At 72.2% G+C, this 55,100-nt stretch carries 58 protein-coding genes (2 of these 58 running past the window's edge); 33 read left to right on the top strand and 25 right to left on the bottom strand.

Annotation, left to right across the window (positions count from 1 at the left end; genetic code table 11):
* From ACIBG7_RS39425 to ACIBG7_RS39415, 3 genes are all read right to left on the bottom strand, one after another.
* Positions 1–79 carry the start of a methyltransferase domain-containing protein gene (locus ACIBG7_RS39425; protein ID WP_357930684.1) on the bottom strand. The gene continues 674 nt to the left of window position 1, outside the view, so the window shows 79 of its 753 coding nt (coding positions 1–79); the start codon lies at positions 77–79; its stop codon lies beyond the left edge, outside the window.
* A gap of 112 nt (positions 80–191) precedes the next feature.
* Positions 192–1,262 (bottom strand): ABC transporter substrate-binding protein, encoded by a 1,071-nt coding sequence (locus ACIBG7_RS39420; RefSeq protein ID WP_397339565.1) that lies wholly within the window; start codon positions 1,260–1,262, stop codon positions 192–194.
* A gap of 11 nt (positions 1,263–1,273) precedes the next feature.
* A complete protein-coding gene (locus ACIBG7_RS39415) occupies positions 1,274–1,501 on the bottom strand; it encodes a hypothetical protein (RefSeq protein ID WP_357930679.1) in 228 nt (75 codons plus the stop codon).
* Positions 1,502–1,594: 93 nt separating this feature from the next.
* Between ACIBG7_RS39415 and fdxA the strand changes: the two genes are divergently transcribed.
* The 3 genes from fdxA to ACIBG7_RS39400 all read left to right on the top strand — a co-directional run bounded on the left by fdxA (position 1,595) and on the right by ACIBG7_RS39400 (position 3,823).
* Positions 1,595–1,921 carry a ferredoxin gene (fdxA, locus tag ACIBG7_RS39410; RefSeq protein ID WP_357930676.1) on the top strand — a complete coding sequence of 109 codons (327 nt, stop codon included), beginning with the start codon at positions 1,595–1,597 and terminating at the stop codon, positions 1,919–1,921.
* A 172-nt stretch (positions 1,922–2,093) separates the two neighbouring features.
* Positions 2,094–3,164: a succinyldiaminopimelate transaminase gene (dapC, locus tag ACIBG7_RS39405; protein WP_397339564.1), complete on the top strand. Its 1,071-nt coding sequence runs from the start codon at positions 2,094–2,096 to the stop codon at positions 3,162–3,164.
* 11 nt (positions 3,165–3,175) lie between these two features.
* Positions 3,176–3,823 (top strand): DUF4178 domain-containing protein, encoded by a 648-nt coding sequence (locus ACIBG7_RS39400; RefSeq protein ID WP_357930671.1) that lies wholly within the window; start codon positions 3,176–3,178, stop codon positions 3,821–3,823.
* On the opposite strand, the gene ACIBG7_RS39395 is transcribed toward ACIBG7_RS39400, so the two are convergent.
* Positions 3,820–4,635 carry a hypothetical protein gene (locus ACIBG7_RS39395; RefSeq protein ID WP_397339563.1) on the bottom strand — a complete coding sequence of 272 codons (816 nt, stop codon included), beginning with the start codon at positions 4,633–4,635 and terminating at the stop codon, positions 3,820–3,822. The two genes, ACIBG7_RS39400 and ACIBG7_RS39395, sit on opposite strands and share 4 nt — an antisense overlap.
* A 53-nt stretch (positions 4,636–4,688) precedes the next feature.
* Here ACIBG7_RS39395 and ACIBG7_RS39390 point away from each other — a divergent pair, with 53 nt between their 5' ends.
* From ACIBG7_RS39390 to ACIBG7_RS39370, 5 genes are all read left to right on the top strand, one after another.
* Positions 4,689–5,522 (top strand): 2,3,4,5-tetrahydropyridine-2,6-dicarboxylate N-succinyltransferase, encoded by an 834-nt coding sequence (locus tag ACIBG7_RS39390; protein ID WP_397339562.1) that lies wholly within the window; start codon positions 4,689–4,691, stop codon positions 5,520–5,522.
* The gene (gene dapE / locus ACIBG7_RS39385; protein WP_357930663.1) at positions 5,519–6,574 is read left to right on the top strand and encodes a succinyl-diaminopimelate desuccinylase; all 1,056 of its coding nucleotides are present in this window, start codon (positions 5,519–5,521) and stop codon (positions 6,572–6,574) included. The genes ACIBG7_RS39390 and dapE overlap by 4 nt, the downstream gene beginning before the upstream one ends.
* Before the next feature lie 193 nt (positions 6,575–6,767).
* A complete protein-coding gene (locus ACIBG7_RS39380; RefSeq protein ID WP_357930661.1) occupies positions 6,768–7,967 on the top strand; it encodes an MFS transporter in 1,200 nt (399 codons plus the stop codon).
* A gap of 19 nt (positions 7,968–7,986) precedes the next feature.
* On the top strand, positions 7,987–8,769 hold the full coding sequence (locus ACIBG7_RS39375) for a TIGR00730 family Rossman fold protein (RefSeq protein WP_357930658.1): 783 nt from the start codon (positions 7,987–7,989) through the stop codon (positions 8,767–8,769).
* Positions 8,770–8,780: 11 nt separating this feature from the next.
* The gene (locus ACIBG7_RS39370) at positions 8,781–9,371 is read left to right on the top strand and encodes a TIGR00730 family Rossman fold protein (RefSeq protein ID WP_397339561.1); all 591 of its coding nucleotides are present in this window, start codon (positions 8,781–8,783) and stop codon (positions 9,369–9,371) included.
* Here the strand turns inward: ACIBG7_RS39370 and ACIBG7_RS39365 are convergent.
* The gene (locus ACIBG7_RS39365; RefSeq protein ID WP_357930653.1) at positions 9,368–10,126 is read right to left on the bottom strand and encodes an arylamine N-acetyltransferase; all 759 of its coding nucleotides are present in this window, start codon (positions 10,124–10,126) and stop codon (positions 9,368–9,370) included. The genes ACIBG7_RS39370 and ACIBG7_RS39365 overlap by 4 nt on opposite strands.
* Positions 10,127–10,140: 14 nt before the next feature.
* On the bottom strand, positions 10,141–10,431 hold the full coding sequence (locus ACIBG7_RS39360; RefSeq protein WP_357930651.1) for a hypothetical protein: 291 nt from the start codon (positions 10,429–10,431) through the stop codon (positions 10,141–10,143).
* A gap of 28 nt (positions 10,432–10,459) precedes the next feature.
* On the opposite strand from ACIBG7_RS39360, the gene ACIBG7_RS39355 reads away from it, so the two are divergent.
* Both ACIBG7_RS39355 and ACIBG7_RS39350 read left to right on the top strand, forming a co-directional pair.
* Entirely contained in the window at positions 10,460–11,038 is a 579-nt protein-coding gene (locus tag ACIBG7_RS39355) for a hypothetical protein (protein ID WP_397339560.1), read from the top strand.
* 29 nt (positions 11,039–11,067) lie between these two features.
* Positions 11,068–11,577, top strand: a complete 510-nt coding sequence (locus tag ACIBG7_RS39350; RefSeq protein WP_357930837.1) for a DNA-3-methyladenine glycosylase I — start codon at positions 11,068–11,070, stop codon at positions 11,575–11,577.
* On the opposite strand, the gene ACIBG7_RS39345 is transcribed toward ACIBG7_RS39350, so the two are convergent.
* The 6 genes from ACIBG7_RS39345 to ACIBG7_RS39320 all read right to left on the bottom strand — a co-directional run bounded on the left by ACIBG7_RS39345 (position 11,543) and on the right by ACIBG7_RS39320 (position 20,715).
* Positions 11,543–13,402, bottom strand: a complete 1,860-nt coding sequence (locus ACIBG7_RS39345) for a DUF2264 domain-containing protein (RefSeq protein WP_397339559.1) — start codon at positions 13,400–13,402, stop codon at positions 11,543–11,545. The genes ACIBG7_RS39350 and ACIBG7_RS39345 overlap by 35 nt on opposite strands.
* Positions 13,399–15,735: a polysaccharide lyase 8 family protein gene (locus tag ACIBG7_RS39340; protein WP_397339558.1), complete on the bottom strand. Its 2,337-nt coding sequence runs from the start codon at positions 15,733–15,735 to the stop codon at positions 13,399–13,401. Before ACIBG7_RS39340 ends, ACIBG7_RS39345 begins: the two co-directional genes overlap by 4 nt.
* A complete protein-coding gene (locus ACIBG7_RS39335; RefSeq protein WP_397339556.1) occupies positions 15,732–17,093 on the bottom strand; it encodes a M60 family metallopeptidase in 1,362 nt (453 codons plus the stop codon). The genes ACIBG7_RS39340 and ACIBG7_RS39335 overlap by 4 nt, the downstream gene beginning before the upstream one ends.
* A 9-nt stretch (positions 17,094–17,102) precedes the next feature.
* Positions 17,103–18,419, bottom strand: coding sequence for a M60 family metallopeptidase (locus ACIBG7_RS39330; protein WP_397339555.1), 1,317 nt, complete (start codon positions 18,417–18,419; stop codon positions 17,103–17,105).
* A gap of 134 nt (positions 18,420–18,553) precedes the next feature.
* The gene (locus ACIBG7_RS39325) at positions 18,554–19,645 is read right to left on the bottom strand and encodes a LacI family DNA-binding transcriptional regulator (protein WP_397339554.1); all 1,092 of its coding nucleotides are present in this window, start codon (positions 19,643–19,645) and stop codon (positions 18,554–18,556) included.
* A gap of 29 nt (positions 19,646–19,674) precedes the next feature.
* The gene (locus ACIBG7_RS39320) at positions 19,675–20,715 is read right to left on the bottom strand and encodes a hydroxyacid dehydrogenase (protein WP_397339553.1); all 1,041 of its coding nucleotides are present in this window, start codon (positions 20,713–20,715) and stop codon (positions 19,675–19,677) included.
* A gap of 168 nt (positions 20,716–20,883) precedes the next feature.
* Between ACIBG7_RS39320 and ACIBG7_RS39315 the strand changes: the two genes are divergently transcribed.
* Genes ACIBG7_RS39315 through ACIBG7_RS39290 form a run of 6 tightly spaced genes read left to right on the top strand, consistent with a single transcriptional unit; the run spans position 20,884 to position 28,274 of the window.
* Positions 20,884–21,873, top strand: coding sequence for an ABC transporter permease (locus tag ACIBG7_RS39315; RefSeq protein ID WP_397339552.1), 990 nt, complete (start codon positions 20,884–20,886; stop codon positions 21,871–21,873).
* Positions 21,860–22,747 (top strand): carbohydrate ABC transporter permease, encoded by an 888-nt coding sequence (locus tag ACIBG7_RS39310; RefSeq protein ID WP_357930628.1) that lies wholly within the window; start codon positions 21,860–21,862, stop codon positions 22,745–22,747. The genes ACIBG7_RS39315 and ACIBG7_RS39310 overlap by 14 nt, the downstream gene beginning before the upstream one ends.
* Before the next feature lie 15 nt (positions 22,748–22,762).
* Entirely contained in the window at positions 22,763–24,424 is a 1,662-nt protein-coding gene (locus ACIBG7_RS39305; RefSeq protein ID WP_397339551.1) for an extracellular solute-binding protein, read from the top strand.
* Between the two features lie 34 nt (positions 24,425–24,458).
* The gene (locus ACIBG7_RS39300; RefSeq protein ID WP_397339550.1) at positions 24,459–25,871 is read left to right on the top strand and encodes a M1 family metallopeptidase; all 1,413 of its coding nucleotides are present in this window, start codon (positions 24,459–24,461) and stop codon (positions 25,869–25,871) included.
* Positions 25,872–25,878: 7 nt separating this feature from the next.
* A complete protein-coding gene (locus ACIBG7_RS39295; protein ID WP_397339621.1) occupies positions 25,879–27,105 on the top strand; it encodes an alpha-L-fucosidase in 1,227 nt (408 codons plus the stop codon).
* Entirely contained in the window at positions 27,102–28,274 is a 1,173-nt protein-coding gene (locus tag ACIBG7_RS39290; protein ID WP_397339549.1) for a Gfo/Idh/MocA family protein, read from the top strand. Before ACIBG7_RS39295 ends, ACIBG7_RS39290 begins: the two co-directional genes overlap by 4 nt.
* Here the strand turns inward: ACIBG7_RS39290 and ACIBG7_RS39285 are convergent.
* Entirely contained in the window at positions 28,261–29,037 is a 777-nt protein-coding gene (locus ACIBG7_RS39285) for an enoyl-CoA hydratase-related protein (RefSeq protein WP_397339548.1), read from the bottom strand. The two genes, ACIBG7_RS39290 and ACIBG7_RS39285, sit on opposite strands and share 14 nt — an antisense overlap.
* Positions 29,034–29,867: a PaaX family transcriptional regulator C-terminal domain-containing protein gene (locus ACIBG7_RS39280; RefSeq protein ID WP_357930613.1), complete on the bottom strand. Its 834-nt coding sequence runs from the start codon at positions 29,865–29,867 to the stop codon at positions 29,034–29,036. Before ACIBG7_RS39280 ends, ACIBG7_RS39285 begins: the two co-directional genes overlap by 4 nt.
* Positions 29,868–29,983: 116 nt before the next feature.
* On the opposite strand from ACIBG7_RS39280, the gene ACIBG7_RS39275 reads away from it, so the two are divergent.
* Both ACIBG7_RS39275 and ACIBG7_RS39270 read left to right on the top strand, forming a co-directional pair.
* A complete protein-coding gene (locus tag ACIBG7_RS39275) occupies positions 29,984–30,151 on the top strand; it encodes a DUF3117 domain-containing protein (RefSeq protein WP_101788278.1) in 168 nt (55 codons plus the stop codon).
* Between the two features lie 13 nt (positions 30,152–30,164).
* A complete protein-coding gene (locus ACIBG7_RS39270) occupies positions 30,165–31,562 on the top strand; it encodes a leucyl aminopeptidase (protein ID WP_357930610.1) in 1,398 nt (465 codons plus the stop codon).
* A 107-nt stretch (positions 31,563–31,669) separates the two neighbouring features.
* Here ACIBG7_RS39270 and ACIBG7_RS39265 read toward each other — a convergent pair whose 3' ends face one another.
* Positions 31,670–32,308: an O-methyltransferase gene (locus ACIBG7_RS39265; protein WP_357930607.1), complete on the bottom strand. Its 639-nt coding sequence runs from the start codon at positions 32,306–32,308 to the stop codon at positions 31,670–31,672.
* Positions 32,309–32,468: 160 nt separating this feature from the next.
* Here ACIBG7_RS39265 and sigE point away from each other — a divergent pair, with 160 nt between their 5' ends.
* From sigE to ACIBG7_RS39240, 5 genes are all read left to right on the top strand, one after another.
* The gene (sigE, locus tag ACIBG7_RS39260; protein WP_357930604.1) at positions 32,469–33,095 is read left to right on the top strand and encodes an RNA polymerase sigma factor SigE; all 627 of its coding nucleotides are present in this window, start codon (positions 32,469–32,471) and stop codon (positions 33,093–33,095) included.
* Position 33,096: 1 nt separating this feature from the next.
* Entirely contained in the window at positions 33,097–33,573 is a 477-nt protein-coding gene (locus ACIBG7_RS39255; protein WP_397339547.1) for an anti-sigma factor family protein, read from the top strand.
* 120 nt (positions 33,574–33,693) lie between these two features.
* Positions 33,694–35,469: a trypsin-like peptidase domain-containing protein gene (locus ACIBG7_RS39250; protein ID WP_357930601.1), complete on the top strand. Its 1,776-nt coding sequence runs from the start codon at positions 33,694–33,696 to the stop codon at positions 35,467–35,469.
* Positions 35,470–35,510: 41 nt separating this feature from the next.
* A complete protein-coding gene (locus ACIBG7_RS39245) occupies positions 35,511–35,867 on the top strand; it encodes a sec-independent translocase (protein ID WP_357930598.1) in 357 nt (118 codons plus the stop codon).
* 73 nt (positions 35,868–35,940) lie between these two features.
* The gene (locus ACIBG7_RS39240; RefSeq protein ID WP_397339546.1) at positions 35,941–36,555 is read left to right on the top strand and encodes a maleylpyruvate isomerase N-terminal domain-containing protein; all 615 of its coding nucleotides are present in this window, start codon (positions 35,941–35,943) and stop codon (positions 36,553–36,555) included.
* Positions 36,556–36,615: 60 nt separating this feature from the next.
* Here ACIBG7_RS39240 and ACIBG7_RS39235 read toward each other — a convergent pair whose 3' ends face one another.
* Entirely contained in the window at positions 36,616–37,755 is a 1,140-nt protein-coding gene (locus tag ACIBG7_RS39235) for an Mrp/NBP35 family ATP-binding protein (protein ID WP_357930593.1), read from the bottom strand.
* A 76-nt stretch (positions 37,756–37,831) separates the two neighbouring features.
* Between ACIBG7_RS39235 and ACIBG7_RS39230 the strand changes: the two genes are divergently transcribed.
* Together ACIBG7_RS39230 and ACIBG7_RS39225 are read left to right on the top strand one after the other, a co-directional pair.
* Complete coding sequence (locus ACIBG7_RS39230) at positions 37,832–38,266, top strand: MarR family winged helix-turn-helix transcriptional regulator (protein WP_397339545.1); 435 nt, start codon at positions 37,832–37,834, stop codon at positions 38,264–38,266.
* A 63-nt stretch (positions 38,267–38,329) separates the two neighbouring features.
* Entirely contained in the window at positions 38,330–39,271 is a 942-nt protein-coding gene (locus ACIBG7_RS39225; RefSeq protein ID WP_357930587.1) for an EamA family transporter, read from the top strand.
* On the opposite strand, the gene ACIBG7_RS39220 is transcribed toward ACIBG7_RS39225, so the two are convergent.
* Both ACIBG7_RS39220 and ACIBG7_RS39215 read right to left on the bottom strand, forming a co-directional pair.
* Positions 39,261–39,620 (bottom strand): hypothetical protein, encoded by a 360-nt coding sequence (locus ACIBG7_RS39220; protein ID WP_357930584.1) that lies wholly within the window; start codon positions 39,618–39,620, stop codon positions 39,261–39,263. The genes ACIBG7_RS39225 and ACIBG7_RS39220 overlap by 11 nt on opposite strands.
* Positions 39,617–40,096, bottom strand: a complete 480-nt coding sequence (locus ACIBG7_RS39215; RefSeq protein WP_397339544.1) for a GNAT family N-acetyltransferase — start codon at positions 40,094–40,096, stop codon at positions 39,617–39,619. Before ACIBG7_RS39215 ends, ACIBG7_RS39220 begins: the two co-directional genes overlap by 4 nt.
* A gap of 48 nt (positions 40,097–40,144) precedes the next feature.
* Here ACIBG7_RS39215 and ACIBG7_RS39210 point away from each other — a divergent pair, with 48 nt between their 5' ends.
* A complete protein-coding gene (locus tag ACIBG7_RS39210; RefSeq protein WP_397339543.1) occupies positions 40,145–41,029 on the top strand; it encodes a GNAT family N-acetyltransferase in 885 nt (294 codons plus the stop codon).
* Here the strand turns inward: ACIBG7_RS39210 and ACIBG7_RS39205 are convergent.
* The gene (locus ACIBG7_RS39205; protein WP_397339542.1) at positions 41,026–41,433 is read right to left on the bottom strand and encodes a PPOX class F420-dependent oxidoreductase; all 408 of its coding nucleotides are present in this window, start codon (positions 41,431–41,433) and stop codon (positions 41,026–41,028) included. The genes ACIBG7_RS39210 and ACIBG7_RS39205 overlap by 4 nt on opposite strands.
* A gap of 80 nt (positions 41,434–41,513) precedes the next feature.
* Here ACIBG7_RS39205 and ACIBG7_RS39200 point away from each other — a divergent pair, with 80 nt between their 5' ends.
* Positions 41,514–42,455, top strand: a complete 942-nt coding sequence (locus ACIBG7_RS39200; protein ID WP_397339541.1) for an HpcH/HpaI aldolase/citrate lyase family protein — start codon at positions 41,514–41,516, stop codon at positions 42,453–42,455.
* Here ACIBG7_RS39200 and ACIBG7_RS39195 read toward each other — a convergent pair.
* Together ACIBG7_RS39195 and ACIBG7_RS39190 are read right to left on the bottom strand one after the other, a co-directional pair.
* Positions 42,436–42,981, bottom strand: coding sequence for a DUF6529 family protein (locus tag ACIBG7_RS39195; protein ID WP_357930570.1), 546 nt, complete (start codon positions 42,979–42,981; stop codon positions 42,436–42,438). The genes ACIBG7_RS39200 and ACIBG7_RS39195 overlap by 20 nt on opposite strands.
* Positions 42,978–43,673, bottom strand: a complete 696-nt coding sequence (locus ACIBG7_RS39190) for a hypothetical protein (protein WP_357930567.1) — start codon at positions 43,671–43,673, stop codon at positions 42,978–42,980. The genes ACIBG7_RS39195 and ACIBG7_RS39190 overlap by 4 nt, the downstream gene beginning before the upstream one ends.
* Before the next feature lie 98 nt (positions 43,674–43,771).
* Here ACIBG7_RS39190 and ACIBG7_RS39185 point away from each other — a divergent pair, with 98 nt between their 5' ends.
* Positions 43,772–44,878, top strand: a complete 1,107-nt coding sequence (locus tag ACIBG7_RS39185; protein WP_397339540.1) for a type II CAAX prenyl endopeptidase Rce1 family protein — start codon at positions 43,772–43,774, stop codon at positions 44,876–44,878.
* A 550-nt stretch (positions 44,879–45,428) separates the two neighbouring features.
* The gene (locus tag ACIBG7_RS39180) at positions 45,429–48,539 is read left to right on the top strand and encodes a hypothetical protein (protein WP_397339538.1); all 3,111 of its coding nucleotides are present in this window, start codon (positions 45,429–45,431) and stop codon (positions 48,537–48,539) included.
* On the opposite strand, the gene ACIBG7_RS39175 is transcribed toward ACIBG7_RS39180, so the two are convergent.
* A complete protein-coding gene (locus ACIBG7_RS39175; protein WP_397339537.1) occupies positions 48,505–48,918 on the bottom strand; it encodes an NUDIX hydrolase in 414 nt (137 codons plus the stop codon). The two genes, ACIBG7_RS39180 and ACIBG7_RS39175, sit on opposite strands and share 35 nt — an antisense overlap.
* Before the next feature lie 63 nt (positions 48,919–48,981).
* Here ACIBG7_RS39175 and ACIBG7_RS39170 point away from each other — a divergent pair, with 63 nt between their 5' ends.
* From ACIBG7_RS39170 to ACIBG7_RS39155, 4 genes are all read left to right on the top strand, one after another.
* A complete protein-coding gene (locus tag ACIBG7_RS39170) occupies positions 48,982–49,611 on the top strand; it encodes a DUF6758 family protein (RefSeq protein ID WP_397339536.1) in 630 nt (209 codons plus the stop codon).
* Positions 49,612–49,678: 67 nt separating this feature from the next.
* A complete protein-coding gene (locus ACIBG7_RS39165) occupies positions 49,679–50,287 on the top strand; it encodes a MarC family protein (RefSeq protein ID WP_357930555.1) in 609 nt (202 codons plus the stop codon).
* Between the two features lie 28 nt (positions 50,288–50,315).
* Entirely contained in the window at positions 50,316–51,023 is a 708-nt protein-coding gene (locus tag ACIBG7_RS39160) for an MBL fold metallo-hydrolase (protein WP_357930552.1), read from the top strand.
* 28 nt (positions 51,024–51,051) lie between these two features.
* Positions 51,052–51,852, top strand: coding sequence for a RecB family exonuclease (locus tag ACIBG7_RS39155; protein WP_397339620.1), 801 nt, complete (start codon positions 51,052–51,054; stop codon positions 51,850–51,852).
* A gap of 13 nt (positions 51,853–51,865) precedes the next feature.
* On the opposite strand, the gene ACIBG7_RS39150 is transcribed toward ACIBG7_RS39155, so the two are convergent.
* From ACIBG7_RS39150 to ACIBG7_RS39140, 3 genes are all read right to left on the bottom strand, one after another.
* Positions 51,866–52,765, bottom strand: a complete 900-nt coding sequence (locus ACIBG7_RS39150; RefSeq protein ID WP_397339535.1) for an oxygenase MpaB family protein — start codon at positions 52,763–52,765, stop codon at positions 51,866–51,868.
* Complete coding sequence (locus ACIBG7_RS39145) at positions 52,762–53,637, bottom strand: alpha/beta hydrolase (protein WP_357930544.1); 876 nt, start codon at positions 53,635–53,637, stop codon at positions 52,762–52,764. Before ACIBG7_RS39145 ends, ACIBG7_RS39150 begins: the two co-directional genes overlap by 4 nt.
* A 347-nt stretch (positions 53,638–53,984) precedes the next feature.
* On the bottom strand, positions 53,985–55,100 hold the 3' portion of the coding sequence (locus ACIBG7_RS39140) for a DEAD/DEAH box helicase (protein WP_397339619.1). The gene runs 744 nt beyond the window's last position; only the last 1,116 of its 1,860 coding nucleotides appear in the window; its start codon lies off the right edge, out of view; its stop codon occupies positions 53,985–53,987.

Genomic DNA, 55,100 nt, shown 5'->3' with positions numbered 1-55,100 from the left:
CGAGCAGCTCGACCAGGGGCGCACCCTTGGCCGAGACGTAACCGAAACTGCTGTCGTAGGCGCGACTGTTCCACCGCATCAAACTCGGTGTGTCGTATCGCAAGACAATCAGCTCACATTCTGAGACGTGGACCCCCTGTGGCCTCACTGTAAAGCGTGAATGTCTCTACGACATATCAGTCACTCCTGTATCAGCGGGTGACTTTTCCCCACTCCGCCTTCAGATAGCTTTTCGCGGCGTCGGTCTGCGGAATGGACAGCAGCACGGGCGGCCCGGGCGCGGCGGGCAGCTTGGCCGCCTGCTCGGTGTCGAGCGTGCCCTTCATGAGCATCGCCTCGGCGCGCGCCGGCCGGGCGAAGCCCTTCTGCAGCAGGTTCTGGCCCTCGTCGGAGAACAGGAACTCCTGCCAGAGCCGGGCCGCCGCCGGGTGCGGGGCGTTCTTGTTGATCGCCTGGACGTAGTAGGCGCCGAGGGCCCCGTCCTTGGGGATGGTCACCTTCCAGGCCTCGGGGTCGGCGGCCGCGCGAGCGGCGTTGACGTGGTCCCAGTCGACCACCGCGTCCGCCTTGTTCGGCTCGGCCATCTTGCCCTTCATCCGGGCGAACAGCTCCACCCCCTCGCTGGGCCGCGGCACGCCGCTGCGCAGCGAGGCGGCCATCACGCCGTAGAACCCGGCCGCCTCCTGCAGCGGGTTCCCGGCGAGCGCCACGGTGTAGCCGGGCTTGGCCAGATCGGCGAAGGAGACCGGCGGCGTGGTCACCTTGCGCGGGTTGTAGCCGATGGACATGTACCCGCCGTAGCTGGCGTACCAGGCGCCGTCGGGCTGCTTCACCTCGTCCGGCAGGTCGTGCCAGCCCTGGACCTTGTAGGGCGCGAAGCGGGCGGCGTTGGCCACCGCCACGTCCAGGCTGAGCTCCACCGCGTCCGGTTTGAGCTGGTCGAGGGCCTCGATCTGCCGCTTGCTGCTGGCGGTCGGCTCGAGCTCGTTGACCTTGATCCCGTACCGGTCCGCGAAGGTGTCGATGACCTCGCCGTAGTTCACCCAGTCGCGGGGGAGGGCGATCAGGTTGAGCTGCCCCTCCTTCTTGGCCGCCTCGGCCAGCCGCTCCATCGAGGCGAAGCCGTCCTTCATCGAGGCGGCGCGCACGTTGACCGGAGTCAGCGCCTGCTGGGGCGCGCTCGCCGTTCCGCAGCCCGCGGCCGCGACCAGGAACGCGCACGCCAGAACGTGCCGTATGGCTCCTTCACTTCGTTCAGTCACACATCGAATACTTACCGTTCACTTCGCACAGGTCGAGGAGGCACGACCTTGGCCGCCACCAGCGTTTCCTCCGCGATGAGCACCAGCGTGCCGTCCCTTTTCCGTACGGCGAGCACCCCGTCGTCCCAGGATTCGAGCACGCCTACCGCGTCGGTGAGGCCTTCTGGCACTCTTCTTCTGGTGGTCACCCGGGCGCCCACATCAGCGGGCGTGATGGCGACGACAAGCCGAGCAGCCATGGAGTTTTGACCACCCTCCGTTCCCGACACCTGGCGCGCACGGCAATACTAGGCGTGTAGCAAACCGCGGTCGAAGTCGTGAAGGAGCTCGAGGTGACCTACGTCATCGCGCAGCCTTGCGTGGACGTGCTGGACAAGGCGTGCATCGAGGAATGCCCCGTTGATTGCATCTACGAGGGCGAGCGCATGCTTTACATCCACCCCGACGAGTGTGTGGACTGCGGCGCGTGCGAACCGGTCTGCCCGGTCGAGGCCATCTTCTATGAAGACGACCTGCCGGAGCAGTGGAAGGACTTCTACAAGGCGAACGTGGAGTTCTTCGACGACCTGGGCTCGCCCGGTGGCGCGTCCAAGGTCGGAAAGATCGACAAGGACCACGCCGTGGTGTCCGCGCTGCCGCCGCAGGCCGAGGAGCACTGACCCCAGCACGCCGCGACGCCGGGCCGGAAGGCTCGGCGCTGAGGCGTGACCGTGCCGGTTCCTCCCCGCCGAGGACCCGGCAGTCCGGCGACCCCCGATCCCGGCCCGCGCCGCGCCGGGAGCCGCCCGAACCGGCCGCCGTCCGGCCGGAAGCCCGTACCTGGAGAGCGTCGTGAACAACCTGCCCGACTTCCCGTGGGACCGGCTGGAGCCGTACAAGGCCCGAGCCCTGGCGCACCCGGGCGGGATCGTCGACCTGTCGGTCGGCACGCCCGTCGACCCGGTGCCCGCCGTGGTCCAGGAGGCGCTGGTCGCGGCGGCCGACAGCCCCGGCTACCCGCTGACCCACGGCACGCCCGCGCTGCGCGAGGCGGCGGCCGGCTGGCTGGCCCGCCGGCACGGCGTCACGGTCGACCCGGCCGCGGTGCTGCCGCTGATCGGCTCCAAGGAGTTCGTGGCCTGGCTGCCGACCTACCTGCGCTCGGCCCACGTGGTGCTGCCCGAGCTGGCCTACCCGACCTACGACGTCGGCGCCCGCCTGGCCGGGGCCCGCGCGAGCGCCACCGACGGCCTGCTGGCCCTCGGCCCCGAGCAGGTGGACCTGGTCTGGGTGAACTCGCCGTCCAACCCGACCGGCCGCGTGCTGCCCGCCGAGCACCTGCGCAAGGTCGTCGCCTGGGCCCGCGAGCGCGGCGCGGTCGTCGCCTCCGACGAGTGCTACCTGGAGCTCGGCTGGGAGGAGCAGCCGATCTCGGTCCTGCACCCCGACGTCTGCGACGGCTCCCACGAGGGCCTGCTCGCGGTGCACTCGCTCTCCAAGCGCTCCAACCTGGCCGGCTACCGCGCCGGGTTCGTCACCGGTGACCCGGTGCTGGTCAAGCGGCTGCTGGAGATCCGCAAGCACGCCGGCATGCTGATGCCCGCGCCGGTGCAGGCGGCCATGACCGGGGCGCTGGCCGACGACGCCCACGCCGACGAGCAGCGCGAGCGCTACGCCGCCCGGCGCGCGATCCTGCGCCCGGCCCTGGAGAAGGCGGGCTGGCGGGTGGACCACTCGACCGCCGGGCTCTATCTCTGGGCGTCGAACGGCGAGGACTGCTGGCAGCAGGTCGGACAACTCGCCGATCTCGGTATTTTGGCCGCCCCTGGGGATTTTTACGGTGTAGCCGGCAGGTCACATATCCGAATTGCCGTAACGGCGACTGACGAACGGATCAGTGCGGCGGTCTCCCGACTCCAGTAATATCCACCTGCATGAGCGCGCCCTCCATGGTCGTTCTCGGGCTCAGCATCGCCACGGTGGTCCTGCTGCTCGGCGCCTTCGTCGCGACCATGCGCCAGGACCGCCGGGGACGCGCCGGCGCACCCGAGGAAAGCGCTCCAGCCGCGCCCGCACCCGTCCCGGCCCCGGTGGCCAGCTTCGTCGATCCCCGCACCTTCCGCGTCGGCGACCGCATCGAGGTGCACGGCGCCCCCTGGCGGCTGCTGGGCGCGATGCACGTCTCCTGGCAGGGCCAGCAGTGGACGGAGTACCTCATCGAGGACACGCTCCGCCGCCGGCAGTGGTTGTCGGTGAAGGTCCGCCACGGCCTGGCCTCGGGTGATCCGCCGCACCTGGAGGTGCTCATCTGGACCGAGGTGCCCACCCAGGGCATGGTCCCGGCCAAGAGCATGCTGATCATGGAAGGCGTCGAGTTCTTCCCGATCGAGCGCGGCACCGCCGCGTTCCGTTCCGAGGGCGAGACCGGGCGGCCCGACCGCGGGCTGATGGACTTCGCCGACTACCGCGCCGCCGACGGGCGGCTGCTGTCCTTCGTGCGCGTCCAGGGCGGGCCCTGGACGGCCAGCTACGCCCACCCGCTGCCGCCGGGCTCGGTCTCCCTCATCGACAGCGCTTCCTAGGCGAAGCTGACCTCGCGGGCGGTGAACGTGGTGTCGGGCCGCCAGTCGTCGGAGGCCGGCGACCAGGCCGCCCCGTCGAATCCCACCCGGCGAAGGCCGTACTTGTCGGCGTGGGCGACCGCCCAGGTGGCGATCAGCCAACCCCGCTTGACCGACGGCACCGCCGTACCGCCCAGGGCCTTGGCCAGCGCGCGGCGGGCCTCGGAGACGTCGGCACGGCGGCTCGGCGACGGACTGGCGGGCGGCGGGAAGACGCAGTGGACCGCCTTCGGGACGCGGCCGGTGAAGGCGGCGGCCAGGATGCGCGCGTTGGGCTCGTGGTCGGCGTAGGCGTAGCCGCCGGCCGAGCGCTGCACGGCCTGGGCGGCGTCGGCGATCGGCAGCTTGCGGTAGTTCTTCACCTTGACCAGCGCGGCGAAGAAGCGGTTGGTCGAGTAGACCGGGTCCATGATCTGCTTGACCGAGCCCCAGCCCTGCGAGGGCCGCTGCTGGAAGACGCCGACCGAGTCACGGTCGCCGTAGGTCAGGTTGTAGAGCTTCGACTCCTGGATGGCGGTCGCGTAGGCGATGATCGCCGCGCGCTCGGGCAGCCTGCGGCGGGCGGCCACGGCCGCGATGGTCGCCGCGATCTGGGCCTGCTCGACGTCGAGGTCGAGCTCGCCGTCCGGGGTCTTGACCGTGCAGCCGGCGCGCGGCGCGGAGAAGGGCTCGACCTGCTCCAGGAGTTTGACGACGAGCAGGCTGATGGCCACCGCGAGCACGACCACGATGACCACGATGACGATGACGGAGCGGGAGAAGTGCACGCGCACTCCCAGAACCTACCGCCGTCCGGCCGACCGTGAGCCGGATAAGCTCCGTGCCCATGAGTCACAGCTACTCCAGCCCGCTGCCGGCGGAGATCGACCGGCTTTGGGAACGGCGCGCCGAACTCACCCCGGGTGAGGCCGAGGCGCGGGCCGTGGTGGTCGGAGCGGTCGATCTGCTCGACTCCGGACGGGCCAGGGTGGCGTTCGTCGACGACACCGGCGAGGTCGTCGTGGACGAGCGGGCGAAACGGGCGATCCTGCTCAGCTTCAAGATCCTCGGGATGGCGCGCTCGCAGGTGGGCGACTTCCAGCACCACGACCGGATCCCGCTGAAGACCCGGTTCGACGGCGTCCGGGTCGTGCCGGGGGCGATCGCCCGCTGGGGCTCCCACCTGGCGCCCGGCGTGGTCCTGATGCCGTCGTTCACCAACATCGGCGCGTACGTCGGCGAGGGCACGATGGTCGACACGTGGGCCACCGTCGGCTCCTGCGCCCAGGTGGGCCAGAACGTGCACCTGTCCGGCGGCGTCGGCCTGGGCGGCGTGCTGGAGCCGCCGAACGCGGTGCCGGTGGTGATCGAGGACGACGCCCTCATCGGCAGCCGCGCGATGATCGTCGAGGGCGCGCGGGTCGGCCGCGGCGCGGTGGTCGGCGCGGGCACGATCCTGTCCGCCTCCATGCCGGTGATCGACGTGCAGACCGGCGAGGAACTGGGCCGGGGACGCATCCCCGACTGGTGCGTGGCGGTCGGCGGCACCCGGCAGAGGGAGTTCGCCGGCGGGACGTTCGGCCTGCCCGCCGTCCTCGTGCTGAAGCGGCTGGAGCCGGGACAGAGACATGACAAGGCGGCGCTCAACGAGGTGCTGCGGGAACACGGGGTGAACGCGTGAAGCTCGACCTGACCCAGGACGTGCGGGAGCTGACCGCGGCGATCGTGGACATCGAGTCGGTGAGCGGGGCCGAGAAGGCGCTGGCCGACGCGGTCGAGGAGGCGCTGCGCCGGCTGCCGCACCTGACGGTGGACCGTTCCGGCGAGACCGTGCTGGCCCGCACCGAGCTCGGCCGCGCCGAGCGGGTGCTGATCGCCGGGCACCTCGACACCGTCCCGGTCGCGGGCAACCTGCCCAGCCGGGTCGAGGGCGGCCTGCTGTACGGCTGCGGCACCTCCGACATGAAGGCGGGCGTCGCCGTCGCGCTCCGGCTGGCGCAGGAGCTCACGGACCCGGCCAAGGACCTCACCTTCGTCTTCTACGACTGCGAGGAGGTCGAGGCCGAGCGCAACGGCCTGACCCGCATCGCCCGGGAGCACCCCGAGTGGCTGGTGGCCGACTTCGCGGTGCTGATGGAGCCGACCGACGGGGTGATCGAGGGCGGCTGCCAGGGCACGCTGCGCGCGGAGATCACCGTGCCGGGGGAGCGGGCGCACAGCGCGCGCTCGTGGCTCGGGGTCAACGCCATCCACGGGGCCGAGGCGGTCCTGGCCCGGCTGAACGACTACCTGGCGCGGCGGCCCATCGTGGACGGGCTGGAATACCACGAGGGGCTCAACGCGGTGGCGATCCGCGGCGGGGTGGCCGGGAACGTGATCCCCGACGAGTGCGTGGTGACGGTCAACTACCGGTTCGCCCCGGACCTGACGCTGGAGCAGGCGCAGTCGCACGTGGCCGAGGTGTTCGAGGGGTTCGAGGTGGTCTTCACCGACCTCGCGCCGGCCGCCCGGCCGGGGCTCACCCATCCGGTGGCCGCCGCCTTCGCCGCGGCCGTGGGCGGGGAGCCGCGGGCCAAGCTGGGGTGGACGGACGTGGCGCGCTTCTCGGAGCTGGGGGTCCCGGCGGTGAACTACGGTCCGGGCGATCCCAATCTGGCCCATCAGAAGGGGGAGTTCGTCACGCTTTCCAAGATCGTGGAAGCGGAGCGGGCGATGCTGGAGTGGCTGGCATAAAGCGAAAGTGGCTTTCCTCGCCGGCCATTTGGCGGGGAAAGCCACTTTCAGTCCCGAGCAGCACCCTCGGTCCTTAGACGCGGGGTCCTCGAAATTCGGTTCCACAGATTTTTCAAGATTTTTTAGCGGGCTCGATCTACGGGCTGACCTGGGCGGATAGGGAATCCATAGCGGCTCGGGCGATCCTGGCCCGGTGACCGACGCCCCCCGTCTGACCGACGCGCTCCGGGTCCGGGAGTTTCGCGCCCTGTGGTTGTCCGGCCTCATCTCCCGGCTGGGCGATCAGTTCGCCCGGGTCGCGCTCGCCGTGCTGGCCTACGACCTCACCGGCTCCGCCGCGATCACCACCCTCACCTACGCCCTGACGCTCGTCCCGAACCTGCTCGGCGGACCCCTGCTGGGCGGGCTGGCCGACCGCTTCCCGCGCCGCCGGTTGATGATCGTCTGCGATCTGGCCAGAGCCGCGCTCGTCGGGCTCATGGCCGTGCCCGGCGTGCCCTTCCCGCTGCTGTGCGCGCTGGTGTTCTGCGCCACGCTCCTCGACTCGCCGGAACGCACCGCCCGCATCGCCACCACCCCGGACGTCCTGGGCAAGGACCTCTACCAGACCGGCGTCACCCTGCTCGGCCTCACCTCCCAGGTGATGGTGCTGGCCGGGCTCGGGGCCGGCGGGCTCATCCTGGCCGTCGTGCCACCCCGGGCAGGCCTGCTGGCCAACGCGGCCTCCTTCGTGCTCGCCGCGCTGCTGGTCGCGCGCTCGGTCAAGGACCGCCCGGCCGCGCGGACCGGCCGCGCGGTCTCGCCGGGCGAGCTGCTGATCGGCGTGCGCCTCGTGCTCGGGGACGCCAGGCTGCGCAGCCTGCTCGGGCTGGCGCTGCTGGCCGCCTTCTACATCGCGCCCGAGGGGCTCGCCGTGCCGTACAACGCCCAGCTCGGCGGCGGCGGGCCGCAACTCGCGCTCCTGCTCTGCGCCATCCCGGCGGGCAGCGTGCTGGGCATGTTCCTGGTCAACCGGCTGCGCGTCGGGCTGGACGCGCTGGGACCGCTGGCGTTGTGCTCCTGCCTGCCGCTGACCGTGTGCGCCTTCGCCTCCGGCGCGGTGCTGCCGGTCGCCGCCTGGTTCCTGACCGGCCTGCTCGCCTCCTACCAGGTGCTGGCCAACGCCGAGTACGTCAGGATCGCGCCGGACGAGCGGCGCGGGCAGGTGATCGGCGTCGCGCAGTCCGCGCTGATCGCCGCCCAGGGCCTCGGGGTGCTGGTCAGCGGCCCGCTGGCGGACCGCTTCGGGCCCGCCGCCGCGGTCGCGACGTACGGCGTGGCCGGCACCCTGGTGGCTCTGCCGCTGGCCCGGGCCTGGCGGCGATCCCGGCAGGGCGGATCGGAAGGGGCCTGAGTCAACTAGCGTGATCCCCATGAAGAGAACGCGTCCGGAACGCCGCCAGGGCCAGGCCGTGGTCCGCGGCAATCTCGTCCCCGACTCCACCCACGACCAGCGCCTGCTCGACCGCCAGGGCCCGGCGGACTGGGTGCACATGGACCCGTGGCGGGTCCTGCGGATCCAGGCGGAGTTCGTGGAGGGTTTCGGCCAGCTCGCCGAACTGCCCCCGGCCGTCACCGTCTTCGGCTCCGCGCGCACCAAGGAGGACTCGCCCGAGTACCAGCTCGCCCGCGAGCTGGGCGCGGCGCTGGCCAAGGCCGGCTACCCGGTGATCACCGGCGGCGGCCCCGGCATCATGGAGGCGGGCAACCGCGGCGCGGCGGAGGCCAACGGCCTGTCCGTCGGGCTCGGCATCGAGCTCCCCTTCGAGCAGCGCATGAACGACTGGGTGGACCTCGGCATCGAGTTCCGCTACTTCTTCGTGCGCAAGACCATGTTCGTGAAGTACTCCTGCGGCTTCATCGCCCTGCCCGGCGGCTTCGGCACGCTCGACGAGCTGTTCGAGGCGCTGACCCTGGTCCAGACCAAGAAGGTCACCTCCTTCCCGGTCGTGCTGATGGGCACCTCGTTCTGGGGCGGCATGGTCGACTGGATCAAGAGCGCGCTGCTGGAGACCGGGAAGATCTCGCCCGAGGACCTCGACCTGATCCACCTGACCGACGACGTGGACACCGCGGTGCGCATCATCCACGACTCCGAGGAGGCCAGGAAGCGGGAGAAGGAGGCCGTCGACGAGCACGAGGCCGAGCCGCAATAAACTGCCCCGTTGTGAACATCTGCGTCTACTGCGCGTCCAGTCAGAAGATCGATCAGAAGTACGTCGAGCTGGCGGCGTCGGTCGGCGCCCGCCTCGCCGAGCGCGGCCACACCCTGGTCAGCGGCGGCGCGACGGTCTCGTGCATGGGCGCGGTCACCCGGGCGGCCCGCGCCGCCGGCGGGCGGACCGTCGGGGTGATCCCGCAGGCGCTGGTGGACATCGAGATCGCCGACCGCGACTCCGACGAGCTGATCGTCACGGCGGACATGCGGGAGCGCAAGGGCGTCATGGACGCCCGTTCCGACGCCTTCCTCGTCCTCCCGGGCGGCATCGGCACCCTCGAAGAGCTCTTCGAGATCTGGACCGCCCGGGTGCTCGGCCTGCACGACCGGCCGCTGGTCATCCTCGACCCGTGGGGGCTCTACCGGCCGCTGCGCCGGCTCATCGAGGACATGTACGAGGCCGGCTTCACCCGGCCCGACGTCTTCGACGCCATCGCGTGGACCAGCACGCTCGACGAGGCCTTCGCCGCGCTGGAGGGCAGCACCGTGCGCGTCACGCCCACCGCCGAGGAGATCGGGGAGTCGCTGCCCAACCCCTAGCCGAGGGGCGCGCGGTCGAGGGTGAGGCCGAAGTGCTCCCGGTAGGCCGGGAGCACCTCGTCGGCGGCGAGCACGGTCTCGGTGCGCTTGCCGTACGCCGTGGTGATCAGTTTGTCGCCGCTGAGGGTGAGCCGGCCCTCGGGGGTGCGCAGCGAGCAGACCGGGGACCTGGCGAAGTGCGAACCGGGCGAGGTCGAGTGCCACCAGGCGGCGGGCACGAAGTCCTCCAGCGTGTACGGCCGGCAGTCCAGCCGGTACTCGGGCCGGCCGTTGCGGTGCACGTCGAGATCGCCGAAGCCGTCAGGGACGATCCGGCACAGCCCGTTGGCGTCCTCCTGCTCCCCGCGCTCGTCCAGCCGCAGCGGCGCGTCGACGAACTCGCCGAAGCCCACGTCCACCAGCCACGGCTCGTCGAGGTCGACGCGCAACGCCAGGTGGTCGAGCGGCGGGGTGAGGCCCGGCCCGGCGAAGACGCGGGCCGCCAGCGGCGTCACCCGGTAGCCGAGCGCGGTCAGCAGCTCGGCGAACAGCCCGTTCAGCTCGTAACAGAAGCCGCCGCGCCGCCGCTCGACCACCTTGGCGTACAGCGCGCCCGGCTCCAGGACGATCGGCTCGCCCAGGTGGATGCTGAGGTTCTCGAAGGGCACCGTGCGCAGGTGCGCGAGCTGCAGGGCCCGAAGGCCCTCGGCGTCCGGCGCGGCCGGCCGGGCGGCGCCGATCCGGTCGAGGTAGCGGGAGACGGACCGCTCGTCCATGGGGGGGAGCCTCCTCAGGCCAGTCCGCGGCGGGTCACCGCGGGCGGGCGGCGGCCGGCGAGCGAATCGGTCATGTCCAGGGCCAGGGTGACCTGGCCGACGTGCTCGTCGTGCTCGGTGACGAAAACCTGCGCGCCGTGCCAGCGGAACGCGCTGGCCGCGGCGAGGGCGGCGTCGAGCTCGGGGGGCAGCCTGACCAGCACGGTCACGCCGGACGCGGACAGGGCGGCCGCCTCGGACAGGGTGCGGGCCTCGGCCCAGCCCGGTTCGGGGGGCACGCCGGGAGTCACAACTGCGGGCCTCATGTCTCGATCGTACGAGTACGATGCCAATGTGCTGGTCGTACTCGCCATCGCCGCGGTAGCCGTCCTGGCCTGCGTGGTGCTGGTCTCCCTCGGTAGAGGCGGGGAGCTGACCGAGTTCCCGCCGGACGTCCCGCCTGTCGAGCTGCCCGAGGCGGGTCAGCTTTCGGCTGTCGACTTCATGGCGTTGCGCATCCCGGTGAGCCTCGTGGGCTACCACACGGCCTCGGTGGACGAGACGTTGCGTCGCGCGTCCAACGCGATCAGCGTGCGCGACACCCGGATCGCCGTGCTGGAGCAACGCGTCTCCGAGCTGCTGGCCAGCCGGCTGCAGGCGCGGCAGGAGCTCTACGCGCCGCCCGGCGAGGGCGTCCGCACCCAGCACGAACCCGGCCCGCCCGCCCCCGGCCTGTCCCCGTACGGCCAGCACGCGGACGAGCCCGAGGACACTCCCGCCGAGCCGGAAGAGGCCGCCGAGCCCGCCGAAACCGGCCAGGCCGAGGAAGCCGCGGAGACCGAGGAAACCACCGAGGAAACCACCGAGGAAACCACCGAGGAAACAGTGGAAGCCGGCGAGCCCGACCGGGTCACCGCGGAGGACCGGCGTTGACCGAGGTCGTCCGCTGCACCTGGGGCACGATGACGCCCCTGTACATCGAGTACCACGACACCGAGTGGGGCCGCCCGGTCCGCGGCGACGACAAGGTCTTCGAGCGCGTCTCCCTGGAGGCCTTCCAGTCCGGCCTGTCCTGGCTGACCATCCTGCGCAAGCGGGAGAACTTCCGCCGCGCCTTCGATGGCTTCGAGATCGCCAAGGTCGCCGCCTACACCCCGGCCGACGTCGAGCGCCTGCTGGGCGACGAGGGCATCGTCCGTAACCGCGCCAAGATCGAGGCCGTGGTGCGCAACGCGAAGGCGGCGCTGGAGGTGCCGGGCGGGCTGTCCGACCTGGTGTGGAAGTACGCCGACCCGGAGAATCCGGTCCCGAAGTCGATGGCCGACGTCCCGGCGATCACCCCCGGCTCCAAGGCGCTGGCCAAGGAGCTGAAGAAGCACGGCTTCGCCTTCGTCGGCCCGACCACCGCCTACGCGCTGATGCAGGCCATCGGCCTGGTCAACGACCACATCGAGGGTTGTATCGCCCGCTGAGCGCCACCTCCGCGCGGTCGCCGTCCGGGAAGGCCACCACCACCAGGTCGTCGCTGACCTCCACCTGGATGGCGTCCCGCAGGGCCGCCGGGTGCACGGCGTCCCCGGAGAGCACCACCAGGCTGACGTGCACGCCCGGCTCGTCAGCGGTCAGGTACGGCGTGGCGGACCTCGGCCCGAAGGCGTTCGCGGCCACGTCGGACGTCACCCCGGCGTGCTGCCAGCCGTACAGGGCGATGATCGCGGAGGTGAGCCCGTCGGCCCGCCGGGCCAGCGCCCATCCGCGACCGGTGGCCGTGGCCGGCGCTGAGGCGCAGGCCACCGCGTAGCCCCCTTCCCGGACCCCGGCCGGGCCGGTCTCGCCGGCCACCTCGTGGACCCGGATCTCCCACGCCCCGCGGACGACCGAGGTGCTGGTGACGGTGACGCCCTCGGCCGGCGAGTGCCACGAGGAGGCGGTCCGCCCCGCGCACGCCAGCGGGTGGATCTCGCCTCGGGCGGAGACCTCGGGCCCGGTCAGCGCCAGGTGGTTGTCCACGTTGCGAGCCCACGCCTGCACCCCGGCCTCGGGCGCGGTGCGGCTGGAGTAGGCCAGCTTGGCGTAGTGCGGGTCGTCCGGCGGGGCGCCGTGGTCGCTGCCGTGGTTGACCAGGCGGACCACGCCGTCGTGCTGGGTCCCGTGCAGCAGCAGCCCGGCCGCCGGTATCGCCGCGACCACATCGCCCTCGTCGAGCGGGAGCGGACGCTCCGCGGCGGTCCACACCGGGTCGTCCGGCGGCAGCAGCAACCCCAGGAACCCCTTCGAGGCCCAGTACGGCGAAGCCGGCCCCGAGTAGCTCTGCGTCGCCGGCAGGAACGGGTCGTACCAGCCGAGCGACAGCAGCCCCCGTTCGTCGGGCACCCCGCGTTCGACGAAGTGCCGCACCACCGAGGAGGCCAGCTTGCGCGTCTGCCCCGGCTCCAGCGGCGTGGCCTCGGCCAGCGCGCCCAGCCACACCGGGGCCAGCGCCCCGAACCGGTAGCAGAGCGAGCGCCCGTGGTGCACCGGAGCGCCGTCCGACCCGAAGAAGTGCTGGAAGCTCGTCAGGAACTCGGCGAGCCGGCTCCGGTACACCTCCGCCGGAGCACCCGACATCCGCGTCCACATGATCGGGTAGAAGTGCAGCGCGAACGCGTTGTAGTAGTCGAAGTTGCGCGAGCCGCCGTCGGTGTACCAGCCGTCGCCGGCGTACCAGTCCTCGATCCGGGCCAGCCCCCGGTCGATCTCCTCCTGCGCGTACGGCCCGCCGGCCGACTTCACGAACTCCTCGGTCACCGTCTGGAACAGCATCCAGTTGTTGTCCCAGGTCCGCTTGCCCACGAAGCCGCCCAGCCAGGCCAGCACCCGTTCCTGCACGCCCGGATCGAGCCGGTCCCACAGCCACTCGCGCGACTCGTGCAGGCCCACGGCGATCGAGGCGGCCTCCACCATCTGCTGGGAGCAGTCGGTGAGCGCCGGCCACGCCTCGGGCGAGGCCGGGTCGGTCCCGGCGGCCAGCCCTGCGGCGTAGCGCTCGATCAGCGAGGCCGGCACCTGGCCGCGCGCGCCGGCGATGCGGAAGGCGGCCAGCAGGAACGGGCGGGCGAACCCCTCCAGCCCGTCCAGCGCCACCCCCGACCAGCTCGCCCGGCCGGGCAGGCGGTACTGCGCGAACCCCGGTGAGGCGTACGGCGTCAGCGAGTCGAGCAGGTGGTCGGCCAGCGCCTCCCAGTGCGCGCGGGTCCAGCCCGTGCGCGGGGAGAGCAGCCGGTCGGTGGGCGGCAGGGACAGGAAGGGAGGGGTCATGCCTGGCCTTTCCCGCCGATCGCCAGGTCGGCGGTGTGGGTCCGGCCGCGGGAGCCGGACAGGGTGACGGTGATCGCCGCATTCTCGCCCAGGTCCACCGAGACTGCCGGGTCGGCGGTGACCACCCGGTGGGCCGGGCGGCCCAGCCGGACGGTCACGGTGGCCGTCGAGCGGCCCGGGTCGGCGACCGCCACCCGGATCCGGCCCGCGGCCTGCCGGACGAGGACGGTGCAGGGGGCGTCGGCGGTGACGCCGCCCGCCTCGCCCGCGGCCCAGAAGACGGCGGCGAACAGCTTCCCGCCGCCGACGGACCGGCCATGGGCGGTGACGGCCTGGACGGAGGCGGTGTTGGCGAGGATCTCCGCCCGGTCGTAGGCCGAGGTCTGCTCGGGCGTCGCGCCCGGGAGCAGGATGTAGGCGTAGGAGGCGTCGGCCGGGTCGGGGCCGTGGTCGAACCAGAGGGTCACGTACTCGCGGGAGACCGGGTCGGCGCTCCCGCCGGTGTCGGCGCCGTCGTTGATCGCCCGCCAGGAGTCGGTCCGCACCTCCCGCAACGTCCGCAGTCCACCGCCCTCACCGGCCGGGAAGGCGTAGCCGCCGACCCCGGCCAGGTGTGCCCAGCCGGTCCCCCGGGTGAGCGCGCCCGCTCCGCCCCGGTTGTCCACCACCGTCTCGACCGGCCGGCCATCCGTGCTGCTGATCCCCGCCCCGAGGCAGACCACGGCGTCGTCCAGGCACACCCAGCTCTTGCGCGCGACCAGCGTGGACCCCGCGGCCATCAGGTCGAGCGAGGCCACCCCGTACCCGTCCACGGTCGTCCCACCGGCCCAGGCGTTCCTCGCCCGGAAGGCGCCCGTGCCGCTCACCGAGACCGCCGGATCGCGGCGGCGGGTGTCGACCGTCGTTCCCGCCAGCCGGTAGGAGTCCACGGTCGGCCAGTAGTCGGCGCTGTAGTGGTCGAGGTCGGTGTAGAGGTAGGTGGCGCCGTCCCCCTGGTACCAGGCCCGGTAGTTCTCCCCGTTCCCGCACTCGTACATGGCGATGCGGGTGGAGGACAGGCTGAGCGCGAACGACCACTCCGGCCGCCGGTGGACGACGCGGTCCATCGCGGCGAAGACGTGGTGCCCGCTCGGCCTGGGCGCGGTGGCCACGGTCGGGTCGGCCAGCACGGCCCGGGCGCGGGCGATGGCCGGGATCCCGGCCAGCTCCACGAAGCGGCCCCGGCTCACCCAGCCCTTGGCCAGTTCGCGGAAGCGGCCGGCGTAGGCGGCCGGCGCCCCGGCGGCCAGTTGCAGGATCGCGTCCACCGCGTCGCGGCCCGCGTGGTGGTCGCGCCCGGCCTGCCGCGACACCGCGCGGCCCCGGACGGCGTCCATCATCAGGCCGTCGTGCAGCCACGGGGCGTAGGTGCGCTCGACCGCGTCCAGCACGACCGCGACCGCCGGGTCCCGTACCTCCCACGACGAGCCGCCGAGCAGGCCGAGCGTGCTGCTGAGCGACTGCAGCAGCACCACGCCGTAGGAGCCGGTGTAGGCGACCACGCCGTGCTGCACGAACGAGCCGTCGGCGTAGAAGCCGTCGCCCGAGCCGACCAGCCGGAACAGCGAGTTGCGCCCGGCGTCCCGTACGTCGGACAGGCCGTCGCGGGCGAGCGCCAGCTTCTCGGCGTTCTCGCCGACCACGCCGCGCAGCGCGACGATCAGCGCCTTGTCCGCCCGGTTGGCGCCGGTCTCGGCGAGGGTGGGCAGGTTGGCGCGGCGGTCCGGGTTCGGGCAGAAGCGGTCGACCGCGCGCAGCCAGGCCGCCCGCTGCTCGGGGCTGAGGAGGTCGTGGAGCAGGACGCAGGTGTCCAGCAGGGCTCGGGGGGCGCCGATCTCCCAGAACCACCAGTTGCCGGTCTCGCGCTTGGTCTCGTTGTAGGCGCGGTCGTAGAGCAGGTCGAGCCCGGCGAGCACGTCCGTGGCCAGGTCCGGCCTGCCGTACCAGGAGGTGCCCGGGGTGGCCCGGGCCAGGGCCAGCGTGCGGAGCCGCTGGTAGCTGCCCGCCGTCCCGGCGATGCCGGTCAGCGGCTGGTCGGCCCACAGCACGGTACGGCCCGCAGCCCGGTCCAGGGCCGCGTGCAGGGCCGAGGCCGAGGCGTCCAGCCGGGCCAGCGGCGCGGCGAAGGCGGGGTCGGCCGGGTCGAAGGGCACCCCGGTGAGCAGGCCGAAGGCCTTGGCCCGCAACGCCGCGAACTCCGTCCCGGCGGCGAGCCCTGCGGCGCCGGCCGTACCGGTGTGCAGCAGGACCGGGGCCGCCGCCAGGCCGCCCAGCAGGCTTCTGCGAGTGATCATTCGCTCAGCCTCGCCAGGTCCACGGCGGGCTGCGGCAGGCCGAGCGCGGCCACTTCGGCGTACCCGCTCTCCGGGACCGGCATCGCCCAGGCCCGCAGGAAGCCGGTCAGGTCGTGCCCGGCCACCCGGCTGAACAACACCGCGAGGTTGCTGAAGCGGCGCCCGGAGTCGCCGGAGGCGCCGGGCGGAGTCTGCTCCTCCCGCACCAGCCGGTGCACGCGCGGGTAGAAGTCGTCCCCGTAGGCCAGCTCCAACTGCCGGAAGGGCACAAGCTTCTCGAAGGCCGTCAGCCCCGCGTAGGAAGTGATCGGGAACTTGGCGAAGGCGGTCTGGTAGGCGTTGTTGACCACCAGGTTCGACGGCATCCCGAAGTAGCGCTGCGCGGCCAGCGAGTAGATGTTGACCGTCACCTCGGTGAGCTCGCCCGGCCGCCAGGCCATCTGCTGGTGCTGGTGGCCGAACTCGTGGTAGACGCCCCAGCCGGAGGTCCGGATCTTCTCCGGGACGAGCAGCCGGGTCGTGGTGTACGGGTCGTAGTAGGCGGTGTAGGCGTGGGTGGCGTAGGCGGTGGACACCGGCCCGTAGCCCGGCAGGACGTTGATCAGGTGCCGCCCCAGCGGCGTCGGCGCGTGCAGCGGGCTGGAGCCGTCGAGGCCGGAGATCGCCGCCTCCTGGTCCTCGACCTGCTCCAGCAGGTCCATGAGCAGGTGGTGGTCCTGGTCACGCACCTGGAGGAAGGTCTCGCGGCGGATGGTGAGGATCATCTGCGGCGAGATCAGCTCGACGAACGGCGAACCGGTGAGCGTGTCCACCTGCTGCTGGAAGGCCGCCTCTGTGGTGGCGCGCTCGCCCCAGCTCGGCGCGGAGCGCTCCCAGCCGGGCAGGCCGGCGACGAAGGTCGGGCTCGGCACGGCCGAGTCGCCGATCCGCACCACGGCGCGGTCGGCGACACCGCCGGTGAGGGCGAGGTAGACCGGGCCGCCGCCGGGGTCGGTCACGGTGCTGCGGCCGGCCGTGAGCGGGTAGGCGCGCGGGTAGCGGTAGGTGCGGTCCGGGTTGGTGTCGGCCGCGCCGACGTACAGGGTGGGCCGGGCCGTGCCGCGCACCTCCAGGGTGAGCGGGGTGCCCGGCGCCAGGTAGAAGCCGGTGGGCACGAAGTCGGTGGTGCGGTAGACGGTCTGCATGCGGAGGCGCTCGGCCTCGGCGGCGGGGCGGCCGCGCAGGGCGATGGTCCGCCGCGCCTCGACGGAGGCGGCGACCGTGGCCCGGGTGGTGGCGGCGTGTGCGGCGACGGGGGAGAGGGCGAGCGCGCCGGTGGCGGCCAGGCCGCCGAAGACGGTCCTGCGGCTGAGTGACACGGGAGTCTCCTACTCGCTGAGCGTCGAGGGGTCGGTGGCGGGCGCGGGCAGGCCGAGCGCGGCCACCCGGGCGGCGTGCTCGGCGGTGATCGGCGCGCCCCAGCGGGCCCAGAAGCCGCTCAGGTCGGCCCCGGCGATCCGTGAGGTGTACAGGGCCAGGTAACCCCAGCGCTTGGCGCTCTCGGTCCAGTCCGAGGGCGGGTTCTCCTCGCGGACCAGCCGGTGCAGCCGGGGCCAGAAGTCGGCGCCGAAGGCCAGTTCGAGCTGGCGCAGCGGGACGAGCTTCTCCATCGAGCCGAACGCCTTCACGTAGTCCTGCGCCGGCCGGGGCAGCTTGGCCAGCGCGCTCTGGAAGGGCGTGAGCCCGGTCTTGGCGTCCGGCTTGACCAGGTTGGACTGCTGCCCGAGGGTGCGCTGGGCGGCCAGGGAGTAGATGTTGACCGTGACCTCGGTGAGGTCGCCCGGCTTGTAGGCCATCTGCTGGTGCTGGTGGCCGAGCTCGTGGTAGACGCCCCAGCCGCGCGTGGTCAGCCCCTCCGGCGTGGCCAGCCGGTCGAGGTAACCGCGCGGGTAGGCGGTCCAGCCGTGCGTGGCGTAGGCGCCCGCGCCGGGCGGCATCCGGGGCGCCTCGACCAGGTGGAAGGCGAGCGGGTGGGGCCGGTGCAGCGGGCCGGAGCCGTCCAGGCCCGAGATGGCCGCGTGCGAGCCGATGATCTGCTCAAGCGCGGTCAGCAGGGCCGCGTGGTCGTGTTCGCGCCACAGCAGGGCGCCCTCGCGGGACAGGGTCATGATCGCGCGAGGCGAGACCAGCTCGACCTGCGGGGCGTCGGTCAGGCTGTCGAGCTGGGCCTGGAACTGCGCCTCCGTGCTCTCGCCGAGCCGGAAGACCGGCACGGGCCGGCCGCCGGCCAGGAACTTGACCTTGGCCTTCTGCCCGTCGCCGACGAGCGAGAGGTAGACCAGGCCGCCGCCCGGGTCGGTGACGGTGTTCTCGCCGGCGGCCAGCGGATAGGCGCGCGGGTTCTTGTGGACCACGTCGGCGTGGGTGTCGGGGGCGCCGACGTGCAGCGTGGGCAGGACGCCGTCCTCGGCGTCGACCCGGACGGTGAGGGCGGTGCCGGCCGGGAGGTGGACGCCGGTCGAGGTGAAGTTCGTGGTGCCGAGCGCCTGCTGGAGGCGCAGCCGCTCGCTCTCGGCGGACGGCCGGGCGCGCAGCACGACGGTGTGCCGGGCGTCGGCGGCGGCGGGGGAGGGGGTCAGCAGGACGGCGGCGCCGAGCGCGGTGGCTCCGAGGAAGCCTCGCCGGGACAGGGGGGTGCGGGACATGCCAACTCCTTGGGTGAAGGGGTTGGGTAGAGGATGTAAACGCTTTCTATAGAGCGTCAAGAGCTTTCCTGGTCTTTCTACGGCTTACTAGGCCACTTTCTGCCGCATTTCGCGAAGACGCAGGTAAGCGCTTGCTACCGCCGGGGGCCGACGGACTGGCGGACGACCAGCGTCGTGCCGACCGTCGCGGACGTCTGCACCGGGGTGAGGTAGTCGGCGCCGTCGGGGTCGCCGAGGGCCAGCCGTACCGCCTGGGTGCCCATCTCCTCCAGCGGGATCCGCACGGTGGTGAGCTGCGGGCGCAGCTCCTGGGCGACGGGCACGTCGTCGTAGCCGACCACGGAGACCTGGCCCGGCACCGGCACGCCCGCGGCCTCCAGCGCCTGCATCGCGCCGGCCGCGACGTTGTCGTTGGCCCCGAAGACCGCGCTGAACTCCAGCTTCTCGGCGAGCGCGGTCCGGATGCCGTCGTAGCCGAAGCGGCGGTTCAGCGAGCCGGTCCGGATCAGCGCCGGGTCCTCGCGCAGCCCGCGCAGGTCGAGCGCCCGGCGGTGGCCGTTCAGCCGGGCGATCGTGGTGGACAGCGCGGGCGGGCCGCCGAGGAACAGGATGCGGCGGTGCCCCTGGGTGATCAGGTAGTCGGTGATCGCGAACGCGCCGCCCTCATTGTCGTACTCGACGACCTTGGTGGGCACGTCCGTGCCGAGCGAGGGCCGCCCGCACAGCACCAGCGTGGAGCCGCCGGCGTGCAGGGCTCGCGCCCGGCGGGTCACCTCGGCCGCGTAGGCGCGGTCCTCGTAGCTGCCGCCGACCAGGATGACCGCGTCGGCGCGCTGCTCGTGCAGCAGGTCGATGAGGGCCAGCTCCTGCTGGTGGCTGCCGTGCGTGCAGGAGACCAGGCAGAGCCGGCCCTGCCGGGTGGCCTCGCGTTCCACGCCGCGCGCGATGTAGGCGAAGAACGGGTCCACGAGGTCGTTGATGATGATGCCGACGGTGCGGTTGGTGGCCCCGGCCAGGGCGCGGGCGTGCGCGTTGGCCACGTAGCCCAGCTCGGCGATGGCCGCCTCGACGCGCTCGCGGGTGGACTCGGCGACCGGGTAGTTGCGGTTGATCACGCGGGAGACGGTCGCGCTGGAGACGCCCGCCCGGCGCGCCACGTCGGCGATCGTGGCTGCGTTCGTCGCGGCGTTCGTCGCGGCGTTCGTCTCGGCGTTCGTCTCGGTCATCCCGGTCCCCCTCCCGTCCGTTTCAGTGATCATGCCATCCGGTCCAGTTCGTCGGCGGTCACTTCGTGCCGCAGCGGCCTGCCCGCGCGATAACGCTCGACCTCGTCCAGCGCGCACTCGGCGAGCCGGGCCAGCTCGTTGCCCTGCGCGCCGGCCAGGTGCGGCGTGAGCAGGACGTTGGGCAGGCCGAAGAGCGGGTGCCCGGGCGGCAGCGGCTCGGGATCGCTGACGTCGAGTATGGCGTCGATCCGGCCGCGGGTCAGCTCGGCGAGCAGCGCGTCGTGGTCGACCAGCGCGCCGCGCGCGGTGTTGACCAGCACCGCCCCGTCCATCATGAGGGCCAGCCGGCGGCGGTCGAGCATGCGCCGCGTCTCCGGGGTGTCGGGCGCGTGCAGGGAGACCACGTGCGAGCGGCGCACCAGGGTGTCGAGGTCCACCATCGCCACGCCGAGCGCGGCGGCCTCGGCCGGGTCGGCGTAGGGGTCGTAGACCAGCACCTCGGCGTCGAGGAGGCGGAGCAGGTCGGCGACCCGGCGGCCGATCCTGGACAGGCCGACGAGCCCGACCGTGATGCGGTGCGTGCCCAGCCACGGCATGCCGGAGAAATCACGCTTCGTGCCCTCGGTCCGGTAGCGATGGGCCAGGCTGAAGACCCGCTTGGCCCCGAAGACGATCGCGGCGAAGGTGAACTCGGCCACCGGCACCGCGTTGGCGTCGGCCGCGCTGGTCACCCGCACGCCCCGGCGCAGCACCTCGGGGTCGAGGAAGGTCTTCACCGTCCCGGCGGCATGCGCGATCAGCCTCAGCCGCGGCGCCCGCTCCAGCAGGTCCGCGCCGATCGCCGGGCAGCTCCAGCCGGTGACCAGCACCTCGGCCCCGGCCAGCGCGCGGTCGGCGGCCGGCCCGGTGAGCTCGTGCAACACCTCGTCGTGGACGGTCGCGAGCTCGTCGAGGCGCTCGAGCGCGGCGGCGCCGAAGACCTGCTCGCGCACCCCCGGTCCCATGACCAGGACGGCGTGCGGTTTCGTCTCCGTCACCGGACGCCGGACCGGCGCCCTTTCGTTGCTCACAGCTAGGCTCCCCGATAGTAAGCGCATTCTATCTAGCGATGACGAGAGGCTAGAGAGCTGGGAATTTCTCGTCAAGTGAGCTGGGGGACCTGGCGGAATCTGATGGACAGGGGCTTGACGGGAGTGGAAACCGCTTACTAATTTCCTCGCCAACTGGAAGGACCATGCATGTCGACCACACCCCTTCCCGCGGTGCGGGAGGTCGCGTCAGAGGAACCGGTACGGCCTGCCGTACCGAGGAAGCTCACCCTCCTGCAGCGGATCAGGCGGGACCGGGTGATGCTCCTGCTCGCCCTGCCGGGCCTGCTGTACTTCCTGGTCTTCCACTACGGGCCGCTGTTCGGCTACGTGGTGGCGTTCCAGGACTACCAGCCCTACCTCGGCTTCCTGGACAGCCCCTGGGTGGGCCTGCAGAACTTCGCCACCGTCTTCGGCGACGCCCGGTTCTGGGACTCGGTGGTCAACACCCTGCAGATCACCGTCACCCAGTTGCTGCTCTTCTTCCCCGCCCCGATCGCGCTCGCGCTGCTGCTCAACAGCGTGGTCAGCGAGAAGGTCCGGCGCTTCGTGCAGAGCGTGGTCTACCTGCCGCACTTCATCGGCTGGGTGATCATCGTCTCGATCTTCCAGCAGATCCTCGGCGGCGCGGGGGTGGTGCCCGGCGTCCTGGAGGACCTGGGCCTGCCGCGCTACGACATCATGACCGACCCCGACGCCTTCCCGCTGCTGGTGACCCTGCAACTGATGTGGAAGGACGCCGGCTGGGGCACGATCATCTTCCTCGCCGCGCTGCTGTCGATCAGCCCCGAGCTCTACGAGGCGGCGGCGATGGACGGCGCGGGCCGCTGGCGCCGGCTGTGGCACGTCACCCTGCCGGGGATCATGCCGATCGTCATCCTGCTGCTCATCCTCAACCTCGGCAGCATCCTGTCGGTCGGCTTCGAGCAGATCCTGCTCCAGCGCGACGCGGTGGGCGCGGAGGCGGGCGAGGTCCTCGACACCTTCATCTACTTCAACGGCGTGCGCGACGGCCAGTGGGGCCCGGCGGCGGCGGTCGGCCTGTTCAAGGCGATCGTCGGCGCGGCCCTGGTGATCGGCGCCAACAAGGTGGCCCACCTGTTCGGCCACGAGGGGGTGTACCGCGGTGCCGGCAAATGAGCGTCCCGCCTGGATGGAGCGGCCGAGCCGGATCGGCCTGGCGGCCAAGGCGGCGATCCTGGTCACGGTCACGCTGCTGGTGATCTACCCCTTCGTCGGCGTGATCGGCACCAGCCTGTCGACCGAGACGGAGATCGCCAGGAGCGGCGGCTTCGTGCTCTTCCCCACCGACCTCAGCTTCGCCGCCTACGACTCGATCTTCGACGGCGGCACGGTCACCCGGGCGCTCGCGGTGAGCGTGCTGGTGACCCTCGTCGGGACGGTGGCCAGCCTGCTGGCCACCATCGGCCTGGCGTACGGCACGAGCCGCCGCGAGGTCACCGGAGCCAAGGCGATCTTGATGATCGCGCTGTTCACCATGCTCTTCAACCCCGGCATCATCGCCAACTTCCTGCTGGTCAAGGAGGTGGGCCTGCTCAACAGCTTCGGCGCGCTGATCCTGCCCAGCCTGGTGAGCGCCTTCAACATGGTGGTGCTGCGCTCGTTCTTCATGGGGCTGCCCGGCGAGCTCATGGAGAGCGCCCGCATGGACGGCGCGGGCGACCTGAGGATCCTGGTCCGGATCGTGCTCCCGCTGTCGAAGGCGGTGCTCGCGGTGATCGCCCTGTTCTACGCGGTCTCCTACTGGAACGCCTTCTTCAACGCCCTGCTCTACCTCGACGACAGCGAGAAGTTCCCGCTGCCGCTGATCCTGCGCAGCTTCGTGCTGCAGGGCCGGACGCTCGAAAGCGTCGGCGCCGCCGAGGCCCCCGCGCCGGTGCAGGCGATCCAGATGGCCGTGCTGGTCGTCGCCGTCGTCCCGATCCTGCTCGTCTACCCCTTCCTCCAGCGCTACTTCACCAAGGGCGTCCTCAGCGGCGCCATCAAGGGATAAGAGGTCACCCCCCCGATGAACGACAAGCTCTCCCGCCGGGGCCTGCTGCGTCTCGGTGCGCTCACCGCCGCCGGAATCGCCGCCTCCCCGCTGCTGGCCGCCTGCGGCAACGCCGGTGGCGCCCCCGCCGCCAAGGCGCAGGGCCTGACCGTGAAGCTGCCCACCTACACCCCGCTGGCCAACGCGCTCAAGGCCGACCTGCCCGGCACCGCCGCCGGGGTGCCCGACGGCTTCTTCACCTACCCCAAGCAGCTCATCAGGGCGGTCCCCACGCCGCCGCTGTCCGGCGCCACGATCACCGCGGCCACCTCGACCTTCCTCCCGCCGCCCCCGCCGCGCGCGCAGAACCCCGCCTGGCAGGAGATCGAGAAGCGGCTCGGCGGCAAGGTGGAGCTGACCATCGTCGCCGCCGACGACTGGCAGACCAAGTTCAACACCATGGTCGCCGGCAACACGCTGCCCGACCTGTTCCAGTACACCGCCGGCCAGGGCGTCAACAACCTGCCCGCCTTCGCCGCCAGCCAGTGCGCCGACCTGACCGCCCTGCTCTCCGGCGACGCGATCAAGGCCTACCCGAACCTCGCCGCGATCCCGGAGATCTTCTGGAAGCAGTGCATCGTCGGAGGCAGGCTGTACGGCCTGCCGATCCCGCGCAACCTGGTCGGCGGCATGGGCTTCTACCGGGCCGAGATGTTCGCCGAGGCGGGCATCGCCGACCTGGCCCAGATCACCGACGCCGACCGCCTGCTGGAGGCGCTGAAGGCCGTGACCGACCCGGACCGCGGCCGCTGGGGCGTGATCACCGCGACCGGCGGCCTCTTCGGCCTGTCGATCTTCGCCCAGCTCTTCGGCGCGCCCAACGGCTGGCGGCTGGACAAGGCGACCGGCAAGCTCACCGCCGGTTTCGAGACCGAGGAGTACAAGGCCGCCGTCGAGTTCGTGATCAAGCTGCGGGAGGCGGGCGTCATCTACCCCGGCTCCGAGGGCTTCGACTCGCTCAAGCGCAAGAACGAGTTCAACTCCGGCAAGGCCGCGATGACCTACGACGGCCTGCCCGCCTACCTGGGCCCGACCGGCTACCTGCAGACGCAGAAGAAGATCGACCCCAAGGCCGACCCGCGGCCGATCACGCCCTTCCTGCCCTCGGCCAAGGCCTTCCTCAACAACATCGTCTACGCCGTGAACCTGGTGAAGAAGGGCGACGAGGCGCACGTCAAGGACGTGCTGAAGGTCGCCGACTTCTTCTCCTCGCCGTTCGGCAGCGAGGAGTACACGCTGGTCAACTACGGCGTCGAAGGCACCGACCACACCCGCGACGCCAAGGGCAACCCGGTGCTCACCGAGGCCGGCGCCAAGAACACCACGGTGCCGTGGAAGTACCTCGGCGCCCCCACCCAGCCGATCTTCGACGCCAGCTCGGCCGAGGCGGTGAGGATCCAGCACGCGGCGATCAGCAAGCTCATCGCCGTCGGCGTCGAGGACCCGACCGCCGGCCTGTACTCGCCCGCCCACGAGGGCAAGTTCGAGTCGCTCAACACCCTGCGGGTGGACGGCCTGACCTCGATCATCGCCGGCCGGCGGCCGATGAGCCACTACGACCAGGTGGTCAAGGACTGGCGGGCGGCCGGTGGCGACCAGGCGCGCAAGGAGTTCGAGGAAGTCATCGCCAAGGGCTGAGGACCGCCTGCCGTACCCACCGAGAGAGGCCATCATGCGCAAGACCGCCCTCCTGGCGGTGGCCGCGCTCTGCGCGGGCACGCTCGCACTGCCCGCGCAGGCCGCCACCCCGTCCCCCACCCCGTCCGGCCCCTCGCCCGGCGCGCCCGGCGTCGGCGATCCGCTCTACCCCACGCTCGGCAACGGCGGCTACGACGTCCGCCACTACGACGTCCGCTTCGACTTCACCCCGGTCACCTACGACTTCGCCGCCCGCGTGAAGATCACCGCGACCGCCACGCAGGCGCTGTCCCGCTTCAACCTGGACACCGACGGCAACACCATCGACTCGGTGACCGTGAACGGCACGCCCGCCCAGTGGGCGCTCACCCCCGGCCACACCGGCCAGGAACTGACCGTCACCCCGGCCGAGCCGCTGCACGTCAACAAGCCGTTCGAGGTCGAGATCGCCTCGCACGGCAACGGCAAGAACCCCCGAGCCAGCGTGACCGGCTGGGTCTTCGGCCCCGACGGCGGCTTCGCCTCCGCCACCCAGTCCAGCCGCGCCGACACCTTCTTCCCGGTCAACGACCACCCCAGCGACAAGGCCACCTGGGACCTGCACGTCTCCGCGCCCGAGGGCTACGTCGCCACCGGCAACGGCGAGCTGGTCTCCCGGACCGGCGACGTCTGGCACTTCCGGGTCAAGGAGCCGATGGCCACCGAGCTGCTCGGCCTCTCCGTCGCCAAGGGCGTCTACCTGTACGGCACCGGCCCGCACGCCCTGCCCCTGCGGCACATCGTCCCGCAGGGCCAGGAGGCCAAGTACGGGCCGATCGTCGCCGAGACCGCCGCCCACCTGGAGTGGACGGAGGCCAAGTTCGGCCGCTACCCCTTCTCCACCTACGGGATCCACGTCTACCCCGGGTACGGCGCCGCCCTGGAGAACCAGACGCTCTCGCTGTTCGGCACCGGCTGGTTCAACAGCCCCACCTACGCCAACACGATGATCCACGAGCTGGTCCACCAGTGGTTCGGCAACTCGGTCAGCCCGGCCACCTGGCAGGAGGCATGGCTGAACGAGGGCCCGGCCGTCTACTACGCGGCGCTCTGGAACCAGGAGCAGGGCCGCCAGCCGCTCAAGGACCGGATGAGGATCGTCTACGACCGGCTGAACCCGGTCAGGCTCAAGGACGGCCCGCCCGGCAGGCCCAAGGCGCTGGGCGGCTTCAACATCTACGACGGCGGTGCGCTGGTGCTCTACGCGCTGCGCACCGAGGTGGGCGACGCCGGCTTCGACCGGATCATGCGCCGCTGGGTGCAGCGGCACAAGAACGGCGTCGCGAGCACCGAGGACTTCATCGCCCACGCCGTCAAGACCACCCACCGGCCGGAGCTCGACGGCTTCCTGCGCGGCTGGCTCTTCGGCACGGAGAACCCGCCGCTGAACTGGGACGCCGCCCCGTGACGACGTACTGGAGACAAACATCGTGAGTTGGTTCACCGACGCCCGGTTCGGGCTCTTCGTGCACTGGGGCATCTACGCCGCCGCGGCCCGGCACGAGTGGGTCAAGTCCTACGAGCGCCTCAGCGACGAGCACTACCAGCGCTACTTCGACCACTTCGACCCCGACCTGTACGACCCGGAACGCTGGGCCGACCAGGCCGTCAGAGCGGGCATGAAGTACATGGTCGTGACGACCAAGCACCACGACGGCTTCTGCCTGTGGGACAGCGCGCTCACCGACTACAAGGCCAGGACCGACCTGCTGGCCCCCATGCTGGACGCCTTCCGGGCGCGGGGCCTGCGGGTGGGGCTGTACTACTCGCTGCTCGACTGGCACCACCCCGACTTCCCCAACGACCTCTACCACCCGCAGCGGGAGGAGGACCTCGGCGAGCGCGACGTCCAGAAATACGCCGACTACCTGCACGGCCAGGTCCGCGAGCTGCTGACCGGCTACGGCCGGATCGACACCATGTGGTTTGACTTCTCCTACGCCGGGCGCGGCTTCGGCGCCAAGGGGCCGCAGGAATGGCGCTCGGAAGAGCTGGAGAAGCTGGTCAGGGAACTGCAGCCGGACATCCTGCTCAACAACCGGCTGGGCCTCGGCCGGGGCGACTTCAGCACCCCCGAGCAGGTCATCCCGCCGGGCGGCCTGCCCGGCGCCGGGCTGTGGGAGGCGTGCCAGACGCTCAACGGGAGCTGGGGCTACCACCGCGACAACCTGGCGTGGAAGCCGGTCGAGCTGCTGATCGGCATGCTGGTGGACACCGTGTCCAAGGGCGGCAACATGCTGCTCAACGTGGGGCCCAACGCCCGCGGCGAGTTCGAGCCGCGGGCGGTCGAGCGCCTCGACGGGATCGCCGAGTGGATGCGGCTGCACGGCCGCGCCATCCACGGGGCCGGGGCCTCGCCGTACACGCCGCCGCAGGACTGCCGTTACACGCAGCGGGGCGACCGGCTCTACCTGCACCTGCTGGCCTGGCCGCTGAAGCACCTGTTCCTGCCCGGCCTGGCGGGCAAGGTGCGCTACGCCCAGTTGCTGAACGACGCCTCCGAAGTGCCGATCGTGACGATCGACCCGAAGGAGCCTTTCCATCACTATCTGAAGGGAGTGCCGGAGGACACGCTCGTCCTGGAGCTGCCCGCCGTCCGGCCCGAGGTGACCGTCCCCGTGATCGAAATGTTCCTGGCATGAGCGACCTGAGAATCGGCGTGATCGGCTACGGCCTGCGCGGCACGCTGGCCAAGCTCGCGCACCGGCCCGGCGAGGGCTCCCGCGTGGTCGGCGTCGCCGAGCTCGACCCGGACCTGCGGGCGGCCGCGGCGGCCGAGTTCGGCGCGAAGCCGTACGAGGACTGGCGGCACCTGATCGGCGAGGTCGACGCCGCCCTCGTCCTCACGCCGGACGGCACCCACGCCGACATCGCCGGCGAGCTGCTGCGCGCCGGGGTGCCCGCCTTCGTGGAGAAGCCGCTCGACATCAGCCTGGAGCGGTGCGACGAGCTGCTGCGCACCGCCCGGGAGAGCGGCACCCGGCTCTACGTGGGGCACAACATGCGGCACATGCCGGCTGTCCGGCTGATGCGCGAGCTCATCGGGCGCGGCGCCATCGGGCAGGTGCGGACGATCTGGGTGCGCCACTTCGTCGGGCACGGCGGCGACTTCTACTTCAAGGACTGGCACGCCGACCGCACCCAGGTCGGCGGCCTGCTCCTGCAGAAGGCCGCGCACGACCTGGACGTCGTGCACTGGCTGGCCGGCGGCTACACCACCCGCGTGCAGGCCTTCGGCGACCTGATGGTCTACGGGGACCTGCCACGCCGCGAGCCCGGCACCCGCAAGGAGGGCGACTGGTACGCGCCGGCCGCCAACTGGCCGCCCCTGGCCCAGCGCGGGCTCAACCCGGTGGTCGACGTCGAGGACGTCTCGGTCATGAACATGGTCCTGGACAACGGCGTCATCGCCGCCTACCAGCAGTGCCACTTCACCCCGGACTACTGGCGCAACTACACCGTCATCGGCGACGCCGGCCGCCTGGAGAACTTCGGCGACGGGCCCGGCGGCGTGGTCAAGGTCTGGAACGCCCGCCGCTCCGGCTACCGCCCCGAGGCCGACGCCGTCCACGAGATCCCCGCCGCCGAGGGCGGGCACGGCGGCGCCGACCCCAAGCTGCTCGCCGAGTTCTTCCGGTTCGTACGGCAAGGCGGCCGCACCGACACCTCGCCGGTCGCCGCCCGCATGGCCGTGGCCGCCGGCATCCGGGCCACCGAGTCGCTCCGCGCCGGCGGCACGCCCCTCGACGTGCCGCCCCTCGATCCTGACCTCACCGGCTGGTTCGAGGCCGGCCAGGTCAGCGCCCGATGAACGTCGGCTGCTCCTTGGCCAGGAAGGCGCGGGTGGCGTTGCGGTGGTCCTCCGTCGCCGCGCACGCGTCCTGGAGCTCGGCCTCCAGGGCGAGCGACTCCTCAAGGGTGTGCGTGGCGGCGTAGGCCAGGGCCCGGCGGGTGGCCGCGTAGGCCTTGGTCGGGCCCTGCGCCAGCCGTACCGCCAGCTCGCGGGCGGTCTTGGCCAGCTCGTCGGCGGGCACCACCCGGGTGACCAGGCCCAGCTCCAGCGCGCGGGCCGCGTCCAGCGGCTCGCCCAGGATCAGCAGCTCGGCCGCCCGCGCCGGGCCGACCAGGCGCTGGAGCGTCCAGGAGGCGCCGGAGTCGGGGGCCAGGCCGATCCCGGCGAAGGCCATGGCGAACTTGGCCTTGTCGGCCGCCACCCGCAGGTCGCAGGCGAAGGCGAGCGAGGCGCCCGCGCCCGCGGCCACGCCGTTGACCGCGGCGATCACCGGCTTGTCCATGGTGGTGATCAGCGTGACGATCGGGTTGTAGTGCTCCTGGACCGTCCCGGCCAGGCCGCGCCCGGCCTCCAGGTTCGCGGCGTGCTCGCGCAGGTCCTGGCCGGCGCAGAAGGCGCGGCCCGACCCGGTCAGGAGCACCGCCCTGACCTCCGGATCGGCGGCGGCCCGGCCCAGCGCCTCCAGCAGGGCGGTCTTCACCTCGGCGGTCAGCGAGTTCATGGCCTCGGGACGATCGAGGGTGATCGTCGCCACGTGCTCGGACACCTCGTAGGAAATCACTGCAGCTCCTCATCGACGAACGCGGCTGCGGCCGGCATCAGGCGGGCCGCCTCGTACTCGAAGTACGCCCGGGCCTTCTCCCCGGGCCAGCCGGCGGGCAGCAGCTCCGCGGGCAGGCCGGGGTCCCGGAAGAGAAAGTTGCGCCACCCGTGCACCAGCCGGCTGCGCGTGGCGAAGACCTCGTCACGGGTGGCGTCGAAGGGTAAGGAGCCGACCATCGTGACCGCGTCGGCCAGCCAGGTCTCGTACGCCTGCCCGATCCCGGCCAGATCCCAGGCCCGCGCGACCAGCTCGCGCGGATCGCCCTCCAGCACCGCCTCGAACCGGTCGTTGCGCACCCCGGCCAGCAGCCCGTCGAGCTCGCCGGAGGCCCGCGGCCCCACCCAGGTGGTCTCCGAGATCGGCGCGTAGCCCAGGAAGGCCAGGTCGGCGCGGAGCCGCTCGCGGCGGGCCCGGTCGCGCACCGGCTCGAAGACGATCAGGTGCCAGCGCCCCGACCAGGCGAGAGTTCCAGCTCGGTAAATTCTCAGCGCGGCCTCGTCGAGACGCGTCGCGCACTTGCGGGTGATCCCGTAGCCCGGCCCCTGAGGCAGCCGGACCGGCACCAGCCAGCCCTGCCTGACCATCCGCGAAACCGCGGTTCGCACGGCTGGAGCGGCGATCTCGAGCGGTGCCAGGAGCCGGACGAGCGCCGCCACCGTGGCCCGCCCGCCCCGTGGACGCAGGTGGTCCCCGTAGAGGTCGAACAGCGCGGCGCGAGCGTTCACGAGGACCAGTTTGGCCGCCCTGGCCACCGGCGACAACGCATCGGCGATGAGATCGTTACCCACCACGGCTCTCGATGCGGGAGAATAGGACATCACAGAAGACGTGAATGCGTCGGGCACCGACCCGGGTGGCCGGTACGGCCGGTCCGCGGTTGCCCCAGGCAGGAAGGGATGCGCGCATGGCGGCGATGAAGCCGCGGACCGGCGATGGTCCGCTCGAGGTCACCAAGGAAGGTCGCGGCATCGTCATGCGCGTTCCACTCGAGGGTGGTGGCCGGCTTGTCGTGGAGATCTCGGCAGACGAGGCCAAAGCGCTCGGTGAGGCGCTGAAGAGCGTCGTCGGCTGAGAAACACCCAGTTATGCCAATCGAGACCAGTGTTTCCGTCGCCGCCGAGCCGCCCGCCGGCGTCGAGTTGTTCGCGGTGCCGTACACCGCCGAGTTCGACGTCCCCGACCTGCCCCTTCCACCGGCCGAGCTGTTCGCGCTCTACGAGGCGAAGGGCGAGGCCGGCGAGGTGATCGAGATCCCCGTCGCACGGGCCTCCGGCCTCGGCCGGCTGCTCCTGTACGGGGTGGGCGACGCCTCACCGAAGGACCTGCGCAGAGCGGCTGCGGCACTGGTCAGAAAGGCGAAGGGCCGCCCGGCACTCGCCGTGGTGGCCCCGGCCGGCGACCTGGCCGCGTTCACCGAGGCCGCACTGCTGGCCGCCTACTCCTTCCGCATCGGCGCGCCCGGCAAGCCGCCGGTCGCCGCCCTGACCATCGTCGGCGGGGACGAGCAGGCGGTACGGCGGGGCGAGATCGTGGCCCAGGCGGTCGCCCTCGCCCGTGACCTGTCCAACACGCCCGCCTCGGTGAAGAACCCGCAGTGGCTGGCCGAACGGGCCACCGAACTCGGCCTCCCGGCCCGGGTGTGGGACGAGGAAGCCCTCCAGTCCGGCGGTTTCGGCGGCATCGCCGCGGTCGGCCAGGGCTCGGCCAGCCCGCCCCGGCTGATCCAGCTCTCCTACGCGCCCGAAGGCGCCGAGCGGCACGTCGTGCTGGTCGGCAAGGGCATCACCTTCGACTCCGGCGGCCTGTCCATCAAGCCGACCGAGAACATGAAGACCCAGAAGACCGACATGGCCGGCGGCGCCGTCGTCATCGCGGTCATGAGCGCGCTCGCCCAGGTGGGTGCGCCGGTCCGGGTCACGGGACTGATCGCCGCGGCCGAGAACATGCCGTCGGGCACCGCCCAGCGGCCCTCCGACGTGATCACCATCTACGGCGGCAAGACGGTCGAGGTGCTCAACACCGACGCCGAGGGCCGCCTGGTCATGGCCGACGCGCTGGCCTACGCGGTCGCCGAGCTCGACCCCGACGTGATCGTGGACATCGCCACCCTCACCGGGGCGATCAGCGTCGCGCTCGGCCGCAACGTCGGCGCGGTCTTCGCCTCCGACGACGTCCTGGCCAAGGAACTCGTCGCCGCGGGCGAGGAGAGCGGCGACCGGCTGTGGCGGATGCCGCTGATCGACGACTACCGGCCCGCGCTGGAGTCGCCGATCGCGGACCTGGCCAACGTGGAGGCGGGCTCGGCCTTCAGCGCCGGGTCGATCACGGCCGCGCTGTTCCTGCGGGAGTTCACCGGGGGGCTGCCCTGGGCGCACCTGGACATCGCCGGGGTCGGTCGCAGCACCGTGGACGACGGCATCTTCGCCAAGGGGGCGACCGGGTTCGGCGTGCGGGTGCTGCTCGATTGGCTGACCACGCGCTAGACCGCGCCAAGCGTTCGGGCCGCTCGGTTCATCCGGGCGGCCCTGCCGTTTCCCGGGCCTCGGGCAGCCTGCCCAGTTCGGGCGGCTTGCCGTACTGGAACGGGTGGTCAGTCGGAGATCTTGAGTGCGGCGAGCAACCCGTCGCCCACCGGCAACATCACGGCCCGCAGCCGCTCGTCCGCCTGCACCAGCTTGCCCAGCTCGCGGACCGCCACGGTGTCGGGATCCCGCTGCGCCGGATCGGCCACGCGGTCGTGCCAGAGCGCGTTGTCGAAGGCGACGATCCCGCCCACCCGCAGCAGCCGCACGGACTCGGCGAGGTAGTCGGGATACTCGTGCTTGGCCGCGTCGGCGAAGACCAGGTCGTACCCGCCGTCGGACAGGCGGGGCAGCACGTCGAGGGCCCGGCCGGTGATCAGCCGGATGCGGCTGCCGGAGAACCCCGCCTCGGCGAAGGCCTGCTTGGCCAGCCGCTGGTGCTCCAGCTCCAGGTCGACGCTGGTCAGCGTGCCGTCGTTGCGCATGCCGCGCAGGAGCCAGAGGCCCGACACGCCGCAGCCGGTGCCGATCTCGACGACCGACCGGGCGTTCACCGCGGCGGCGAGGAAGCTCAGCGCCGCGCCGCCGCCGGGGAGAATGGGCACCGCGCCCATTTCCGCGCCGCGCTGCCGGGCCGCGAGCAAAATCTCGTCTTCAGGACTGAACTGCTCTGCGTAGGCCCAACTTGCCGCCGTGGGACTGGTCATCTGCCTCCTCCCTCCCTTTCGTGCAATTAGTCACTGATCGCAGCCTAGGGGAGACGGGCCTGCTCGGGAACTCACGCGCCACCCAACGCGTTGCAGGTTTAAACGGGCTTTGCCGGTCCACAACGGCGGCAGTGCGCACGAAGGGACAAAACCAGGCACTATGGCGGTAGCGGTGGTCCCAGAGAGAGGAGTACTGGTGGACGCGAGCGACCACCAGGTGTCTGAGTGGACTCCTCCGACCTGGGAGGAGGTAGTGCGGACACACTCGGCGCGGGTGTATCGGCTGGCCTACCGGCTGACCGGCAACATTCACGACGCCGAGGACCTCACTCAGGAGGTCTTCGTCCGTGTCTTCAGGTCCCTGTCGAGTTACACGCCGGGCACTTTCGAGGGCTGGCTGCACAGGATCACCACCAACCTCTTCCTGGACCAGGCGCGGCGCAAGCAGCGCATCCGGTTCGAGGGGCTGGCCGACGACGCCGCCGAGCGGCTTCGCGGACGTGAGCCTTCGCCTGCCCAGGCCTTCGACGACGCGCATCTCGAGCCCGACATCCAGGCGGCGCTCGACGGCCTCGCCCCGGAGTTCCGGGCCGCGGTCGTGCTGTGTGACATCGAGGGCCTGTCGTATGAAGAGATCGCGGCCACGCTCGGCGTGAAGCTGGGCACGGTCCGCAGCCGGATTCACCGTGGCAGGGCACAGTTGCGGGAGGCGTTGGAGCATCGTGCGCCTCGGCAACTCTCATCTCAGTTCCCCCCGCCGCCTGGTACTCGTGGGGAGGAAGTCTGATATGTCGCATCTTGGAGAGAACGTATCCGCTCTGGTCGACGGCGAGCTCAATCACATGGAACGTGAGCGCGCCCTGGCACACCTGACCTTCTGTGCGGAATGCCGCCGGGAGGTGGAGTCGATGCGGGCGCTGAAGTCGCGCCTGCGTTCGCTCGACGGGCCTGCCATGCCGGCCGACCTGACCATGTCCCTGCTGCTCATGGGCGAACCCGGTGGGCCCGTGCCGCCGAGGGAGCGCCCTTTCCCCCGGACCTTCGGCGGGGTTCCGCTCCCTGGGCCGCGCAGCATCGCGCCCTTGGACAACCGTCCCCGCCGCGACCCGTCCGGTTCCTCCGGCCCTGGGCGTAAGCGCCGGAGCACCTACGTCGCGGTCGGCGTCGTCTCCGCCGCGGTGGCCCTCGGCACCCTGTTCGTGTCCACGGCCAACCAGACCTCGGGTCCTCCTCCGACCACCGTGCACAAGACCAGCGTTCCTTAGGGGGCCCTGGCTTAGGCAACGGCCTCAGGGGCATACGATCGTGATTCGGTGCTTTACATCTCTCGTATGCCGCCCACGCCAGGATGGCGTGCGGCCGGACAAGGAGTAGTGAGGAACTAGATGACCGACGAGACGCGCCCCCCCTCCGAGGACGGACGCACGCCGTCGGACACCACTGAGCGGCTCGACCGGCCCGACTTCCGGCCCGCCGAGAGCTGGGGGGACCCCTCCGGGCGTCCTCCCACGGACACGGTGGTCTTCGGCGAGCAGTCCGGCGGCCCTACTTCCTCCACCGCCACCTCCACCGGTGGCTCCTCCCTCACGGACGGGTACGGCCCGCAGCCCGGCACCGGCGGCTACGCGCGCCCGGACGGCGGCGCCCCCAACGGCACCGCCACCTTCATGCCCCCGCCCGGCACCCACCCGACGGGAACCCATCCGACCGCCGGCCCCACGCCCGGCGGCCAGCCGACCGGGACGCACCCCACCGGCGGCCAGCCGACGGGGACCCACCCGGCCGGCGGCCACCCCAACGGCTACGCCAACGGCGGCGGCGCGCCCGGCTACGGCCCCGCCGCCCCCGGCTACGGCCCGGGCGCCTCGACCTCCGGCCACAGCACCAGCGGCCCCGGCGGCTTCGGCAGCCCCGGCGGCCCGGGTTCGCCCCCGCCCCCGCCGTTCCAAGCGTCCGGCATGGGCCCGGGCTGGGCCCCGCCCCCGAGCGGCGCTCACCCGGGCGGCACGGCCACCGCCCCCCGCCCCGGCACCAGCCTGGGCGTCGTCGTGGTGATCGCCGTCGTGGCCGCCATGCTCGCCGCCACCCTCGGCAGCGTCGGCACCTACCTGCTGACCCGGAACGACTCGGGCAACAACCCGTCCTACAGCCTCGGCCCCGTCCCCAGCGGCAGCACCGCCCGCCCGCCGGACTCGGTCGCCGGCGTGGCCTCACGGGTGCTACCCAGCGTCGTCTCGCTCGACGTCGGCAACGGCACGGGCACCGAGGCCGCCTCGGGCTCCGGCTTCCTGATCAAGGGCGGCTACGTGGTCACCAACAACCACGTCGTCGCCATGGCCGCCAAGGGCGGCGAGATCCGGATCAACTTCAACAACCGCAAGAGCACCTCGGCCCGCATCATCGGCCGCGACGCCGGTTCCGACCTCGCGGTGGTCAAGCCCGACGAGACCTTCGGCACCCCCGAGATCGTCCTCGGCAACTCCGACCAGGTCGTCGTGGGCGACCCCGTCATCGCCGTAGGCTCGCCGCTCGGCCTGAGCGGCACGGTCACCACCGGCATCGTCAGCTCGCTCAACCGCCCGGTCGTCGCCGGTCAGGAGACCGCCCAGCGTCCCGAGGACGTCGCCTACATCAGCGCCATCCAGACCGACGCCGCGATCAACCCCGGCAACTCCGGCGGGCCCCTGGTCAACGTCAACGGCGAGGTCGTCGGCGTCAACTCCGCCATCGCCACGCTGGGCCGCTCGCTCGGCGGCGAGAGCGGCAACATCGGCCTGGGCTTCGCCATCCCCAGCAACCAGGCGCGGCGCGTCGCCGAGGACATCATCAAGTACGGCAAGGCGAAGCGCCCCCGCATCGGCATCGTCCTGGACAACGACTACCGCGGTCAGGGCGTCAAGATCGCCAGCGCGCCGCAGGAGGGTCGCCAGCCGGTCGACGCCGCCGGCCCCGCAGGCAAGGCCGGGCTCAAGGCCGGGGACGTCATCCTGGAGATCGACGGCCTCCGCCTGGAGAACGGCAACGAGCTCATCGCCCTCATCCGCGCCAAGGCGCCCGGCTCCAAGGTGACCGTCAAGTACCAGCGTGACGGCCAGGAAGCCACGGCCACCCTGACCGTCATGGCCGAAGAGGAGCCGGTGGCCACCCCAAGCCCCTCATAACCTGCCTTACTCTGGAGTGGCTGGAATGTGAGGAGCTCAGGGTGTTCAATCTTGGCTGGTTCGAGATCGCGGCGCTGATCGTCATCGCGCTGCTGGTCTTCGGCCCGGAGAAGCTGCCGCAGGCGGCCGCTCAGGCGGGCAAGACCCTGCGCAATCTCCGCCGCATGGCGAACAACGCCCGTGACGACCTGAAGGCCGGGCTGGGGCCGGAGTTCTCCAACTTCGACCCCACCGACCTCAACCCGAAGAACTTCGTCCGCAAGCACCTCATGGACGACGCCGACGACTGGCAGACCTCCCCGGCCGCCGAGCCGGAGTACGTCCCCGCGCCCGTCGCCGCCCTCACCCACGAACTCCGCGCCGGCGAGATCCCCCCGTACGACCCCGAGTCCACCTGACCGAGGCTCCGGGATCGAACAGAAGATCGAGAGTTGCCAGCGATCTCCGAACTTGTTGTGCAAAGATTCGGCCATGGACGCGAACACCCTCCGAGCCGTCGCCGCCGAATGCCTCCAGCACCTCGACCTCCTGGCCGCCGGGCAGGGCCCGAAATGGGCCGGGACGCAGGTCCCCGGGATGGACTGGACGGTGTCCGGGGTCGTGGCCCACATGGGCGACTGCCTGATGTGGTACTCCACCGACCTCGTGGCGGGCGACAAGGAGCTGAGCACGCTGGAGGTGCGCGTACGCCCCGAGTCCGAGCCGGAGGACCTGGTGGCCTCGGTGCGGGCCCTGGCGACCGTCCTGGCGTACGTGGTGGAGGGGTCGCCCGCTGAGGCGCGTGGCTGGCATCCGTGGGGCCGGGCGGACGTGTCCGGGTTCGCGGGCATGGCCTGCGACGAGTTGCTCGTGCACACCGCGGACGCCGGGGGCGCGCTGGGCGTGCCGTTCGTGCCGTCGGCGGAGGTGGCCACGACGGTGGTGCGCCGGATGTTCCCGTGGGCGCCCGAGGACACCGATCCCTGGACGACGCTGCTGTGGGCCAACGGCCGGGCGGACCTGCCCGGTCAGGAGCGCCAGGTGGGCTGGCAGTGGCACTGCGCCCCGCTGGCCGAATGGGACGGGACCAACCCGGCCTCCTCCTGACCTGCAAAGCCGTACGGCCACGCCCCCTAGGGAGGCGTGGCCGTACGAGAAGAGAGCAGGTCAGCCGCGGTTGGGCGCGAGCCCGAGCTGCATGCCCTTCAGGCTGCTCGACCGCTTGGACAGCGTGGCCGCGATCTTCCGCAGTTCGGCCGCGCCGGGCGAGTCGGGGTCGGTGAGGACGAGCGGCTTGCCCTCGTCGCCGCCCTCGCGCAGGCGCAGGTCGATGGGCACCTGGCCGAGCAGGGGCACCCGGGAGCCGAGGATGCGGGTCAGGGCGTCGGCCACGGTCTGGCCGCCGCCCTCGCCGAAGACGTGCACCCGCTCGTCGCAGTGCGGGCAGGGCAGCCACGACATGTTCTCGATGACACCGGCGATCTGCTGGTGGGTCTGCGCGGCGATGGAGCCGGCCCGCTCGGCGACCTCGGCGGCGGCCATCTGCGGGGTGGTGACGACGAGGATCTCGGCGCCGGGCAGCCGCTGGGCCACGGAGATGGCGATGTCGCCGGTGCCGGGCGGCAGGTCGAGGAGCAGGACGTCGAGGTCGCCCCAGTAGACGTCGGCGAGGAACTGGTGCAGCGCCCGGTCGAGCATGGGGCCGCGCCAGACGACGGGGGTGTTGCCGTCGGGCTTGAACATGCCGACCGAGATGACCTTGATGTCATGCGCCACCGGCGGCATGATCATGTCCTCGACCTTGGTCGGCCGCTCGCTCGCGCCGAGCATGCGCGGGATGCTGTGGCCGTAGATGTCGGCGTCGACGATGCCGACCTTCATGCCCTGGGCCGCCATCGCCGCGGCGAGGTTGACCGTCACGGAGGACTTGCCGACGCCGCCCTTGCCGCTGGCGACCGCGAAGACGCGGGTCAGCGAGCCGGGCTGGTTGAAGGGGATCTCCTTCTCGGGTGCGCGGTCGCCGCGCAGCTTGGTCTGGAGCGCCTTGCGCTGCTCCTGGCTCATCACGTCCATGGCCACGCGCACGCTGGTGACGCCGTCGATCTTGGAGACGGCGTTGGTCACGTCGCGGGTGATGGTGTCCTTCAGCGGGCAGCCCGACACGGTCAGGAAGATGCCCACGACGACCTCGCCCGTGGGGGAGATGTCGATGCTCTTGACCATGTCGAGGTCGGTGATGGGCCGACGGATCTCGGGGTCGTTCACGGTCGCGAGGGCGGCCGTCACCTGCTCTGGGGTAGGTGCCATGGAAGCTCGGCACTCCTTGTCGCTGATATGGATGGGCGGCGCACTAGATGCACACGCAACGTTCTAAGGTTACTGCGTGCTCCTGACCTCCGAGGAACTCGCCGTCTGGCGGATGTTGCAGCGGGCCCAGGTGCGGATCGCCACCAGGCTGGAGGCGGACCTGCTCCGGGCGCACGACCTGGCGTTGCCCTGCTACGAGGTGCTGGCCAGACTCGCCGAGGCGCCCGGCCGGCGGCTGCGGATGAACGACCTGGCGCACCAGGTGTTGCTGTCGCGGAGCGGGCTCACCCGGCTGATCGACCGGCTGCAGCGGGACGGGCTGGTGTCGCGGGAGGCGTGCGAGAGCGACGCCCGTGGCCTGTTCGCCGTGCTCACCGACGCCGGGCAGGCCCGGCTGGAGCAGGCCAGGCCGACCTACCAGGGCGCGGTCCGCGAGCACTTCCTGGGGCCGCTGGGCGAGGAGGACGTGCAGTCCTGCCGGCGGCTGCTGGCCAAGCTGGGGGTTGTGTGACCGGGAAGTCTCATGTCAGTATCAAAAGTACTGAATGGTGATTACCCCCCTTGGTGGTGTTCGATGCGGTACGCCGGACTCTTGCTGGCCCTGATCTCCTCATGGTGTTTCGCCTTCTCCGGGCCGATGGCGAAGTTCCTGAACGCCGCCGGACTGGCGCCGCTCGAATCGGTCTGGCTGCGCATGGCGGGCGCGGGGGTGCTGATGGTCGCCCTCCTGGCCCTCTTCCGGCCCGCCGCGTTGCGCATCCCGCGGGACAAGCTGGGGTTCTTCGCCGCCTACGCCCTGGTCGCGGTCGCCGGCGTGCAGGCTCTGTACTTCGTGGCGATCACCCGGCTGCCGGTGGGCGTGGCTCTGCTGCTGGAGTTCACCGCGCCGGTGATGGTCGTGCTCTGGGTGCGCTTCGTCCGGCGGGTACGGCTGCCGCGGGTGGCCTACGCCGGGGCGCTGGTCGCCTTCGTCGGCCTCGCGATCGTGACCGAGTTCTGGGCCGGCATGCGCCTCGACCTGATCGGCGTGCTGCTCGGCCTGGCCGCCGGAGCGTGCTGCGCGGCCTACTTCCTGCTCAGCGACAGCTTCGGCGAGGACGTGGACCCGCTGGGCCTGGTCGCTTGGGGCATGCTCGGCGCCTCGCTCCTGCTGGTGCCGTTCGCGCAGCCCTGGAGCCTGCCGTGGACGGCGCTCGGCGAGCAGGTCACGCTCGGCGGCAACACGCTGCCGGCCTGGGGCGCGTACGCCTGGATGATCGTCGTGGCCACGGCCGTCGCCTACTGCCTGGGGGTCAACGCGGTGCGGCGGCTGTCGGCCGCGGTGGGCGCCACGGTGGCCACCCTGGAGGTGATCTTCGGGGCGATCGTCGCGTGGTTCCTGCTCGGCCAGCAGCTCACCAGGTTCCAGGTGATCGGCGGGCTCATCGTGCTGAGCGGCGCGCTGCTGGCCCAGCTGGCCTCGGCGCGACCGGCCGCGCCGAAGGCGGAGGTGCGGGAGCCCGTCCTCACCCGGTGAGCGGGCGGAGCTTCACGACCGTCGCGGTCCGGGCCCAGCGCTCGGTGATCGCGGCGCCGTCTGGGGCGTTGAGCCGGTCCTTGGCCAGCGCGGCGACCGCCTCCGGCTCGGCGGCCTGGTCGACCACCTCGACCGACGCCTCGAAGGCCACCAGCCGGGCCCCGTTGTCCTTGCTGCGCAGCGTGATCTCGACCCGGTCGAGCCCCGCCAGGCCGGGCAGGTCCTGCTCGCCCTCGCCGGTGACCACGTAGACCGCGCCGTCGTGCCAGGTGTGCCAGGCCAGCCGGGGCCGGTCGAGCCCGAGCCAGAGCACGCCCGACTTCTTGGCGCCTTCCTCGATGACCGTCACCTCTGCACTGTAACCCGGTAGCGGATCATCGGCCCGAGCAGTCCGGCCACCTTCTCGAAGGGGGCCATGCCGAGCCGTTCGACCACCGCGAGCGAGGCGGTGTTGCCCTCGTCCACCTCGGCCAGCACCTCCGGCAGGCCCATCGGCCCGAGGGCGTGCTCGACGACCGCGCGGGCCGCCTCGGTGGCGTAGCCGCGGCCCCAGACCTCGGGGGCGAGGCTGTAGTAGACCTCCGGGCCGAGTTCCTCCAGCGGCCGCAGCCCGGCCACGCCGATCGCCGTGCCGCCGGCGACGATCACCCACAGCGGGCTGTGCCCGTCGGCGATGACCTCCTCGATCTCCGCCGTGTCGGGCGCCTCGCCGTCGAAGAGGAAGCGCCGCACGTCGGGTGCGGTCCAGTGGGCCGCCAGCCAGGCGAGGTCGCCGGCCCCGACGGGGCGGAGGGTCAGCCGGGCGGTGCGCAGGACTTCGGTCACACCGCGACAGCCTAGCCATCCGGCCGATCTCTGACTAAGGTCAGATAAATGGACGCGACACTGGTGGACCGGGTACGCCGCTTCAACCGCACGGTGACACAGCGGGCCGGCGCGCTCGAAGACGCCTTCCTCTCCCTGGGCCGCCCGCTCGGCCAGGCCAGGCTGCTGTGGGAGATCGGCCCGGGCGGAGCCGACCTGCGCGAGCTGCGCGCCCGCCTCGAACTCGACTCCGGCTACCTCTCCCGGCTGCTGCGCGCGCTGGAGTCGGAGGGGCTGGTCACCGTCGACGCCCGCGCCGGCGACGGCCGGGTGCGCACCGCCCGGCTCACCGAAGCCGGCCTCGCCGCCCGCGACGAGCTCGACCGCCGCTCCGACGACCTGGCCGCGTCCATCCTGCTCCCGCTCGACGAGCGGCAACGCGAGCGCCTGGTCAGCGCCATGGCCGAGGTCGAACGGCTGCTGACCGCCTCGACGGTGCGCTTCGAGGTGCTCGACCCGGCCCACCCCGACGCCCGGCGCTGCCTGGCGGCCTACTACGCCGAGATCGGCGACCGCTTCGAGCACGGCTTCGAGCTCGCCAGGGCCCGGCAGGTGCGGGACGAGGATGTCACCCCGCCCGCCGGGCTCCTGCTGGTCGCGATGGTGCACGGCGAACCGGTCGGCTGCGGCGCGCTCAAGCTCTCCGGCCTGCCGTACGCGGAGATCAAGCGCATGTGGGTCTCCCCGGCCGTGCGCGGGCTGGGGCTGGGCCGGCGCTTCCTGGCCGAGCTGGAGGACCGCGCGGCGGCGGCCGGGGCCAAAGCCGTGCGGCTCGACACCAACCGGAGCCTGACCGAGGCGATCAGCCTCTACCACCGGACCGGCTACCACGAGGTGCCCGCCTTCAACGACGAGCCCTACGCCCACCACTGGTTCGAGAAGCCGCTCGGCTAGTGCACGGCGTGGCGGGCGGGGTACCACTCCTCGCCCACCGGCTCCCCGGCCATGTTCCAGCTCCACGACTCGGTCGGGGTGATGCGCAGGTAGTGGCCGGGCCCGACCATGCCCACGCGCTCCACCGGGCCGTCGGCCACGCCGTACACGCGGATGCCGCGGGCGACGAACGGCTCCATGCTCACCAGGTCGTCGAAGACCAGCGCCACTTTGGTACGGCCGGCCGCGACGTTGCGCACCTTGCGGGTCTTGAGCACGGTCGGCCCGCCGCCCACCCAGAAGCAGGCGCCGTCGAACTCGGCGGCCAGAGGCACGACATCGGGCTGCTCGTCCGCACCGAGCGTCGCCAGCCGGGCGAGCGGACGGGACTTGAGGTACTCGAGCTCTTCGGAAGTGAATGCCATGCCTGCCATCCTGCCCGCGAATGGCCGCCATAGAAGCCCCGATCTGGCAGCTCGCCGAAGCCGCCCGCTAGCGTGTGGCCATGCGCTCACGACGTTCGATCCTCGCGGTGCCCGGCAGCAGCCTGCGCTTCCTGGAGAAGGCCCAGACGCTCCCCGCCGACGAGGTCTTCCTCGACCTGGAGGACGCGGTCGCGCCCCTGGCCAAGGCCGAGGCGCGCAAGAACATCGTGGACGCGCTGCGCACCGGCGACTGGAGCGGCAAGACCCGCGCGGTGCGGGTCAACGGCCTGGAGACGCAGTGGACCTACCGCGACGTCATCGAGGTCGTGGAAGGCGCGGGCGAGCAGCTCGACTGCCTGATCCTGCCCAAGGTGCAGGACCCGACCGAGGTGGTCTGGCTCGACACCCTGCTCACCCAGATCGAGCGCACGATGGGCTACGAGGTCGGCCGGATCGGCATCGAGGCGCAGATCGAGAACGCCCGCGGCCTGGTCAACGTGGACGCCATCGCGGGCAGCTCGAAGCGGCTGGAGGCCCTGGTCTTCGGCCCGGCCGACTTCATGGCCTCGATCAAGATGCGCACCCTCGTCGTCGGCCAGCAGCCGCCCGGCTACACCGAAGGCGACGCCTACCACTACATCCTGATGCGGCTGCTGATGGCCGCCCGCACCCACGACCTCCAGGTCATCGACGGCCCCTACCTGCAGATCAAGGACGTCGAGGGCTACCGGCAGGTCGCCCGCCGGGCCGCCGCGCTCGGCTTCGACGGCAAGTGGGTGCTGCACCCGCTGCAGGTGGACGCGGCCAACGAGGTCTTCTCGCCCGCGCAGGAGGACTACGACCGCGCCGAGCTGATCCTGGAGGCGTACGAGTACTACACCACCGTGGAGAAGCGCGGCGCGGCCATGCTCGGCGACGAGATGATCGACGAGGCCTCCCGCAAGATGGCCCTGGTCGTCGCCGCCAAGGGCCGCGCCGCCGGCCTCACCAGGACCAGCACCTTCACACCTGAACCCCGATGACGGTGAAGAACCAGAACGACGAGGTCAGCCAGAGCCCCACCAGCGCGGTGAAGACCAGCGAGCCCAGCACCGGCAGGGTCCAGCCGGGCAGGCCCTTGCGCGGCAGCGCGAGCATCTTCGCGGTGAAGACGCCGTAGAAGAAGCAGCCGAGCAGCGAGTGGATCAGCACGCGCGGCACGTCGTACTGGAAGCCCAGCGCGTACAGGCAGTGGAAGGCCACCGGGACGGTGAGCAGGAAGGCCAGCCGTCCCGACCAGCGGTGCACCGCGCCGGGGATGCGGACGCCGATCTTGCCCCACATCGACAGCGCCGAGACGACCTGGACGAAGGCGAGCAGGAAGGCGCCCGTGGTCAGCCAGGCCTTCATCGGCTGCGCGCCGGAGAAGCCCGCCGGGCCGATCGCGAAACCGGTCGGGGTGTGGGCTCTGCCGTACACGCCGAGGGCGACCATGACCAGGCCACCGGCCAGGAGCGGGAGCAGCAGCGGCGCGAGGCCGGTACGGCGGGGCGGAAGCACTGCGGTCATGACATCTCCTCGATGAAGCCGTCGACGTCCTCGGCCTCGACCTGGCCGCCGTTGATGGTGACCGGGCTGCCCGGCGTGAGCGCGGGCGGCTCGACCTTCTGCTCGCCGACGAAGGCGGTGCCGACCTGGGTGAAGCCGTCGCCGTTCGGGTTGCGGAGGTAGATCCAGCTCGCCTTGATCTTGGCGCCGCGCACGATGGCGGTAGCGCGGTAGAGGCCCGAGGGCTTCTTGACGGTCGGGGCGGTGAAGTCCCACTTCTTGCCGCCCACGGCGACCTCGCCCGCCGCCCGGCCGCCGCCGAGCGCGGCGGTGAGCTTGGCCCCGCCGAAGCCCTCCAGCTCGACCTGGCCGCCAGCGACCTTGCCGAGGAACCAGGCCTCGGTACGGCCGTCGCAGAAGTAGCCGATGGCCTTGGCCCCGCGGATCGAGACCGCGATCAGGGCCCGGGTGCCCTCGACCCGGCCGGCGTAGTCGGCGCGGACCGGCGCGGGCTTCGTGCTCGGCGGCGAGGTGTTTCCGGCCGGGTTCTCGGCCGGTGTGGCGGAGGAGGTGGCCTCGGCGGGCGGTTGCACCACCTCGGCGGTGCCCGCGGCCTCCCGGGCACCGGGATTGGCGGCGACGCTGGCCACGCCCAGCCCGCCGGCGAGCACGACACCCACCGCGAGCGTGACGAACGGCCCCAGCTTGGACATGACTGACTCCCAGGGTTGGACTGCTTACTCCTGGAGAATCCACGCGATCGCCCGGCCAGTCTGTGAAGAAATGCGCGCCCGGCAGGAAGAATGGCAGCATGCAGGAGACTCCAGAGCCGCAGGCGCCCCACGGCCAGGGACCGGGTCCGCACGCACCGGGACCGGTGCCGTACGGCCAGGGGCCGGGTCCGTACGGGGACGGACCGGTGCCGTACGGCCAGGGGCGGGGTCCGTACGGGGAGGGACCGGTTCCCTACGGCCGGCCGTATCCTCCGACGGGCTACCAGCCGCCGGCGCCCGAGCCGTTCCTGCTCCCCACCCAGCCCGGCCTGCGCTACGACCACCTCGCCCGCAACCGGGCCACCGAGTGGTGGCGGCCCCTGGTCGGCACGCTGATCGTGGGCGCCGCCTTCTTCGTCGTCGGCTTCGTGGTGCTGTTCGCCGGCATGCTGGCCGCGCCCTTCCTGGGCATCAAGGTGCTCACCACCATCCAGCTCTTCAGCGACCCGCTCTACGCGCTGGTCTTCCTGCTGCTGCCGATCGCGGCGGTGCTGCCCGTCGTGTACGGCACCGCCGCGCTCATCCAGCGGCGGCGGCCCGGCACGCTCTCCTCGGTGGCCGGGCGGCTGCGCTGGGGATGGATGGCGCAGTGCGCCGGGATCGCGGTGGTGGCGCTGCTCCTGGGGCAGATCGCGATGGTCTCGGCCTTCGCGGCCACCGGGGAGGACCTGTCCGGGATGTTCGGCTGGGCGGGCTGGGCGACGTTCCTGCCGGCTCTGCTGGTGATCGTCCTGCTGGTGCCGTTCCAGGCGGCGACCGAGGAGTACATCTTCCGCGGCTGGCTGGTGCAGGCCTTCGGCTCCTACCTGCGCAACCCGATCTACGGGATCCTGCTCGGGTCGCTGGCCTTCATGTCGCTGCACGGTTACACCGGGGCGGGCATGATCGACGTGTTCAGCTTCGGGGTGGTCATGGGGCTGCTCACCGTCCGGACCGGCGGGCTGGAGGCGGCGATCGCGATGCACGTGATCAACAACGTCTTCGCCTTCGGGACGAGCGCGGCGTCGGGGGAGCTGTCCGACGCGATGCGGCAAGGGGCGGTGCCGTGGCAGTCGCTCGTGGGGACCGTGGTGCAGCTCGGCGTCTTCGGGGTAGGGGTTTTCGTGCTGGCAAAGAAGCGGGCAGTTCCTACTATTTCCGGATAAATAGCCCGGGGGTTTGTGGAATCTCGCTAGAGAGGTCTCGCGCTTCCGTCGCGGGCGTGCTGGTCTGGATCCTGTGACACATCGGGGATTCGAGGTGATCATCGTGGCTCGGGAGGGTAGAAGTAGTCCCGTGCGCCGCAGCCTGGGTGATTTTTCCCAGAATTTCGCCCAGGACGGCGGTTAGGCAGGCAAAGACCCCTGGAACGGTCCCAAACCTCACGAGGAGGTGCGGCGCGTGGCCTCCGGCCCCAGCGATCCGCCCCGGCGGCAGGACGACGAGCCCCCCGCCGCCCCCACGGGCCCCTCCATCCACCCGGAGGCCCCACCGCCCCCTGCGGACCCGCAGCAGCCACCTGCGCCGGGCGCGGAGGAGACACGGGCGCCAGGCCCGGAGCAGTCCCCTGCGGCGGGCGTGGAGGAGACGCGGGCGTCAGGCCCGGATCAGCCGTCTGCGGCGGGCCCGGGGGAGGCGCGCGCGCCGGGTACGGAGCAGCCGCCTGCGGATGGCCCAGGGGAGGCGCGGGCGTCAGGCCTGGAGCAGCCGCCGGGTGTGGGGCCTGCGCGGCCGCGGGAGCCGCGGATCGAGCATGCGCCGCCCGGGCCCACCGACGACCGGGCGCGGGGGTTACCGCTCGCCTCGCCCTGGGGGTTGCCGCCGTTCGCCTCGCCCACGCCTGAGGAGGAGCCGCCCGAGGCGCCCCGGGGACGCCGGCCGTACAGCTCGCCGACCGCCGAGCCGGAGACCGACGAGCGGCGCCGCCGCCTGGTCAGCCGGCCGGACAAGCTGGTCGCCACCGGTCAGGCCCGCCCCTACCCCCAGGAGGCCCCCGAGTCACCCGAGGAGACCGAGCGCAGGCAGCGCACCGCCGACACCAAGCCCTACCCGCGCCAGGGCATCCCCCTGCGACGCGACCAACCACCCCCCGCCCAGGACCCGCCCCGCAACGAACCGGTGGCGGAGGAACCCCCACCCACCCGCCCGGCCGAGCGCGCCCAGCCGTACGCCCGCCGCGACCCCCACGAGGACCGCGAGGAACGCGACCGCCGGGAACGGCTCAACCGCGAGGAGCGGGAGCGCCACGAGCACGACGACCCCGAGGATCGGGCACGCGAGGACCGCAACCGCGAGGAGCGGGAACGCCACGACCGGGAACGTCACGACCGGGAGCGTCACGACTGGGAGGGCGACGACTGGGAGCGCCGGGACTGGGAGCGCCGGGACGACCGTGAGGAGCCGCCCCCCGCGGTCCCCATCCCGGTGGAGCCCGCCATCGACGCCGAGCCCGAGCACGTCCACGGCGACGACGACCAGCCCGCCGTCCGCCGCGTGGGCCGCCCGCCGGGCGGTCGCCCGACCCGGCCGGACCTGCTGGTCGCCTCCGGCCCGGCGGGTGCGGGCCGCCACCAGCGCGGCCCCGCCCCGGCCGCCACCAGGAGGTCCAGCCCGGTACGGCGGCGCAGGCTGGCCGCCCCCGTGGCGATCCTGGTCGCCATCGCGCTCACCGTCGCCGGCGGCATCCTGGCCTGGCGCCAGCTCGCGAACCGCACCCCCGACGGGCTGAGCCTGGCCACCGGCCGGTTCCTGCCCGCCGACACCCTGTTCGAGCTGAGCTCGGCGGTGAGCGGCTCCAACCAGAAGCTCAACGACGTGGCCACCGCCGGCCAGGTGGTCGTCGCCGTCGGCAGCGACACCACGAGCCCCACCCCGCGCCCGCTCTTCCTCTTCTCCCCGGACGCCGGCCGTACATGGCAGCTCGGCAAGGTGTCCGACTCGCCCACCGCGACCGTGCTGAAGGTGGTCGGCGCCGAGGGCCACTGGCTGGCCGCGGGCGGCGACGAGGAGTCGGGCGTCGGCCTGTGGACGAGCACCGACGGCTTCTCCTGGGAGAGCGTGGAGGTCGCGGGCCTGAGCGCGTTCCGGCGCGGCGAGAGCGTGCGCGACCTGGCCAGGACCGCCGAGGGCTTCGTCGCCGTGGGCGGCTCCCCGGCCGAGCCCGCGGCGTGGAGCTCGCCGGACGGCCGGACGTGGCAGCGCGTGGAGCTGGGCGACCTGGACGTGCGGACGCTGGAGGCGGTCGAGGCGCGAGGCGACACCGTCGTCGCGCTCGGCCGCCCGGGCCAGGGCGACGGCTCGCGGGCGATCCGCTCGACCGACGGCGGCCGGACCTGGCGCGCGACCGGCTTCCTGCTGCCCGAGGCGCAACCGAAGGCCGGGGCGCTTGCCGTACTCCCGAAGCAGTTCGTGCTGGTCTCCACCGCGCCGCCGACGCCGGAGGGGCACGTCAGGGTGTACTGCTCGGCCACCGGCGAGCAGTGGGGGCAGTGCGGCACGATCAACGGCCTCGACCGGCAGAGCGCCGGCGTCGACCGGGTGGTGACCTACGGCGGCGGCGTGGCCGCGATCAGCCTGGTCGGTCTGGCCGGCTACTCCGTGCTGACCAGCGACGACGCCAAGACCTGGACCAAGCGCGCGACGATCGGCGACCTGGGCGACGCGACGCTGCGCGGCTTCGCGCTCACCCCGGACGGGACCGTGTTCGGCGGCGGCGACCGGGCCGCCTCCGACATCGACAACCAGCCCGTGCTGATGACGGTGCCGCCGGGCGGCGAGCCCGCACGCGTCGAGCTCGGCCGGGTGCAGGGCCTGACCCGGGTCGCCCGCGAGGTGGCGCGGGTGGCGACCGGCGACGGCTGGTACGTGGCGGTCGGCTCGGCCTCGGGTGAGGCGGGCATCTGGAGCAGCCTCGACGGAGAGTTCTGGGACGCGCACAGCCTCGGCGGCCCCCGACTGCAGGCGTTGCGCGACGTCGCCCACGGCCCCAAGGGCTGGATCGCCGTCGGCGGCAACGAGGTGGCCGCCAGCGTCTCCGAACCGCTGGTGATCTCCTCCACCGACGCCCGGGTCTGGAAGAAGACCGCGGCCCCCGCCCGCGGCCAGAACTCCGTGACCCTCCACCGCATCACCGCCGGCCACAACGGCTACGTGCTCGGCGGCGAGGAACGCAACCCGGCCGGTACGGCTGCCGCCGCCCTGTGGCACACCCGGGACGGCCAGAAGTTCGCCAAGGCCAAGCAGCTCCCGCAGGGCGGCGCCGACGTCCGGATCCACGACCTGGCCGCGGCGGGCGAGCGCTACTTCGCCGTCGGCGGCGCCGGCCGGGCCGACCGCGAGAGCGGCGTGCTGTGGTGGTCCGACGACGGCCAGACGTGGAAGGCCAGGCCCCGCATCCTGCCCAAGGACGCGACCAGCGCCGGACTGCGCCAGGTGGTGGCCTTCGGCGACCGCGTGGTGGTCATCGGGACCGCGGTGCACGACGGCGTGCGCAAGGTCTTCTCCGGCTACTCCACCGACGGCGGCAAGACCTGGGGCGACTACACCTGGCTGCGTGCCGAGCACCCGGCCGAGGTGCACGACCTGGCCGCCACCGAGTCGGGCGTGGTCGCGGTCGGCACGCACAACGGCGACGGCGCGGCGTGGATCTCCGAGGACGGCCAGAGCTGGACCCGGCACGACCCGAGCGCCGACCAGCTCACCGGGGAGGGCCGCCAGTGGCTGGCCGCGGTGGCGCTGTCCGGGACGCGCGTGCTGGGGCTGGGCCGCTCGGCGACCTACAACGCCGACCACCTCATCCTGTGGACGACGACCCTGGCCGCGGAATGACCGACCAGGCGGTGAGCGCCTCCAGCAGGCCCTCGGTGAGCGGCCACCGGCCGAGCTCCGCCAGGGGGCACCAGCGCGCGTCGGCGGCGTCATCACCGGCGGCGAGCACGCCGGAGCGGGCTACGGCCAGGTAGTCGTGGATCTCGTAGACCACGCCGCCGGGCCCCGGCCGCTCCACGACGCCGGCGAGGGGACCGACCTCGACGCCGAGGCCGGTCTCCTCGGCGAGTTCGCGGCGCAACGCCTCGGCGTCGCTCTCCCCGGCCTCGACCCGGCCGCCGGGCAGCGACCACAGCCCCAGGCCGGGCGGCCTGCCCCGCTTGACCAGCAGGATCAGGTCCCCGTCGAGCACGATCGCGCCCACACACTTTACGCGCACATTGCGGTTATATAACGACGCCCTCTTGACGGATCGGTGCGGGTCGGAGCACCGTGAGTAGCTGTGAGAGCGGCACCAACCTGTCCGCGGTGTTTCGGGCTGCTTCATCCGCCGAGCGCCTGGCACAGTGCCTGGCGCTGTGACGCGCATGGCGACGTGCTCCCGTTCCAGCCGCCCAGACACCCGTCCAGCACCTCCGTCGACCTCGTACGGAACAACTCCGTCGTCCCGGTCTGGCTGCCCTGGCCGCTGCCGGCCGGTTGGCTGGTGACCGGTTTCGGGGAGGTCGGCGACGAACGCACCGGCGGGCGCGCCAGCGTGGTCGCGCTGTCCGGCCCGTCCGTCACGCACGGCCCGGCCGACCTGGTGATCATCGCCGAGGAGCCGGGCATCGGCCTGGGCGCGGCCTTCGCCGGCCTGGACGGGCCAGACCCGGGCGTGGGCTTCGACGAGGGTCCGCCCAACGCCAAGATCGACGTGCTCGGCCACCCGACCGCGCTGTGGTGCGTGCACGGGCCGGCGGACCGCGCGGTCTACGCGGGCGAGGCCATGGGCAACTGGCTCTGGACCATCGGCTGGCCCGCCGAAGCCGGCTGCATGATCGCGCTGGCCCAGCTCAGCCTGGTGGACCTGCGTGACCTCGCCCCGCTCGACATCCCCTTCGGCGCGTTCTCGCCGCGGCTGGACACCTGAGACCCGCGCCGCGGCCCGCCGGTTAGGATCGGAATCCGGCTCCCCCTGCTGGAAGGGGGAGTGGGCAGTGTTCGACCTGCAGTTCTTCGTCGGCGCCTTCGTGACGATGTTCGTGATCATGGATCCGCCGGGGGTCATCCCGCTCTTCCTGGCCTACACCGGCGGCCGCACGCTCCAGGAACGCAAGCGGGTCGCCTGGCAGGCCGCGGTCACCGCCTTCTGCCTGATCGTCGCCTTCGCCGTCTTCGGCCAGGCCATCCTGGGCTACCTGCACGTCGAGGTCGCGGCCATGCAGATCTCCGGCGGGCTGCTCCTGCTGCTGGTCGCCCTCGAACTGCTGCGCGGCCAGACCGCCCCCAAGAGCGACGAGGTCATGTCCAGCGTCAACGTGGCGCTCGTGCCGCTGGGCACCCCGCTGCTGGCCGGGCCGGGCGCGATCGTGGCGACCATCGTCTTCGCCCAGCAGGCCGAGGGCAAGCTGGCCGACATCCTCGCCCTGGGCCTGGCCATCGCCGCGGTGCACATCGTGCTCTGGCTCTTCATGCGCTTCTCGGTCTCGATCATCCGGGTCATCAAGGAGAACGGCGTCGAGCTGGTGACCCGCATCGCGGGCCTGCTCCTGGCCGCGCTGGCGGTCCAGCTCATCATCAACGCGATCCGCGCACTGGTCGCCTGACCGGGCAAACCCGCTAGAGTGCGGAAGCGTGACAGCGCGTATCGAGCGAGTGGTGACCGAGGGCGTCGTCGATGTCGACGGCGTCGAGCACAAGGTCGAGAACAACACGTGGATCGTGGGTGACGACGACGAGGTCATCGTCATCGACCCGGCCCGCGATGCCGACAAGATCATGGAGCAGGTCGGTGAGCGCGAGGTGCTCGCCGTCATCTGCACCCACGGCCTGGCCGACCACGTCGGCGCCGCGATCGAGGTGGCCAGCAGGGACGAGGCGATCATCGCCCTCCACCCCAAGGACAAGCCGATCTGGCGCGAGACCTGGGCGGAGACCTGGCCCGACATCGACCTCGAGGACGACGGCCGCTTCGAGGTGGCCGGCTCTGTCCTCGACGTCATGGAGACCCCGGGCGTCACCCCAGGCGGCATCTCCCTCTACAGCGAGGACCTCGAGGTCGTCTTCACCGGCAAGTCGCTGCAGGCCGACGGCCCGGGCAAGATCGGCGGGGAGTACCCGGCGCTGCCCGACCAGCTCACCTCCATCGGCGGGCGGCTGTTCACGCTGCCCCACGCCACCCGGGTGCTCCCGGCGCACGGCGAGGAGAGCACGGTGGGCGACCTGGAGCCGCTCTTCGACGACTGGGTCTCGGGTTCGCTGACCCGCGCCGAGCAGCCGGAGGGACCGCTCGTGGACGGCACCCGCACCGCGGGGATCTCCATCAAGCTGAACGACGACTGAGGTGTACGACCAGCTACCGCTGGAAGGGATGCCGCGGCGGCTCTACGCCTGCACGCCGTCGCGGCTGAACACGTGGCTCGACTGCCGCAGGCGCTACCGGTTCACCTACCTCGACCGGCCGGCGCCGCAGAAGGGCCCGCCGTGGGCGCACAACAGCCTGGGCGCCAGCGTGCACAACGCCCTCGCGGCGTGGTGGCGTGAGCCGTACGAGCGCCGGACCCCGGTGCTGGCCGGCATCCTGCTCACCAACGGGTGGATCACCGAGGGCTACCGCGACGCCCAGCAGTCCGGCGAGCAGCTCGCCCGGGCGCGCGAGATGGTGAGCGGCTACACCGCGACCCTCGACCCCTCGGACGAGCCGGTCGGGGTGGAGCGCACCGTCGGCACCCGCACCAAGGTGATCGCGGTCTCGGGCCGGATCGACCGCCTCGACCGGCGCGGTGACGAGCTGGTGGTGGTCGACTACAAGACCGGCCGCCGGCCGCTGACCCCTGACGACGCGCGCTCCTCGCTGGCGCTGGCGATCTACGCCATCGCCGCCTCGCGCATGCTGCGCACCCCGTGCCACAAGGTCGAGCTGCACCACCTGCCGACCGGCGAGATCGTCGAATGGGAGCACACCGACGAGTCCCTGGGCCGGCACCTGCGCCGGGCCGAGGAGGTCGCGGTGGAGGCGGCAGAGGCCGACGAGCGCTTCCGTGACGGCGACACCGGCGGGTTCGAGCCCAGTCCGGGGCCGCTGTGCTCGTGGTGCGACTTCCGCCGGCACTGCCCCGAGGGTCAGGCCGCCGCCCCCGAACGCCGCCCCTGGGACGCCCTCAGCACCTGACGGCCTGCAATTTTCAAGCGGCTCGCAGGTGCGGTGGCCAGCGGCGCGGGTCGATGAGGCCGCGCAGCCCGTGGCTGACGTCGTAGCCCGAGGCGCCCAGCCGCTCGCGCGCTCCGTCGAGCATCTCCCTGGTGTACGGCAGGAAGGCCCGATCGTGCACCGGCTCGGGCACCGAGTTGGCGGCCAGCCGGAAGGCCCGCAGCGCCGCCGTCACCGCCGCCTGGGGCACTTCGGGCAGCATGCCGTACATCCGCCTGGCCCAGGCCGGCAGCGTCAGGTAGCAGAGCGCCCCGAACGGGAACCAGAGCGGCTTCCCGGCCGCCAGCATCCGCAACTCCTCCGGCAGCCGCGGCCACAGCAGGAAGCGCACCGTCTCGGCGGCCTCCGGGGTGCGCGCCAGCTTGGCCCGCATGTCGGTGAAATATCCGGCCAGCTCCGCCCGGGAGCCCGGCACGTCCTCCGGATGTAACCCCACGTACGCCGCGCTCCGCCGCTGTTCGGCGAGGTAGCGGTCGGCCATCCGGCCGGTCAGGGCCAGCCCGCCCCGCCGCGCCGCCGCCAGGTACGACGACACCTCCGCGCAGTGCACCCACAGCAGCAGCTCCGGATCGTCCACCCGGTGGGTCCGCCCCTCGTGGCGGACGCGCAGGCTGCGGTGCAGGTCACGCACCCGCCGACCGGCCGCCGCCGCCTCCTGCGGGGCGGCGAAGGTGACCCGCCCCACGAAGTCCGCGGTACGGCGGAGCCGCCCGAACGGGTCCTCCTGGAAGGTGGAGTTCTGCCACACGCCCCGCATCGCGACCGGATGCAGCGCCTGCAGCATGAGCCCCCGCACGCCGCCCACCCACATGGTCCGGTCGAGATGGACCAGCCAGGTCACCGACTGCGGCGGCTGGACCGTCTCCTGGCTCATCCCTGCGTGGACCGGGTCTCGGCCGCGTTCCAGAACCGCACCAGCGCGGCGGCGGTGGTCTCCGGGGCCTCCACAGCGGGGGAGTGCACCGCCCCGGGGACGACCACGCACTCCGCGCCCAGCCGCTCGGCCGTCTCGACCTGCTGCTCGGGCGGCCAGCCGTCGTCGTGCTCGCCGAACAGCACCAGCAGCGGCGTGCCCACCTGGGCCAGTTCCTCGGTGCGGTCCTCGATGTCCAGGCACTGCGCGGCCATCCGGGCCAGCGCGACCGGCGAGTTGGCCAGCAGCCGCTTGCGCAGGAAGGCCAGGATGTCCTCGTCCACCCCGTTGGCCAGGGCCTCTGGCTCGAAGCGCGAATGCCAGAGCTGTTCCAGGCCGTGGGTGGCGATCTCGTCGATGATCTTCTGCCCGCCCTCGGCGCGGCGGCCGGTGATGGCCGCGGGGCCGGTGCTCATCATCGTGTACGACGCGAACTTCGTCCGGCCGTCGATCACGGCCACCCGGCTCACCAGGCCGCCGAACGAGTGCCCCACCAGGTGCACCGGCTCCCCACCGCCGATCGCCTGGGCCACCGCGTCGATGTCCGCTCCCAGGGCGGCGCACGTGTAGGCCTCCGGGTCGTCGGGGCCACCCGTCTCGTACTGCCCGCGCAGGTCGATGGCGACGATGCGGCGGCCCGACTGGGCCAGCGTCTGCAGGACCGCGATGAAGTCCTCCTTGCTGCCCGTCAGACCCGGGACCAGCAAGGCCGGATGGCGTTCGAGCACGCCGCTGCCGGGGATCGCCTCCAGGGCCGCGAACGCGCCCACAGGAGTCTCGATCCGCCTGGGCTGCACTCCAGGGGGGAGGGTCAGGAAACGCGGCGTACTCACGTGGGGCAACAATACCCACGACCAGGTCAGGGGACACCGGCAACAGCCGCACCGCCGCCCGAGTCCTGACCGAATGCCCCAAAGATCCCCCCTGCCCGATCCTCCGGTCCCCTGATTCGGACGCTCTTTTGGGAGGGGGCTTCCCGCGATCCCGGCTTCCCGCGTCGGCCTCTAACTGACACCGGTTGCGGCCAGTTTGGAAGCCCGCCGTCTCAGGCCTGCCGTACCTGGCCCCGGAAACCAGTGCGGCCCCGGACGGGGGTCCGGGGCCGTGGTGGTGCGGTCCGTACACAGGACGGGCCGAGGGTGGTGGGTCGGCCCCGCGGGTTGGGCGGGGCCGGGAGGGGTCAGCGGCGGCGAGGGCCGCCGCTGTTGCCGCCACCGTTGCCGCGGGGGCGGCGGCGCTGCTGCTGGCGCTCGCTGGCCGCGGACGGGGCGATCTCGTCGTCGTCGGTCGCCAGGTCGGGCGACTGGAAGATGACCTGGAACGGGCTGGCGGGGACGATCCGCTCCGGCTCGCGGCGAACCGGGGCGGGCGGCGCGGCCAGGAAACTGGGCGCCTCCTCCCGCGGCTCGAACGCGGGCGCGGCACGCACCGGCTCGGGCGCCCGCTCGGCAACCGCCTCACGGACCGGCTCACGAACCGATTCGCGAGCCGTGTCACGGACAGCCTCACGGGCCGGCTCGCGAACAGCGGTCTCACGGACAGCCCGGCGAGCCGACTCGCGAACGGCCGGCTCACGGACGGCCGGCTCGTAAGCAGCCGTCTCGCGGGCGGCGGTGTCCGAGGCGGATTCGCGGGACTGCTTCCGCTGGGGCGGCAGCTCGTCCGCGCCGATCAGAGCAGGGGTCTGCTCGATCTTGCGCCCGCGACGCTTGTCCATGGGCTCGACCTCCGGCTGGGACTGCTCGACGGACTCAACAGACTCAACCCCCACCGACTCGCCCCCGCGGGTACGGCGGCGCTGACGTGGGGTGCGGGCGGGACGTTCGCGATCACGGTCACGGTCCCGGTCGCGCTCCTTGACACGAGTGCGGGAGCGCCCGGTCTCGCCGAGGTCCTCAAGGGTCTCGGCGTCGAGCCCGGCCCGGTTGCGGGCCTCGCGCGGGAGCACGCCCTTGGTCCCCTCGGGAATGTTGAGGGAGGCGTAGACGTGCGGCGAGGTGGAGTAGGTCTCCACGGGGTCGGCGAAGTCGAGGCCGAGCATCTGGTTGATCATCTTCCAGCGGGTCAGCTCTTCCCACTCGACGAAGGTGACCGAGATGCCCGTCCGGCCCGCGCGGCCGGTGCGGCCGATGCGGTGGACGTAGGCCTTCTCGTCGTTGGGGCAGTCGTAGTTGACCACGTGGGTGACGTCGTCGATGTCGATGCCGCGCGCCGCCACGTCGGTGGCGACGAGCACGTCGATCTTGCCGTTGCGGAACGCGCGCAGCGCCTGCTCGCGCTGGCCCTGGCCGAGGTC

Source organism: Nonomuraea sp. NPDC050328 (assembly GCF_044459405.1).
Lineage (GTDB): Bacteria > Actinomycetota > Actinomycetes > Streptosporangiales > Streptosporangiaceae > Nonomuraea.
Note: the sequence above shows the minus strand (reverse complement) of the source record. Positions and strands in the feature narration are given on the sequence as shown.

Excerpts from the sequence above, each read along its gene's own strand:
- ACIBG7_RS39390 (WP_397339562.1), top strand. The coding sequence starts at position 4,689 with ATGAGTCACAGCTACTCCAGCCCGCTGCCGGCGGAGATCGACCGGCTT.
- ACIBG7_RS39235 (WP_357930593.1), bottom strand. The coding sequence starts at position 37,755 with ATGGCACCTACCCCAGAGCAGGTGACGGCCGCCCTCGCGACCGTGAAC.
- ACIBG7_RS39400 (WP_357930671.1), top strand. The coding sequence starts at position 3,176 with ATGAGCGCGCCCTCCATGGTCGTTCTCGGGCTCAGCATCGCCACGGTG.
- ACIBG7_RS39210 (WP_397339543.1), top strand. The coding sequence starts at position 40,145 with ATGGACGCGACACTGGTGGACCGGGTACGCCGCTTCAACCGCACGGTG.
- ACIBG7_RS39300 (WP_397339550.1), top strand. The coding sequence starts at position 24,459 with ATGCGCAAGACCGCCCTCCTGGCGGTGGCCGCGCTCTGCGCGGGCACG.
- ACIBG7_RS39185 (WP_397339540.1), top strand. The coding sequence starts at position 43,772 with ATGCAGGAGACTCCAGAGCCGCAGGCGCCCCACGGCCAGGGACCGGGT.
- ACIBG7_RS39275 (WP_101788278.1), top strand. The coding sequence starts at position 29,984 with ATGGCGGCGATGAAGCCGCGGACCGGCGATGGTCCGCTCGAGGTCACC.
- ACIBG7_RS39200 (WP_397339541.1), top strand. The coding sequence starts at position 41,514 with ATGCGCTCACGACGTTCGATCCTCGCGGTGCCCGGCAGCAGCCTGCGC.
- ACIBG7_RS39190 (WP_357930567.1), bottom strand. The coding sequence starts at position 43,673 with ATGTCCAAGCTGGGGCCGTTCGTCACGCTCGCGGTGGGTGTCGTGCTC.
- ACIBG7_RS39350 (WP_357930837.1), top strand. The coding sequence starts at position 11,068 with ATGACGCCCCTGTACATCGAGTACCACGACACCGAGTGGGGCCGCCCG.
- sigE (WP_357930604.1), top strand. The coding sequence starts at position 32,469 with ATGGCGGTAGCGGTGGTCCCAGAGAGAGGAGTACTGGTGGACGCGAGC.
- ACIBG7_RS39290 (WP_397339549.1), top strand. The coding sequence starts at position 27,102 with ATGAGCGACCTGAGAATCGGCGTGATCGGCTACGGCCTGCGCGGCACG.
- ACIBG7_RS39255 (WP_397339547.1), top strand. The coding sequence starts at position 33,097 with ATGTCGCATCTTGGAGAGAACGTATCCGCTCTGGTCGACGGCGAGCTC.
- ACIBG7_RS39340 (WP_397339558.1), bottom strand. The coding sequence starts at position 15,735 with ATGATCACTCGCAGAAGCCTGCTGGGCGGCCTGGCGGCGGCCCCGGTC.
- ACIBG7_RS39305 (WP_397339551.1), top strand. The coding sequence starts at position 22,763 with ATGAACGACAAGCTCTCCCGCCGGGGCCTGCTGCGTCTCGGTGCGCTC.
- ACIBG7_RS39150 (WP_397339535.1), bottom strand. The coding sequence starts at position 52,765 with ATGAGCCAGGAGACGGTCCAGCCGCCGCAGTCGGTGACCTGGCTGGTC.
- ACIBG7_RS39365 (WP_357930653.1), bottom strand. The coding sequence starts at position 10,126 with ATGGACGAGCGGTCCGTCTCCCGCTACCTCGACCGGATCGGCGCCGCC.
- ACIBG7_RS39415 (WP_357930679.1), bottom strand. The coding sequence starts at position 1,501 with ATGGCTGCTCGGCTTGTCGTCGCCATCACGCCCGCTGATGTGGGCGCC.
- ACIBG7_RS39155 (WP_397339620.1), top strand. The coding sequence starts at position 51,052 with ATGCCGCGGCGGCTCTACGCCTGCACGCCGTCGCGGCTGAACACGTGG.
- ACIBG7_RS39330 (WP_397339555.1), bottom strand. The coding sequence starts at position 18,419 with ATGTCCCGCACCCCCCTGTCCCGGCGAGGCTTCCTCGGAGCCACCGCG.
- ACIBG7_RS39250 (WP_357930601.1), top strand. The coding sequence starts at position 33,694 with ATGACCGACGAGACGCGCCCCCCCTCCGAGGACGGACGCACGCCGTCG.
- ACIBG7_RS39375 (WP_357930658.1), top strand. The coding sequence starts at position 7,987 with ATGAAGAGAACGCGTCCGGAACGCCGCCAGGGCCAGGCCGTGGTCCGC.
- ACIBG7_RS39265 (WP_357930607.1), bottom strand. The coding sequence starts at position 32,308 with ATGACCAGTCCCACGGCGGCAAGTTGGGCCTACGCAGAGCAGTTCAGT.
- ACIBG7_RS39360 (WP_357930651.1), bottom strand. The coding sequence starts at position 10,431 with ATGAGGCCCGCAGTTGTGACTCCCGGCGTGCCCCCCGAACCGGGCTGG.
- ACIBG7_RS39345 (WP_397339559.1), bottom strand. The coding sequence starts at position 13,402 with ATGACCCCTCCCTTCCTGTCCCTGCCGCCCACCGACCGGCTGCTCTCC.
- ACIBG7_RS39270 (WP_357930610.1), top strand. The coding sequence starts at position 30,165 with ATGCCAATCGAGACCAGTGTTTCCGTCGCCGCCGAGCCGCCCGCCGGC.
- ACIBG7_RS39195 (WP_357930570.1), bottom strand. The coding sequence starts at position 42,981 with ATGACCGCAGTGCTTCCGCCCCGCCGTACCGGCCTCGCGCCGCTGCTG.
- ACIBG7_RS39315 (WP_397339552.1), top strand. The coding sequence starts at position 20,884 with ATGTCGACCACACCCCTTCCCGCGGTGCGGGAGGTCGCGTCAGAGGAA.
- ACIBG7_RS39205 (WP_397339542.1), bottom strand. The coding sequence starts at position 41,433 with ATGGCATTCACTTCCGAAGAGCTCGAGTACCTCAAGTCCCGTCCGCTC.
- ACIBG7_RS39325 (WP_397339554.1), bottom strand. The coding sequence starts at position 19,645 with ATGACCGAGACGAACGCCGAGACGAACGCCGCGACGAACGCCGCGACG.
- ACIBG7_RS39225 (WP_357930587.1), top strand. The coding sequence starts at position 38,330 with ATGCGGTACGCCGGACTCTTGCTGGCCCTGATCTCCTCATGGTGTTTC.
- ACIBG7_RS39240 (WP_397339546.1), top strand. The coding sequence starts at position 35,941 with ATGGACGCGAACACCCTCCGAGCCGTCGCCGCCGAATGCCTCCAGCAC.